At 45.2% G+C, this 57,671-nt stretch carries 57 protein-coding genes and 1 riboswitch (1 of these 58 running past the window's edge); of the genes, 43 read left to right on the plus strand and 14 right to left on the minus strand.

The window, feature by feature from the left end:
• The first annotated feature begins 506 nt into the window (after nt 1-506).
• Nucleotides 507-911 carry a zinc ribbon domain-containing protein gene (locus ACRRU2_RS06310; protein WP_432500472.1) on the plus strand — a complete coding sequence of 135 codons (405 nt, stop codon included), beginning with the start codon at nt 507-509 and terminating at the stop codon, nt 909-911.
• On the opposite strand, the gene ACRRU2_RS06315 is transcribed toward ACRRU2_RS06310, so the two are convergent.
• Nucleotides 839-1,294, minus strand: a complete 456-nt coding sequence (locus ACRRU2_RS06315) for a phosphodiester glycosidase family protein (RefSeq protein WP_432500553.1) — start codon at nt 1,292-1,294, stop codon at nt 839-841. The two genes, ACRRU2_RS06310 and ACRRU2_RS06315, sit on opposite strands and share 73 nt — an antisense overlap.
• A gap of 20 nt (nt 1,295-1,314) precedes the next feature.
• Nucleotides 1,315-2,226: a J domain-containing protein gene (locus ACRRU2_RS06320; RefSeq protein ID WP_432500473.1), complete on the minus strand. Its 912-nt coding sequence runs from the start codon at nt 2,224-2,226 to the stop codon at nt 1,315-1,317.
• 225 nt (nt 2,227-2,451) lie between these two features.
• A riboswitch (PreQ1 riboswitch) is annotated at nt 2,452-2,495 on the plus strand.
• Between the two features lie 262 nt (nt 2,496-2,757).
• On the opposite strand from ACRRU2_RS06320, the gene queC reads away from it, so the two are divergent.
• From queC to ACRRU2_RS06365, 9 genes are all read left to right on the plus strand, one after another.
• Entirely contained in the window at nt 2,758-3,465 is a 708-nt protein-coding gene (gene queC, locus ACRRU2_RS06325) for a 7-cyano-7-deazaguanine synthase QueC (RefSeq protein ID WP_331701634.1), read from the plus strand.
• On the plus strand, nt 3,465-3,908 hold the full coding sequence (locus ACRRU2_RS06330) for a 6-pyruvoyl trahydropterin synthase family protein (RefSeq protein ID WP_432500554.1): 444 nt from the start codon (nt 3,465-3,467) through the stop codon (nt 3,906-3,908). Before queC ends, ACRRU2_RS06330 begins: the two co-directional genes overlap by 1 nt.
• Nucleotides 3,905-4,663 (plus strand): 7-carboxy-7-deazaguanine synthase QueE, encoded by a 759-nt coding sequence (gene queE / locus ACRRU2_RS06335; RefSeq protein ID WP_331701633.1) that lies wholly within the window; start codon nt 3,905-3,907, stop codon nt 4,661-4,663. The genes ACRRU2_RS06330 and queE overlap by 4 nt, the downstream gene beginning before the upstream one ends.
• Before the next feature lie 43 nt (nt 4,664-4,706).
• A complete protein-coding gene (gene queF, locus ACRRU2_RS06340) occupies nt 4,707-5,204 on the plus strand; it encodes a preQ(1) synthase (protein ID WP_331701632.1) in 498 nt (165 codons plus the stop codon).
• Between the two features lie 298 nt (nt 5,205-5,502).
• Nucleotides 5,503-5,778, plus strand: a complete 276-nt coding sequence (locus tag ACRRU2_RS06345; protein ID WP_432500474.1) for a hypothetical protein — start codon at nt 5,503-5,505, stop codon at nt 5,776-5,778.
• Between the two features lie 277 nt (nt 5,779-6,055).
• Nucleotides 6,056-7,405, plus strand: a complete 1,350-nt coding sequence (locus tag ACRRU2_RS06350; RefSeq protein ID WP_331701631.1) for a hypothetical protein — start codon at nt 6,056-6,058, stop codon at nt 7,403-7,405.
• 694 nt (nt 7,406-8,099) lie between these two features.
• Nucleotides 8,100-8,657, plus strand: a complete 558-nt coding sequence (locus ACRRU2_RS06355) for a DUF1273 domain-containing protein (RefSeq protein ID WP_331701629.1) — start codon at nt 8,100-8,102, stop codon at nt 8,655-8,657.
• Nucleotides 8,658-8,765: 108 nt separating this feature from the next.
• Nucleotides 8,766-9,317 (plus strand): hypothetical protein, encoded by a 552-nt coding sequence (locus tag ACRRU2_RS06360; protein WP_432500475.1) that lies wholly within the window; start codon nt 8,766-8,768, stop codon nt 9,315-9,317.
• Nucleotides 9,318-9,445: 128 nt separating this feature from the next.
• The gene (locus tag ACRRU2_RS06365) at nt 9,446-9,835 is read left to right on the plus strand and encodes a cytochrome C oxidase subunit II (RefSeq protein ID WP_331701627.1); all 390 of its coding nucleotides are present in this window, start codon (nt 9,446-9,448) and stop codon (nt 9,833-9,835) included.
• A gap of 65 nt (nt 9,836-9,900) precedes the next feature.
• On the opposite strand, the gene ACRRU2_RS06370 is transcribed toward ACRRU2_RS06365, so the two are convergent.
• Nucleotides 9,901-10,170, minus strand: coding sequence for a hypothetical protein (locus ACRRU2_RS06370; RefSeq protein ID WP_331701626.1), 270 nt, complete (start codon nt 10,168-10,170; stop codon nt 9,901-9,903).
• Nucleotides 10,171-10,308: 138 nt separating this feature from the next.
• Here ACRRU2_RS06370 and ACRRU2_RS06375 point away from each other — a divergent pair, with 138 nt between their 5' ends.
• The 4 genes from ACRRU2_RS06375 to ACRRU2_RS06390 are packed head-to-tail and all read left to right on the plus strand — an operon-like array spanning nt 10,309 to nt 11,894.
• Entirely contained in the window at nt 10,309-10,596 is a 288-nt protein-coding gene (locus ACRRU2_RS06375) for a Dabb family protein (RefSeq protein WP_331701625.1), read from the plus strand.
• Nucleotides 10,597-10,613: 17 nt separating this feature from the next.
• Nucleotides 10,614-10,736, plus strand: a complete 123-nt coding sequence (locus ACRRU2_RS06380; RefSeq protein WP_331701624.1) for a hypothetical protein — start codon at nt 10,614-10,616, stop codon at nt 10,734-10,736.
• A gap of 22 nt (nt 10,737-10,758) precedes the next feature.
• Nucleotides 10,759-11,178, plus strand: a complete 420-nt coding sequence (locus tag ACRRU2_RS06385; protein ID WP_432500476.1) for a DUF86 domain-containing protein — start codon at nt 10,759-10,761, stop codon at nt 11,176-11,178.
• Between the two features lie 41 nt (nt 11,179-11,219).
• Nucleotides 11,220-11,894 (plus strand): helix-turn-helix transcriptional regulator, encoded by a 675-nt coding sequence (locus ACRRU2_RS06390; protein ID WP_331701622.1) that lies wholly within the window; start codon nt 11,220-11,222, stop codon nt 11,892-11,894.
• Here ACRRU2_RS06390 and ACRRU2_RS06395 read toward each other — a convergent pair.
• Nucleotides 11,882-12,055, minus strand: coding sequence for a hypothetical protein (locus ACRRU2_RS06395; RefSeq protein WP_432500477.1), 174 nt, complete (start codon nt 12,053-12,055; stop codon nt 11,882-11,884). The genes ACRRU2_RS06390 and ACRRU2_RS06395 overlap by 13 nt on opposite strands.
• A 98-nt stretch (nt 12,056-12,153) precedes the next feature.
• Between ACRRU2_RS06395 and ACRRU2_RS06400 the strand changes: the two genes are divergently transcribed.
• The 7 genes from ACRRU2_RS06400 to ACRRU2_RS06430 all read left to right on the plus strand — a co-directional run bounded on the left by ACRRU2_RS06400 (nt 12,154) and on the right by ACRRU2_RS06430 (nt 17,126).
• Entirely contained in the window at nt 12,154-12,636 is a 483-nt protein-coding gene (locus ACRRU2_RS06400; RefSeq protein ID WP_432500478.1) for a DUF948 domain-containing protein, read from the plus strand.
• Between the two features lie 158 nt (nt 12,637-12,794).
• Nucleotides 12,795-13,604, plus strand: a complete 810-nt coding sequence (gene racE, locus ACRRU2_RS06405; protein WP_331701619.1) for a glutamate racemase — start codon at nt 12,795-12,797, stop codon at nt 13,602-13,604.
• A gap of 160 nt (nt 13,605-13,764) precedes the next feature.
• Nucleotides 13,765-14,658 (plus strand): M14 family metallopeptidase, encoded by an 894-nt coding sequence (locus ACRRU2_RS06410; RefSeq protein ID WP_331701618.1) that lies wholly within the window; start codon nt 13,765-13,767, stop codon nt 14,656-14,658.
• A 119-nt stretch (nt 14,659-14,777) separates the two neighbouring features.
• Nucleotides 14,778-15,011 (plus strand): hypothetical protein, encoded by a 234-nt coding sequence (locus tag ACRRU2_RS06415; protein ID WP_432500479.1) that lies wholly within the window; start codon nt 14,778-14,780, stop codon nt 15,009-15,011.
• A 34-nt stretch (nt 15,012-15,045) separates the two neighbouring features.
• A complete protein-coding gene (locus tag ACRRU2_RS06420; RefSeq protein WP_331701616.1) occupies nt 15,046-15,348 on the plus strand; it encodes an iron-sulfur cluster assembly accessory protein in 303 nt (100 codons plus the stop codon).
• Nucleotides 15,349-15,387: 39 nt separating this feature from the next.
• Nucleotides 15,388-15,615, plus strand: a complete 228-nt coding sequence (locus tag ACRRU2_RS06425; protein ID WP_331701615.1) for a DUF1450 domain-containing protein — start codon at nt 15,388-15,390, stop codon at nt 15,613-15,615.
• 125 nt (nt 15,616-15,740) lie between these two features.
• Nucleotides 15,741-17,126, plus strand: coding sequence for a PDZ domain-containing protein (locus ACRRU2_RS06430; protein WP_432500480.1), 1,386 nt, complete (start codon nt 15,741-15,743; stop codon nt 17,124-17,126).
• A 107-nt stretch (nt 17,127-17,233) separates the two neighbouring features.
• On the opposite strand, the gene ACRRU2_RS06435 is transcribed toward ACRRU2_RS06430, so the two are convergent.
• Complete coding sequence (locus tag ACRRU2_RS06435; protein ID WP_432500481.1) at nt 17,234-19,222, minus strand: LTA synthase family protein; 1,989 nt, start codon at nt 19,220-19,222, stop codon at nt 17,234-17,236.
• Between the two features lie 49 nt (nt 19,223-19,271).
• Nucleotides 19,272-20,408, minus strand: coding sequence for a THUMP domain-containing class I SAM-dependent RNA methyltransferase (locus ACRRU2_RS06440; RefSeq protein WP_432500482.1), 1,137 nt, complete (start codon nt 20,406-20,408; stop codon nt 19,272-19,274).
• 143 nt (nt 20,409-20,551) lie between these two features.
• On the opposite strand from ACRRU2_RS06440, the gene ACRRU2_RS06445 reads away from it, so the two are divergent.
• The 12 genes from ACRRU2_RS06445 (at nt 20,552) to ACRRU2_RS06500 (ending at nt 38,144) form a co-directional block, all read left to right on the plus strand.
• Nucleotides 20,552-21,184: an O-methyltransferase gene (locus ACRRU2_RS06445; RefSeq protein WP_331701611.1), complete on the plus strand. Its 633-nt coding sequence runs from the start codon at nt 20,552-20,554 to the stop codon at nt 21,182-21,184.
• Between the two features lie 294 nt (nt 21,185-21,478).
• On the plus strand, nt 21,479-23,095 hold the full coding sequence (locus ACRRU2_RS06450; RefSeq protein WP_432500483.1) for an extracellular solute-binding protein: 1,617 nt from the start codon (nt 21,479-21,481) through the stop codon (nt 23,093-23,095).
• A gap of 23 nt (nt 23,096-23,118) precedes the next feature.
• Nucleotides 23,119-24,042 (plus strand): ABC transporter permease, encoded by a 924-nt coding sequence (locus tag ACRRU2_RS06455; RefSeq protein ID WP_432500484.1) that lies wholly within the window; start codon nt 23,119-23,121, stop codon nt 24,040-24,042.
• A gap of 70 nt (nt 24,043-24,112) precedes the next feature.
• The gene (locus ACRRU2_RS06460; RefSeq protein ID WP_331701659.1) at nt 24,113-24,937 is read left to right on the plus strand and encodes a carbohydrate ABC transporter permease; all 825 of its coding nucleotides are present in this window, start codon (nt 24,113-24,115) and stop codon (nt 24,935-24,937) included.
• Nucleotides 24,938-24,967: 30 nt separating this feature from the next.
• Nucleotides 24,968-27,361 (plus strand): AraC family transcriptional regulator, encoded by a 2,394-nt coding sequence (locus ACRRU2_RS06465; RefSeq protein ID WP_432500485.1) that lies wholly within the window; start codon nt 24,968-24,970, stop codon nt 27,359-27,361.
• On the plus strand, nt 27,358-29,673 hold the full coding sequence (locus ACRRU2_RS06470) for an alpha-xylosidase (protein ID WP_432500486.1): 2,316 nt from the start codon (nt 27,358-27,360) through the stop codon (nt 29,671-29,673). Before ACRRU2_RS06465 ends, ACRRU2_RS06470 begins: the two co-directional genes overlap by 4 nt.
• Nucleotides 29,674-29,894: 221 nt before the next feature.
• The gene (locus tag ACRRU2_RS06475; protein ID WP_432500487.1) at nt 29,895-30,581 is read left to right on the plus strand and encodes an ABC transporter ATP-binding protein; all 687 of its coding nucleotides are present in this window, start codon (nt 29,895-29,897) and stop codon (nt 30,579-30,581) included.
• A complete protein-coding gene (locus ACRRU2_RS06480; RefSeq protein WP_432500488.1) occupies nt 30,578-33,364 on the plus strand; it encodes an ABC transporter permease in 2,787 nt (928 codons plus the stop codon). Before ACRRU2_RS06475 ends, ACRRU2_RS06480 begins: the two co-directional genes overlap by 4 nt.
• Before the next feature lie 107 nt (nt 33,365-33,471).
• Nucleotides 33,472-34,206, plus strand: a complete 735-nt coding sequence (locus ACRRU2_RS06485) for a winged helix-turn-helix domain-containing protein (protein WP_432500489.1) — start codon at nt 33,472-33,474, stop codon at nt 34,204-34,206.
• A gap of 2 nt (nt 34,207-34,208) precedes the next feature.
• On the plus strand, nt 34,209-35,615 hold the full coding sequence (locus ACRRU2_RS06490; protein WP_432500490.1) for a sensor histidine kinase: 1,407 nt from the start codon (nt 34,209-34,211) through the stop codon (nt 35,613-35,615).
• A gap of 1,246 nt (nt 35,616-36,861) precedes the next feature.
• A complete protein-coding gene (locus ACRRU2_RS06495; protein ID WP_432500491.1) occupies nt 36,862-37,539 on the plus strand; it encodes a hypothetical protein in 678 nt (225 codons plus the stop codon).
• A gap of 8 nt (nt 37,540-37,547) precedes the next feature.
• On the plus strand, nt 37,548-38,144 hold the full coding sequence (locus ACRRU2_RS06500; RefSeq protein ID WP_331702398.1) for a hypothetical protein: 597 nt from the start codon (nt 37,548-37,550) through the stop codon (nt 38,142-38,144).
• Between the two features lie 23 nt (nt 38,145-38,167).
• Here ACRRU2_RS06500 and ACRRU2_RS06505 read toward each other — a convergent pair whose 3' ends face one another.
• Nucleotides 38,168-40,453 (minus strand): helix-turn-helix domain-containing protein, encoded by a 2,286-nt coding sequence (locus ACRRU2_RS06505; protein WP_432500492.1) that lies wholly within the window; start codon nt 40,451-40,453, stop codon nt 38,168-38,170.
• Nucleotides 40,454-40,663: 210 nt separating this feature from the next.
• On the opposite strand from ACRRU2_RS06505, the gene ACRRU2_RS06510 reads away from it, so the two are divergent.
• From ACRRU2_RS06510 to ACRRU2_RS06520, 3 genes are read left to right on the plus strand one after another with little or no spacing between them, the layout of a single operon-like run.
• Nucleotides 40,664-41,626 carry an ABC transporter permease gene (locus tag ACRRU2_RS06510; protein WP_331702396.1) on the plus strand — a complete coding sequence of 321 codons (963 nt, stop codon included), beginning with the start codon at nt 40,664-40,666 and terminating at the stop codon, nt 41,624-41,626.
• A 15-nt stretch (nt 41,627-41,641) separates the two neighbouring features.
• Nucleotides 41,642-42,526 (plus strand): carbohydrate ABC transporter permease, encoded by an 885-nt coding sequence (locus ACRRU2_RS06515; RefSeq protein WP_432500493.1) that lies wholly within the window; start codon nt 41,642-41,644, stop codon nt 42,524-42,526.
• A gap of 33 nt (nt 42,527-42,559) precedes the next feature.
• A complete protein-coding gene (locus tag ACRRU2_RS06520; RefSeq protein WP_432500494.1) occupies nt 42,560-44,170 on the plus strand; it encodes an extracellular solute-binding protein in 1,611 nt (536 codons plus the stop codon).
• A gap of 42 nt (nt 44,171-44,212) precedes the next feature.
• Here ACRRU2_RS06520 and ACRRU2_RS06525 read toward each other — a convergent pair whose 3' ends face one another.
• Nucleotides 44,213-45,445: an MFS transporter gene (locus tag ACRRU2_RS06525; RefSeq protein ID WP_331702393.1), complete on the minus strand. Its 1,233-nt coding sequence runs from the start codon at nt 45,443-45,445 to the stop codon at nt 44,213-44,215.
• Nucleotides 45,446-45,629: 184 nt separating this feature from the next.
• On the opposite strand from ACRRU2_RS06525, the gene hemE reads away from it, so the two are divergent.
• From hemE to ACRRU2_RS06545, 4 genes are all read left to right on the plus strand, one after another.
• A complete protein-coding gene (gene hemE, locus ACRRU2_RS06530; protein WP_331702391.1) occupies nt 45,630-46,691 on the plus strand; it encodes a uroporphyrinogen decarboxylase in 1,062 nt (353 codons plus the stop codon).
• Nucleotides 46,691-47,641 carry a ferrochelatase gene (gene hemH, locus ACRRU2_RS06535; protein ID WP_331702390.1) on the plus strand — a complete coding sequence of 317 codons (951 nt, stop codon included), beginning with the start codon at nt 46,691-46,693 and terminating at the stop codon, nt 47,639-47,641. Before hemE ends, hemH begins: the two co-directional genes overlap by 1 nt.
• Before the next feature lie 102 nt (nt 47,642-47,743).
• Nucleotides 47,744-49,123 carry a CapA family protein gene (locus ACRRU2_RS06540; RefSeq protein ID WP_432500495.1) on the plus strand — a complete coding sequence of 460 codons (1,380 nt, stop codon included), beginning with the start codon at nt 47,744-47,746 and terminating at the stop codon, nt 49,121-49,123.
• 106 nt (nt 49,124-49,229) lie between these two features.
• On the plus strand, nt 49,230-50,042 hold the full coding sequence (locus tag ACRRU2_RS06545) for a DUF92 domain-containing protein (protein WP_432500496.1): 813 nt from the start codon (nt 49,230-49,232) through the stop codon (nt 50,040-50,042).
• 149 nt (nt 50,043-50,191) lie between these two features.
• Here ACRRU2_RS06545 and pepF read toward each other — a convergent pair whose 3' ends face one another.
• From pepF to ACRRU2_RS06560, 3 genes are all read right to left on the minus strand, one after another.
• Nucleotides 50,192-51,988, minus strand: coding sequence for an oligoendopeptidase F (gene pepF / locus ACRRU2_RS06550; RefSeq protein ID WP_432500555.1), 1,797 nt, complete (start codon nt 51,986-51,988; stop codon nt 50,192-50,194).
• 202 nt (nt 51,989-52,190) lie between these two features.
• Nucleotides 52,191-52,373: a hypothetical protein gene (locus ACRRU2_RS06555; RefSeq protein WP_331702386.1), complete on the minus strand. Its 183-nt coding sequence runs from the start codon at nt 52,371-52,373 to the stop codon at nt 52,191-52,193.
• 5 nt (nt 52,374-52,378) lie between these two features.
• The gene (locus ACRRU2_RS06560; RefSeq protein WP_432500497.1) at nt 52,379-52,612 is read right to left on the minus strand and encodes a hypothetical protein; all 234 of its coding nucleotides are present in this window, start codon (nt 52,610-52,612) and stop codon (nt 52,379-52,381) included.
• Between the two features lie 220 nt (nt 52,613-52,832).
• On the opposite strand from ACRRU2_RS06560, the gene ACRRU2_RS06565 reads away from it, so the two are divergent.
• Entirely contained in the window at nt 52,833-53,030 is a 198-nt protein-coding gene (locus tag ACRRU2_RS06565; RefSeq protein WP_331702384.1) for a cold shock domain-containing protein, read from the plus strand.
• Nucleotides 53,031-53,200: 170 nt separating this feature from the next.
• On the opposite strand, the gene ACRRU2_RS06570 is transcribed toward ACRRU2_RS06565, so the two are convergent.
• Together ACRRU2_RS06570 and ACRRU2_RS06575 are read right to left on the minus strand one after the other, a co-directional pair.
• Nucleotides 53,201-53,551: a barstar family protein gene (locus tag ACRRU2_RS06570; RefSeq protein WP_432500498.1), complete on the minus strand. Its 351-nt coding sequence runs from the start codon at nt 53,549-53,551 to the stop codon at nt 53,201-53,203.
• A 5-nt stretch (nt 53,552-53,556) separates the two neighbouring features.
• Complete coding sequence (locus tag ACRRU2_RS06575) at nt 53,557-53,964, minus strand: ribonuclease domain-containing protein (protein WP_432500556.1); 408 nt, start codon at nt 53,962-53,964, stop codon at nt 53,557-53,559.
• 943 nt (nt 53,965-54,907) lie between these two features.
• On the opposite strand from ACRRU2_RS06575, the gene ACRRU2_RS06580 reads away from it, so the two are divergent.
• Complete coding sequence (locus ACRRU2_RS06580; protein ID WP_432500499.1) at nt 54,908-55,612, plus strand: SMI1/KNR4 family protein; 705 nt, start codon at nt 54,908-54,910, stop codon at nt 55,610-55,612.
• A gap of 158 nt (nt 55,613-55,770) precedes the next feature.
• On the opposite strand, the gene ACRRU2_RS06585 is transcribed toward ACRRU2_RS06580, so the two are convergent.
• On the minus strand, nt 55,771-56,961 hold the full coding sequence (locus ACRRU2_RS06585; RefSeq protein WP_432500500.1) for an MFS transporter: 1,191 nt from the start codon (nt 56,959-56,961) through the stop codon (nt 55,771-55,773).
• Nucleotides 56,962-57,198: 237 nt separating this feature from the next.
• Here ACRRU2_RS06585 and ACRRU2_RS06590 point away from each other — a divergent pair, with 237 nt between their 5' ends.
• On the plus strand, nt 57,199-57,671 hold the 5' portion of the coding sequence (locus ACRRU2_RS06590) for a tetraprenyl-beta-curcumene synthase family protein (RefSeq protein WP_432500557.1). 607 nt of this gene lie beyond the right edge of the window; the window shows 473 of its 1,080 coding nt (coding positions 1-473); it begins with the start codon at nt 57,199-57,201; its stop codon lies off the right edge, out of view.

Below are 57,671 nucleotides of genomic sequence, written 5' to 3' on the forward strand. Positions count from 1 at the left end.
CTTCTGAGAACTGTTAGTGCTTAACGGTTGTGAGGAGGTCGCAATTCATTGTGCAATCCCAAACTTGATCGTAGTAGCATCCTTTCGATTGCTTATTGCCCTATTAACAATTAATCGACACCCTCCTGGCGATCGTTAGCCTAATCCGCAATGAATCGCCAGCTTCCCTAGCTGGTCAGTCGTTCCGTTATTATGCCTTATATCGCAGTTTTGAGGCAGCAAAGTGACAGATGTTCCGTTATTGATACATAAATCGCAGAAAAAGCCCCATTTTATGCCGAATAGCGGAATGTGTGACCGCGTAAATAATAAAATGGTGGTTTTAAGGCAAATAGCGGAATGTGTGACCATATTGATTCATATTGATACCCTAAGGTAAGGCAACTGCATACTCCATAGCGCTTAGACGCTCCAATTTATAGCTTTATGAAACTAATGCGGCAAATAGACGTTTTATAGAGTAAGACAATTTTTCCAAATGAAAAATATATTGGAGGGAAGGGCTTATGGAACAAGTGGAATGCCCGTGGTGCGGTGAAGAAGTTGTCATTGTCAACGATATTTGCCCGAGTTGCAGACATGAAGTTCTGCTGGACAGAGACGGCCAGGTTTACTTTGTCAATGAAGATGAGCTGGAGCAAGACAGTTATGCGGAAAATCTTAGCCTGGAGAACATTCGCGAGCTGCTCCTGCTAAAATTTAAATGCAGCAAATGCGAGCATGAGGAAGCTGAAATTAGAGAGCTGGCGATGACGGGGACGGGGCTAAGCAAGCTTCTTAATGTGCAATATAATCATTATTTGTTTATTTCATGCTGCAATTGCGGTTATGTGGAAATTTATGATCCAAATGTATTAACAGGTAAAAATATAGGTACAGCAGGCACGCTGATCGATATTTTCTTCGGATAATCGTCATAAATCAAATAAAGGGAAAGGTTCTTGACAAAAGACCTTTCCCTTTTATTTTGGAGCCGCTTGTTTACCACTTCAAGTTTTTTCCCGAACATCAGCCCATTGCTTAGCAGTCTGCCAGGCGTTGTAATATATTTTCCGTTAGCGTACATGCCGGAGGATGCTCCGCCATCAAGGTTCATGCCGTCAACTGCGCCTAATGCGAGCATCACCTCGCCCCATTGCTTCATGGTGGCGCCGGCAATCGTTGCAATTACAACGGTGCTGTCTTTTTTAACAAAAATCCCGCTTCTGCTCGCTGCGGTTGTTAGTATTTTAGCTTCTGTAAATCCTTCCGCCTGCGCGTTCAAGGCAAGCTTGCCATCCTTTACTAATCTCAGTCAAGTGTTTAACGAACAAATTACTGAGCTGCTTTTTCTAAATAATGCTTCAAAAATTGCTTGGCCTTCTCAGGGTTTTTGGCATTTATGCGAATACCGACGTAAAAGTTTTGCCCTAGTACAGGGACATCATTGACGAATTCCGTTTGTCCAAGATCTACAGCGTAAATTCTTTCAGTCGGATCTTCTTGAATTGCAAATTTTTTGCTGTTTTGCTCTGTGAGAAGCGGGGCGAGCATCGGCTCTTCTCCAAGATCAAGAAAAGCTCCCTGCTGTCCAATCCAATGCAGCATCGCCTCATCCATCACATAAAGATCATCTATTTCAGTTGCCAAAATGACAGTAGCCTTTTGCAAATAAGCCATCTGGTTCATATCATCTTTAGGCACAAAAATAATGTTGGAATCAAAGCGCGACCAGTCCGGAAAAGCTTCAAGCAGCGCATCGTTGATGCGATCGAATTTATCATCATTTTCCTTCATGCCGAAGGTGCCCATAAACATAACGCTTACATCGACGGGCGGCAAGCTGGCCAGCCGTTTCTTTTCCTCCTGATGGTCAATAAAGCTTATAATGCCGTAAATGAGAAGAGCGACGGCGGCGATGGCGCCGATAGTATGATATTTGTAATAGCGCCAGAAGTGGTCGACTTTTTGCGCTTGTCCGGAAAGCTTCTTGTATTTGCCGTATTCCTGTTCATTGAAGGCTTCTGTAAACTTCTGGTCCTCATAAGCTAATATTTGTTTGTAGGCTGCAGTAACTTGTTCAAAGTCAAGCCCATTCTCCTGCGATGATGCCTCGTCAGGGGCTTCCAGCTTTTGGCGGGAGCGTTCTCGGCGCAGCAGCAGGGAATAGCGTTTTTCCACTTCTTCCTTGTCGGCAAATTCAGGCAATCCCAGTATTTCGTATTGTTTTTTTAAATCCTCCACCATGTCACCTCAATATTAGTATGAAAAAGCTGAATGTTTCGATGAAAAGTTTGTTAATAGATATATCATTTCAACCTGTAAAGCTCTCTATCTTCTAGTATACGGAAATTCGAGAGTAACGCAAATATAATGCCTGTTTTGGACGAGTGGACGTTTAAGAAGGGGTATGCTATAGTAGCGAAGGACAACTAAAGAAGAAATCCGATGCTTGCGCCAGCTGCGGCAGGCTCGGGAGAGGTTCGCGAACTCCCTCTATAAAAAACTAAAACTAAGCGATGGCCATAATTGGCATCGTCGTTTTGTGTTCGGCGTGTTTCAGTCTCAAGGGAGGCTGAAGCACGCCGTTCCTGTTTTTTAATATTTTAAAAGCGGGCAATGATTAAGCAGCTGCTTTTAAAATGCATGAAGAAGCGCCGGCGCAGGCCGTGAGAAACAGAGCATTCTTACGCCAGCCAGCTAAGCCACAGGTGTTTCTTCATGTCGGAAGTCAAGCGTAACTCTGCTTCTCCATAACAGAGAGGATGGTTATTACGTATGAACAAAGAAAAAGCAATAGTAGTATTTAGCGGCGGGCAGGACAGCACAACGTGCTTATTCTGGGCTCTAAAGCAGTTCGATGAGGTGGAGGCAGTTACGTTCAATTACGGGCAGCGCCATGCTCTGGAGCTCCAATGCGCCGCTGACATCGCCAAAGAGCTGGGCGTCAAGCACCATGTGCTTGATATGTCCTTGCTGAATCAATTGGCGCCAAATGCGCTTACCCGCACAGAAATCGCGATTGATGAAAAGGAAGGAGAGCTTCCGACTACATTTGTAGATGGCCGCAATCTTTTATTTTTTAGCTTCGCTGCTGTGCTGGCCAAGCAGACAGGAACCCGGCATATTGTCACCGGCGTTAGTGAAACAGATTTCAGCGGTTATCCGGATTGCCGCGATATATTTATAAAGTCGCTCAATGTGACGCTTAATTTGGCGATGGATTATTCCTTCGTGCTGGATACGCCGCTCATGTGGTTGAACAAAGCGGAGGTTTGGCAGCTAGCGGATGAGCTAGGCGCTTTTGAATTTGTAAGAAGCCGCACGCTTACATGCTATAACGGCGTAATCGCAGACGGCTGCGGGCAGTGCCCGGCATGCCAGCTGCGCAGCAATGGCTTGCGAAGCTATTTAGCCGTACGCAGCGCTGTGCCCGTCTCTGCAGGCAAGCGGGAGCCGTTCGAGCATAGGGAGGCGAGAAATTGATGCTGCAGCAAATCTATCCAGCGGCAGTACATCCCTATGAGTATGAGCTGAACAAAGATTTACAGTTTGCCGCAGCGCATTACGTCCCTTCGGAGGGGGCAGGAAAATGCCGGTATGTTCATGGACACACCTATTACGCCAATATCACAATAGCAGGAGATACGCTTGATGAATCAGGATTTCTCGTCAATTTTGCTCTCATTAAGCAGCTTATTCACGGAAGATTTGATCACACGCTGCTAAATGATGATACGAAGCTGTTCAGCAATAGCAATCCCGCACAGTTTCCAACAACCGAAGTAGTAGCGCGTATTATATATGAGCTTGTACAGGAGCATTTGAATGAGCGGCCAAACAAGCCGCAGTGTGTGCAGGTGTTTTTAAGAGAGACACCGACCAGCTATTGCATTTACCGCCCCAAGCGCAAGGAGGCTTCGACATGACTATTGCTGGCACTCGAGCCGCCAGCAGTGCGGCAAGAAAGATACCTGTAATGGAAATTTTCGGACCTACGGTTCAGGGGGAAGGCATGGTCGTTGGACGGAAGACGATGTTTGTCAGAACAGCCGGCTGCGACTATCAATGCTCGTGGTGCGATTCGGCGTTTACCTGGGACGGCAGCGGCAAGGGAGATATTCAGCTTATGACGGCTGAAGAAATTATCGGGCAGCTGGCCGTTACAGGCGGAAGCAGCTTTAACCATGTGACGCTGTCCGGAGGAAATCCTGCGCTGCTGCCGCAGCTGGGCGAGCTTATAGACGGGCTGCACGAGCGCGGTATTGCAGTGGCGCTGGAAACCCAAGGCAGCCGCTGGCAGCGCTGGTTTGAAGCGATAGACGAGCTTACGCTGTCGCCCAAGCCGCCCAGCTCGGGGATGGAGACAAACTGGGGCGTGCTGGACGATATTATTAGCAAACTGCAAGCTGGTCGGCGCAGCTTCTGCATAAAAGTAGTTGTATTTGATGAGCAGGACTTAATATTCGCCAAGCAGGTGCACAGCAAGTATGAGCATGTTCCGTTTTATCTTCAAGCTGGCAATGAGGAGCTGGCTGAGACTAACGAAGCTGTACTGCTGCCTTATTTGCTAGGCCGTTATGAATGGCTGATTGAACAAGTAATGCCGGATGAGGCGCTGCGCGATGTATACGTGCTGCCGCAGCTGCATACATGGATTTGGGGCAATAAAAAGGGCGTGTAGACGTCCAGTCGAATGAAAAAAATGAAAAGGCGGATGAACGACTATGGAAGGCAGAACTAAAGAAGAGCTGAGCGGTATTTCTTTGCTTGGCAGTCAAGGAACGACGTATACATTTGCGTATTCTCCGGAAATATTGGAATCATTTCCAAACAAGCATCCAAATCGGGATTATTTCGTAAAATTCAATTGTCCGGAATTTACAAGCCTATGTCCAATGACAGGCCAGCCTGATTTTGCGACAATATATATTTCCTATATTCCGGATCAGCTGATGGTGGAAAGCAAGGCGCTGAAGCTGTATTTGTTCAGCTTCCGCAATCATGGTGATTTTCACGAGGATTGCATGAACATTATTATGAACGATCTGATTAAACTGATGGAGCCGCGCTATATTGAAGTGTGGGGTAAATTTACGCCTCGTGGCGGCATTTCAATCGATCCTTACTGCAATTGGGGGCAGCCGGGGACAAAGTATGAGCAAATGGCGGAGCATCGTCTGATGAATCACGATATGTACCCGGAGAAAATTGATAATAGATAATTTGCAATAGATAATAGAGCGCAGAAAAAGCTTCGCTTAGGTTAATTATTGGGCAATAGAGCTGACACTACGACAAGTAGAAAAGGCTCTATTGTTTTTTAACGAAGCTGACGAGGGTGTCGATTGTGGGCAACGATTGGCATGCAAAAAGAAAGGGGAACGAAGAGCAAGATTGGGAATGGAGAAGCGGGAGCGTCCTTCTTTGTAGGCCAATTTTATCCTTGACAGGGGTTATTTCATCAAAAAATTGGACTACAACAGCGGTCGGAATCCCAAACTAACGAATTTCAGCAGCTTTATGTGTGAAGTATGGTGTAGTTCTATCAAAACGGATGCAGTAAATCAGGCTCTTGAGGAGTTGGCGGCTTCCCTGGCGGCTTCCTGGCGGTCAGACGTTCCGTTATTGCGGCCCAAATTGCAGTTTGGCGGGGGTAAAGTGACAGACGTTCCGCTATTGGTCAATAAATCGAAGAAAAAGTCCCATTGGGAAACGAATAGCGGAATGTGTGTCCGCGAAATTAAAAAAATGGCGGTTTTTAGGCAAATAGCGGAACGTGTGACCGAGAAAATTTAAAAAAATGGCGGTTTTAAGATAAATAACGAAACGAGTGACCATGTCGGATTATGGTAATAAGAAAGAGTGACAGAGGGCAAGCAGATTGGACTGGAGAAGCGGTATCGCCGCCCAAGCTTGAATCGCAATGCGATCCCTTATCGTTACTAGAGGAAATAAACGGTAGATCTTTGACTTTAATAGTGTTGACAACTCTATTAATCTATTGCTATAATTCTATCTACATAATTCCGATAGGAAAAATATGAATTGTACATACTTACTAGGAGGTCATTACATGACAAGACTGCAGTCCAACTACTTCAAATGGCTGGCGGCGCTGCTGCTGGCGTTCGCTTTGCTGACAGCGCAATCGACAGTTTATGGCGCATCCGCTACAGCTGAGCGTCCAATAGATGCTGAGGAGTACGGCGTATTTTTAAAGGACAAATACAATATTAGCCTAAACAGCTCAATTACGAAAGGCGATTTTATTAAAGCAGTTGCCAGTATACTAGATTATAAAGCAGAAGGAAAGGACCAGCCGTTCACGGATTTGAAGGCGGGAGACGCATTATTTCCAGCTGCTGCAGCCTTGTATGAAAAAGGCATTTTGAAAGGGCCAGCTATCCAAGGAGAGCGTGTGCTGACGAATTCGGTAGCTATTTCAATTGCGGTACGCGCAGCTGAGCTCCAGGAGCTTGCTCTTACTTATCCGGCAGACAAGGTGAATCATTCCTTGAAGGCGCTGAATATTACTAGCAGCGGACTTGGCACTCAGGTAGCGCAGGAATTGGCTGTCGCTGTAGATTCCGGACTTCTGCCGGAAGCAAGCTACGCAGGCTTCAAGCCTGGCGCGGCAGCTGACGTGAAGCTTGCTAACGTTTTGCTTGGCAAAGTACTGGAAGCAAAAGGCCTTTATAAAAACTATATCGGCTATGTGAGCGATGCGGATATTTTTGCAAAATTGAATACGGCATATGCTACTTCTGACATTATTAATGCGCCTGATTTGCAAAAGCTTGTTAACGAAGCGCTAGAGCAGGAGCTGGTAACCGGTTATAATTTGAAAGATTCGCGCTTTCATTCCAACTTCGTTGAATCGTTGACGATCCGATACGGCCATTCCGATTTCAAGCATGCGCTTCAGCTAATTGGCCTATTGCGCAGTGAAGGCTTGGATGCGAAGGTGCAGTTTGAGCCGAAAACATCAGCTTATATTCATTTGGCTGAGTGGGGCGATCCAGGTCCGAATGTTGTCCAAATTGAAAATGGCAATTTTATTGCTTATTCCAAAGAATATGATCTTGCATTTGAATTTTTCAGCACTAAGGATAAAGCAGCATTCCAAAACGTTATTTTAACGTATGCTAAGAAAAACGAAGCTGATCAATCGGGTCTTATTGCTGGCTCATGGTGGCAGCCGCTCTACTTCTCAGCAACTGAGCTGGCTGATTACAAAGTGATTACTAACAATTTGATTACAGATCCGGACAGCGTTTATGAAGTTCATCCATTCTCATTAAATGAAGATTCTGCGAAGGTGGTAGCGGGCTTCAAGGCTATTGATCCTAATGTTATTATTACGCCGTATCAATTCTGGGTAGATGCGCCATTCTTCAACTACTTGCACGGAGAGTCGCTATAATATTACGCCATGTAGAATTGCGCCATGAAGAGCTCTGTTCGCCGCTTATGCGGTGGACGGAGCTTTTTTGCTCCCTTACTATCTGGCAGTTGAAAAAGTATGCAATGTAGAATGGACAAGTGCTACATCCACGCTCGTGAAAGCTAAGTACATTTTGTGCATCTAGATTTTCATTTTTTGCCGAATAAACGATTCTAGATGTATTTCATGTATCTAGTTTTATTGAATCACCCTATATCCTGCGAATTCCGCTAAACTAAAGAAGTTTTTCCCCTTAGAATCACTAAAAGGCCAAATTTCTTCAAACTAAGTACAGGATATCAGGCTGTTGAAAAACTGTTTAGGAATGTAACGAATGCCAGAAACGCTATTATACTAAAAACGTTGTTGAAAAAAATCTAACGGAGATATCCTGCCTTATTGAGGTCAAAGGTGCCTAAAAACGTGGATTGTTCACACATAGAGCTACTTATCTTCGTTACAATTTAAAATGAGCTGTTTTCGTTGAAATAGCGCTTGTCAGCTTCATTAGAATTGTTTCTCAACTCGCAGGATAATCCATAAAAGGTCGAACTAGGCCGATCTGATCAACTTTATTAAGGGTTATCTGCTGAAATTACGCTGAGCTTGACAGCAGCTTGCTTATGCAAAATACTAGGCTCAGTGACAATATGAAAACGAGGGTTGCAGCGATATGAAAAATTTGCTTGTTACGGGCTATCGCGCTCATGAATTGAATATTTTCAGCCAGAAGCATAAAGGGGTCGCTTTTATTAAGCAGGCTGTCAAAAACAGGCTCGTTCCATTGCTTGAGGATGGGCTCGAGTGGGTGATTACACCCGGCCAATACGGAACGGATTTATGGGCGTGCGAGGCGGCGCTTGAGCTTAAAAGCAGCTTTCCGGAGCTGAAAGTATCGATAATAGCGGCATATAGCGACTATACGAAGGATTGGAAGGAGGAGAAGAAGGAATACGCCGATCAGATGATCAGGCAGGTTGATTATTATACAGCTTTGAGCAAGGAGCCGTACAGCGGTCCGTGGCAATTTGCCGCCCGCGACCAATTACTGCTAAGAAAAACTGACGGCTTGCTGCTGTTTTATGATGAGGAGCTGGGCGAGGCAAGCCCGAAATATTTAAAGGAAAAGGCGCTTAAAAAACAAAACGAAGAGGACTACCTTATTATTTCGATAAGTGCTGAGGAGATCCAAAGCATCGCCGATGAACAAAGCTTTCAGCTTCCAGATTAGCCTACTTGCATAAATGCTCGAGATCCGCATATAATAAGAACAGATGTTCTTATTTTTGCGTGTGAATAGCTTGCTTGCAAGCAGCTGTTCGCGCTTGGAGGGTCGGCAATGGCTGTAATAAATGAGAAAATTGTAACAAGGATAGGTGCGGCTAATTTGGCAGGTACAGCAGGCGGCAGCGGGCAACGCGAGAGCGGCAATAGCGACAATAGCGACAATAGCGGTAAGGCCGATACGCATCAAGGCGTTAAGCAAAGCAAGGACGGCAGTGAGCCCGCACAATTACAGAAGGGCGCAGGCTCGCCGCCTATTCAGACGGAGGCGGAGCTGCAGCTGGTAAAGCGGCATATTTTGCTTGGTATTATGATGCAAATTCTTAATCATGATATTCGCGTAATTGATTCAGCCGGCATGAAGCTGCCCCGTCTGTATGAATCGATGCTTCGCGCGGTTCAGGATCGCGTCCTGCTTGATCTTGCCCATACACGCCGATTGTTCCGAGAGCATGGCATCAAGGTATACGAGGAGAAGCGGCAGACCGACGGACTGCACGCCAAGTATGTATGCCGCGGTTACCACCATCATTTTTTTATGCTGTGGGGTTTTGTGAAAGCAGAATCTGAGCGGATGCTGAAGCAATATATTATTCTATCAACTTAATAAAGTTCATTGATTTGTCAAAAAGCTAAAAAACTTTCCTTCTTTGAATAGATTAAGGTTGAGAAAATCTGCTATTGTTAGGTATTATAAGAGGTAGACATTATGAACGCAAAGGGGAGCACGAAGCAATGCATAAGTGGATCATGTTTACTTTCTTTACTGCGGCAGCCTTGTTAGGTGTATATCTACTAGGTTTTGGTATGCCAGAGAAGCCGGTTGATGAATCAGCATCGTTACCGGAAGGAACAGTACTAATGAAGCTTGTAGCAAAAACAGACTTTACATTCGGTGAAGAAGTGTATACTGCAAAAGTGGGAGAAAAAGTTATTTTCAAGCTTGAAGACAAAATGAAGGTTCATGGTGTTGGAATCGATGAGTTGAATGTTGATCTTAATAAGGATAACCCTCAAGCCGAGATCGAGCTAACTGAACCAGGTGAATATGTAATCTACTGTAATATTCCATGCGGTCAAGGACACGTGACGATGAAATCCAAGCTTGTAGTAGAGGCTGCATAATAGAATGTAATGTATGGAAAGGAGCCGATCAGGCTCCTTTTTCCAAATTTCCTGCTGTTTTTACGCTATTGGCTGGCGCTATCCCGGCCTTCATATTGCTTACGCTGCCTGGCAATCATCCAGTCGGCTGCAAATCCAAGCAAAGCCCAGGTAATAATTGTAAGCACGTACATGAGCAGTACGCTGACTTCATGGACATCGACAAAAAAGTCGACAAACCAGGCGGGAATGCTAAGCATAAAGAAAAACATATTATGCGGATCATAGCCTGTATAATTAAATGCACAAATTGCAACTCCGATAAGGGTGGCAATTGCTGTTAATCTATAGCGCATAGTCTTATAGCTCCTTTACGAAAAGTTTGCCGTAATGCTGCTGCATAGGTTATTATGTGACAAAAGGCTAAAAGTCATGCTTAACTGCCGAAGTCTGTTTTCGGCTGAACTCAGTTTTATATTTGGGAGGATATTTTGATGCTAACTCATATTGTATTTTTTAAATTAAAGGATAACAGCCCTGAAAGTGTTGAGCGAACTGCGCAAGTGCTGCGCGATATGGAAGGTAAAATTGATCAACTGAAATATATTGAAGTGGGAATTGATGTGCTTCATTCTGATCGTTCTTATGATATTGCTCTTATTACAAAGTTTGATTCTATGGAGGCGCTTGACGCTTATCAGGTTCATCCGGTTCATCAAGCTGTAATCGAACATATGAAGCAAGTGCGTGAAGCATCAGCCAGCGTTGACTTTGTCAGCTGAGAGGAAGGATAAACGATATGTCAGACGGATCAGATATGCGGGACGTATATGAAATATTGACCTATTTATTGGTCATTATTCTCGGCAGTATTATTATGGTAGCTTGGCTAAAACGCAAAGCGAAGCGTAAGCAGAAATAATAAACAGAGCAGGAGCAGAGCTATGTATTATGTAAATGTTGAGCAAATAGCCGTTCGGCTGCAAGCGATCGACGAGATTACCAAAGCGCTGCAAGAGCTGTCTAAGCAATGGCAAGGCAGCTTGCTGCAAGGCTTGGCGCAGGAACGCGCACTTCATTTGGCTGTTGAGACGGTAACAGATGTAGGCAGTTATATTATTGATGGCTTTATTATGCGTGATGCAAGCAGCTATGAGGATATTATTGATATTACGGGCGAGGAAGGCGTATTTCCCGCCGATATGCAGCCAACGCTAATGGAGCTCGTTAAGCTGCGCAAGCCTCTTGTACAGCAATATTACGAGTGGCAGAGGGCGGAGCTGCATCCATTAACGACTGAGCTTGCAAGCCTGCTTCCAGCTTTTAAGGAAGCGGTTGAGCAGTATTTGAAACGCGAGCTGTAAACGAAGGAACCGGAAGCAGGCAAGGAAGGGGAGGTGAGGAAATGAACCGGAGCAAGGAAAAAGAACTCAAAAGTAAGGAAATATCGCGTAAGTCTGCAAAGGAAACCTCAACAACGCGTGAGCGTATTTTGCTGCAGCTTAAGAAGAAGGGTGCAATGAGCGCAAGCGAGCTGGCGCAAGCGATCGGTTTAACCGAAATGGCTATTCGCCGGCATATGTACGAGCTTGAGAAAGCGGGCAGCGTGCGTATTTTATCGATAAAACAGCCTATGGGCAGGCCTTATCATGCTTTTGAGCTGACTGAAGCTGCTGACGGTTTATTTCCAAAAAATTATGATGCACTGACGCTTGATTTGCTTGCAGAGCTGGCGGATAAACCGGAAACCAACGCTTTGATCGAGATTATGTTCAATGGACGGAAGCAAAAATTGCTGGATCGCTATGCGGCTCGCATGAATAATAAAAGCCTGCAGGATCGCGTTGCGGAGCTTGCCGATATTCAAAATCTTGGTGGGTATATGACGGAGGTTGAGCGAAAAGGCGATGACAGCTTCATCCTGCACGAATACAATTGCCCTATAGCGCAGGTAGCAGGCAAGTATGAGCAGGCCTGCCAATGTGAATTGGCTTTATTTCAAGAGCTGTTGAATGTTTCAGTAAAGCGTACGGAATGTTTGGCTAAAGGACAAAACCGTTGCAGCTATCATATTGGCTGAATCAACAAAATCATGCCTTGCGGCTGCTCCTTTGGGGCAGCTTTTTTTAATATAAGAAAGTATAAGTGACGAGTCGGATGCCATGCAGGCGAAGCTGAGCCGGTTTGCGTCAGCCCGTTGCCCAAGCCAGTTAGCGCAGGAAGCAATGCCAAGTGTGTCAAAACAAGCTGCTGCTGCTTATACTGATTGTAGATAAGTAGGCGTTAGTCTAGATTGGATCATGCACGACAAAGACTTGGCATGCGAAGGAAGTGAAGAAATGATTGGGCAATGGAGTATCGCTATTGCGGCTGGCGCATTTGTTGTGCTCGTTGCAGGTATATTACTTGCGCTTCACAAGGCGCTTGTTCATTGGGGACGTATGCAAATTACGATTGAAGAGCTGGGCAAGCAGGTGCAGGCTACACAGACTGAGTTAGGTCTTATTTTACAGCCCGCAGCCGATACCGTACAAGCGATTAATGATCAATTGCAAAGCAGCAGGAAGCTTTTTCAGGCAGCGGAGCAAGCAAGCGAGGCAGTCGATCAAGTATCCAAAGCAGCAGGTCATTTAACAAATTTGCTATCTGATGCAGCGGTCAGATACGTTGAGCAATCTTCGAAAAAGCAGCAGAAGCAGGTGGATGAGGCACTTCAGTGGGCCGAGATTGCTGTTATAGCATGGCAGCTTTGGCAGAAAGGAAGAAGCAGAGCGGTAAAGATGGAGCAAAGCGGGCAAGAGGAAGCGCTCGTTGAGGTTTAAAGTAGTGAACGAAGTGTGTAAAGTTTGTCGATTTTTGCTTCTGCATACTGTTAAATTGTTGAACGAAGCTTTGATTTACGATAAGATAAGGTTACGTTTTATGTATCCGTATCATATATTATAATATCCTTCAATACGTTTGAGAAAGCGGTGTGCATGTGCAACAGCCGATAGCAATATTAGACTCTGGCGTGGGCGGTCTTACAGTCGTGAAAGAAGTAATGCGCCAGCTGCCGCGTGAAAAAATTATTTATTTTGGTGATACAGCAAGAACGCCTTACGGGCCGCGAACGCCTGAAGAAGTAAGGCAGTTTACAAGAGAAATCGTTGATTATTTAATTCAATATCAGCCGAAGATGATCGTTATCGCATGTAATACAGCGACAGCAGTATCCTTGACGGATATACGCTCGCGAGTAGCAATTCCTGTCGTAGGCGTTATTAATCCTGGAGCCCGAGCCGCGATTGGCCGAACAAAAACAGGCTGCGTAGGCGTTATTGGAACAGAAGGCACGATCAAGAGCGGCGCCTATGAGGATGCTTTGCGCGAGCTGTCGCCGCATGTTCAGGTGGTGAGTGAAGCATGCCCGCAATTTGTCCCGCTAGTCGAGCGCGGCAATTTCCGTTCGGCAGAAACATATGAGGTCGTGCGCAGCTCAATCGAGCATATGAGAAGCTATCCGATTGACTGCCTTATTCTCGGTTGTACGCATTACCCATTTTTATCGGATACGATATCAGAGGTAATGGGTCAGAATGTTAATTTAATTAGCTCGGCCGAGGAGACGGCAAGAGAGGTTAGTACGATTTTGCAGGATAAGCGCAAGCTTGCCAAAACAGAAGCAGTTCCAGTCCATCACTTTTTTTGCAGCGGGGAGCCGCATATGTTCAAGCATATTGCACAGCAATGGCTTGACAAGCAGATTGAGCTCACTCCTGTCGTTTGGCAAGTGCCTAATATCAGTTAACGATGAACCAATAGCCGGAAGCTGTCCTAGAGAGTGTAAGCTCTCCAGAGACAGCCTTTTTATATGTGGTTGCAGGATGGAAGTTTCCTAAGAAGAGATTCTAAGACAGGCTGTTCTTCTCATACGATGGTAGGAGCGTAAGAGAGAGGAGAATTTGCGAATGTCTGAATGGAAGGAAAATGTGCTGTATTTGAATGACGACGTAGCCGCTCAGTGCAGCCAATTAGCTCAAGTGTATCCATTTACAGCTGTTCATGTTATTGGGCATAGTGTGATGGGAAAGCCGCTGATCGCTCTGCGCTGCGGCAATGGATCCAAGCTTATTCATATTAATGGCGCTTTTCACGGCAATGAATGGATAACATCTGCTTTGCTGATGCGATTTATGAACGAGCTGTGCGCCGCCTATGCTGGCGCCGGTTCAATGGAAGAGCGGCAAATAGAGAATTTATGCAATGAAGTTACAATATGGGCAGTGCCGATGGTCAATCCTGATGGCGCCGAGCTGGCGCAGTGTGGCGTTAATCCGCAGCATCCGCTCTATAATGAGCTGCTGCAATGGAATGAGGGCTCGCAAAATTTTGCAGGGTGGAAGGCTAATATTCGCGGTGTGGATCTGAACGATCAGTTTCCCGCATTTTGGCAGGAGGAATGCGAGCGCAGAGGGGTAACACAGCCCTCGCCTCAAGATTATCCTGGCCCGTACCCGCTTAGCGAGCCGGAAGCTGCCGCGATCGCGCTGCTGACAGACCGTATACCTTTTTATTCCGTTGCGGCTCTTCATACCCAAGGCAGAGAAATTTATTGGAATTACCGCGGCTTTGAGCCGCCTCAATCGGAAGCAATGGCACAGCGGCTAGGCGAGGCTAGCGGCTATGCCCCAATTAAGTTAAGCGGCAGCGATGCAGGTTATAAGGATTGGTTTATAAAAAAATACAGCAGGCCCGGCTTTACCGTCGAGGCGGGCTTTGGGCAAACCCCCCTTCCTCTTGATCAATTTGAGGATATTTATAGCGAGCTTAAGCCGCTGCTGCTGGAACTGATTCAGCTGTAAAAGGATTGCTGTTTTTGCGATTCAGCCAGTTAAAGGTTGGAATTAAAAGATAGATGTATGTTATACTTCCTTTAATTAAATGATAATAATACTTACATTGATTAAAGGACGGAGACGATATGCGCAAGCTGCTTTCATTGCGTCACTGGAAACAGACCTTTCTCCTTATTTTTCGTTTGCTGAAAAGTAAGGAAGTTTCTTTTTTGGACAAGCTATTGTTTATTGTGCCAGTGCTCGTGTACTGGATTTCTCCGGACTTTATGCCGTTTATACCGATTGATGATATTGCCGTAACGATGATTGTGGCGGAGTGGTTTGCTAGCAGGATGGGCAGGAAGTATAATATAAAGTAATTACATTCAATGTACTTGAGGAGCTGGACTAATCATGAAATGCAAAATTACACGCAATGCTGCTAAAATGCTAAAGCTTGAGCTCGATAAGCCTGAAAATGCCGGAAAGCTTCTTAGAGTATATGTGACTCATTCTCATGGTGATCATGCTCATTATGGAATGGGCGTCGATGAGCCTACGGACAAAGATGTAGTTGTATCGACTGACAAAGAGATCGATGTTATTTTGGAAAAGGATAACGAGCTGCTGGACGGCGTTCGAATTGATTATTTTTATGTGCCGGAGGAAGGCTTTGCTATCTCGAATCCATCTAAAGGAAATCATGGCGACCATTAAATTATGGATTAGTGTAAAGAGCGAAAAAGGTGATGAAGTATGTCTAAAAACGATATAAGAGTATGCGACAAATGCCAGCATATGCGTATGAAGTCTACTGTTGCCAAACTGCAAAAGCTGGTGCCTGATACAGAAGTTAGAATCGGCTGCAAATCGTATTGCGGACCTTGCAAGCGAACAGCGTTCGTATTTGTTAACGGACGATATATTAAGGGAACTTCCGAGGATGATGCCATTGAAAAGGCACTCGTTTATGTGAAATCATAACTATTATATACACAATTGGCCCAACAACGCTCGGAAGCTGTTGGGCTATTTTAGGTACAAGTTGCCGAAAGGAATGAATACAACTGAACGAGAAGCATGCGACCGCATATAAAAATCGGTATTTATTGTATTGGCTTGGCTTTATAGCAGCAATACTGGCCATACTGCTCTCAGAATTAATCTGGCTTCCTGCTCCGCTTGTACTGGGCAACGGCATGCACTGGATAGAAATCATTGACTGGCTGTATTACGGCTTGCTGCTTATTCCGCTGCTTTGGCTGGCAGGTGCATGGCAGGGCCTAAGACAGCTGCGCAGCCTGGGAGCTGCCAAGGGCGCAGCAGCTGCATCCCATACTCTAATATACATACTTATAATAGTACGATACTTGATTATGACGCTGAGCGTTACAGTTATTATTCTGCTTGCACTCCCAAGCAAGCCGTATAATTGGCTTATAATTGCAGCAATTCCATTAGTGCTGCTTGTCATATCGGACATTGTAATTGGAAGCGCAGGCACAGCAAGGCAGCTGTGGACAAGCATAGGCAAGCTGGCTGCCGTAGCGCTGTTGCTGTCCTTTATTATCGTGCCGACTCGATATGAAGTCACCTATCCCGGCATGACGCTGGATATGAACCGTTATGCAGCTATTGAAGGCGGAAGAGCGACCGGTGCCGTGGATGGCGTGCTCGTCTTTGACCGGCCTGCTGTGCTGGCCGATTGGCTGTTTGCGCGCTTGTTTCCGCAATATGAAATAAGCAAAATACCGGATAACGAGCCGCCACTCAGCGAGCAATTTGCACAGGTCATCGCTATGAAGCGTGATGCCAATCAGCTGGCCGCTGCAATAGCGCTGCAAAAAACCGGAAAAGGCGCAGGGGTAATAGCGGACGGTGTGCGAGTGGTAGGCATATTAAAGGACAGTCCGGCAGACGGTAAGCTGCAAGCAGGAGATATTATTGTTGCTATTAACGATCATGCAGTGCTTACTAGCGAAGCTATGCAGCAGTATATGAAAGAAAATGTTAAGCCGGGGGATACGATCCGAATTGAAGTTCGGCGCAGTACGGCCGGAGAAGCCGTTGCAATCAAGCTAATCGCGGCCGGTTCGCCGGATGACCAGAGCAGAGCGGTCGTTGGAGTTACGATTCAAACCGAGGTTAAGCTTGATGCACCAGTTCCGATTGCATACAATCAATACTTGGCGCATCTGGGCGGGCCGTCGCATGGCGCGATGCTGACGCTTGCTCTTATTGATCAGCTGACGCCAGGCGGCGTCCTGCATCAGATTCAAGTGGCGGGTACAGGCACGATAGAGCTTGACGGCAGTGTCGGTATGGTAGGCGGCATTCCTCAGAAGGCATACGCAGTAAGCCGTACCGGCGCAGAGGTGTTTTTTGTGCCTGTTGAAGGGGAGGCGGCTGCTCGCAAAGCGGCTCCGAAGCTCAATATTGTGCCGGTAGCAACGATAGATGACATACTGGCCTGGCTAGAGGCGAATCACAAATAAATATGCTTCGCCTCTAACTTGAAACTATTCAAAAAAGCTATCTGGCAGCGTTCAATGTTGAACTGCTGCGCAGATAGCTTTTTTTTAGCGAAGCCATTTATTCTTGCTTAACCTTTTACTTCCAGCGCGCCATTTTTCCTAAAGTTTTTAATTAAATTATGAATGACGGCATTGTCAGACATCATCAGCTCTTCATTAGCCTTTTCTGTAGCGGCAGCGCACTTGGCGCCGTCTACAGGCTCACCGGTTTCAAGGGAGTAGCAAGTGCCGCTGGTGTTGCTTGTCGGGATATAATAAAGCTCTTCGTTTGACCAAGTGCCATAGCGCTGCACGACGATATGATCTGAAAGAGGGTCTTTTAGCAATAGCGGCATGCCAAGCATGTAATAATCAGCTGTTGATATGCCAAGCAAATGTAAAATTGTTGGCGTTAGATCAGTTTGGCCGCCTGCCATTTTGTATTCTCCTGCATAAGCGCCATCAGGCAGATGAATAAGGAGAGGGACCTGTTTGTTAAAGCGTTTTTGCTCAAATTCTGTAAGCGGCTTGTCGAACAATTTGGCATAAAGCTCCCAATCCTTAATAGAATTATCATGATCTCCGTATAAAATGAGTATAGTATCATCCCACAGATTCTCCGCTTTAAGACGATCAACCAGCTCACCGACCGCAGCATCCAAATAGTGCACCGACTGCAAGTAGTTGCCTAGAATCGTATCGGTCAGCTCTCCTACGTCAAGCTTTTTCTCTGCGGCAGGCATAGAATAAGGATGATGGCTCGTCAACGTAATTAAAAATCCATAGAAAGGCTTTTTCTGATCGGAAAGAACGTCCATCGATTGACGGAAGAAGGATTTATCTCCGACAGCCCAGCCGACTGACTCGTCGGTTACGAAATGCTTCAGGTTATAGAACATATCATAGTTCATGCTCTTGTACATGGAATTGCGATTCCAGAAGCCTCCCTGATAGGCATGAAAAACACTGGCTGAGTAATTATGATCCTTTAAAATATTAGGCATGCAATCAAAGGTATGGCCTGAGTACTGAATGAATACAGAGCCATTCATAATCGGCTGCATCGAGCAATTGGCGGCAAAATCAGCATCAGAGGTTCTGCCGTTAGAAGTTTGATGATAGAAATTAGAGTAATAGGCACTTTCTTTCATTAGTTTGTTCAAATTTGGCGTAATTTCTTTGCCGCCAATGGATGTATTGAACATAAAGTCCTGGAGCGCCTCTACCTGCACCATAAGAACATTTTTTCCTTTATAAGCGCCGAAGGTTGGATCCTTCTCCAGATCCTTGCGCTCCTGTCCGCGCTGCTGCAGCCATAGCTGCGTCTCCGATTGCTGCTGAGCGGACACGGTTTCCGATTTGAACCAGTTCAGCTTGGCATAGCGAGACAGGTCATAGCTGTGAAAGCCTAGTCCACCTACCGCATTGTAGATGGAAAGGTTCCACCAGTTGCCAGCGAACAAGCTTTTCGAGGATTCCTTAGCGGCATTGACATTAGGAAAGTACAGCTGAGAGCCGACAGCAAGTACGCATGCGCCCAATACGACCCGGATGGCCATCGTACGCCATAAAGGAGCAGACTTGCGCGTCTCCTTGGCTGCGCGCAAATCTTTGCGCCCCTTCCAAAGCATATAAACAGCAAACGGAATAAGGATGACGAAATCGAAAAAAAGCAAGAAATCAGGCACATGTATAAGCGTGCTGATGCTTCCGCCCAACGATTCAACCTGGCCAGCCTGAAGCAGCACAGGCACCGTAATTAAATCCTGGAAATAACGGTAATAAACAACGTCTGCAAACAAAAGGAAGGATACAGCAAAGTTTAAAATAATAAGAGCCAGCAGTCTTCCCCTTGTCGGTAGCAGCAATGTCCAGAAGCCAAGCAGCATGATGGCGCCCAGTTCAATGGTTGCCATCGCAGCTGTCATATTCATATATTTGACGGATAATAAATGGTTGAAATAATAAAGCTTTAAAAGTAATGCGACTGCAAATAAAACAACATCTACTGCGAACAGCCGATCAAGCCAGCTAAGTGACCAGCTTGCTGCAGTACGCAAAAATTTACCCACTTGCATAATTAGGAGTGCCTCCTTAAAAAACGACAGAATTTATAATACTGCTGAATTAAGCTCTGGGCGGCAATGGCCCGAAAAATTGATAGAAATCGCATTGAATGCGTCCGTTGTACAGCTTGCGTTTTTTATCCGCATTTTTGCCGAAATACGTTTCGATCGTTTTAGACGGGCTAATGGCAAAATAGGACCAGGTCGGATAATAAAGCGCCGTACGTCCAAAATCACGCAGTGCGCGCTCGGCTTCGATATCATCGCCGAGTCTCTCGCCGTATGGCGGATTAGTAATGACAACGCCATACTCTCCTTGCAGCTTGGCTTTGGATACTGACGCAACCTGCAGCTTGATATCTTTGCCAAAGCCGGCTTTGCGCACAGCCGCTTCAGCAATTTCAATGGCTCCAGGGTCAATATCCGAGCCTGCAATTTGCAGTGGAATATCATCTTTGACGGAATCAAATGCTTCCTCTCTAGCTTCATCCCACAGCTTGTCAGACATCTGCGGCCAGTTCTCGCAATCAAACGAACGGCGCAATCCCGGTGCGATGTTCCAGCCAATCATGGCAGCCTCAATCAGAATAGTGCCAGATCCGCAGAACGGATCGTACAAGGGACGCTCAGGGCGCCAGCGGCTTAGCTGTATGAGTGAGGCAGCTAGCGTCTCGCGCAGCGGAGCTTCAGTAGAAAATTTGCGGTAGCCGCGCTTATGAAGCCCAAAACCGGACGTATCAATAGTTATTAACGCTTCATCATGCAATAATGTTACTTCAATGACGTAACGAGCTCCATCTTCCGGAAACCATTCCGTATGATAGTGCTCCTTCAGCTTCTCTACAATCGCTTTTTTGACGATGCTTTGGCATGCCGGTACGCTGGAAAGCTGAGATTTATGAGAGCGGCCATTGACGGGAAATTCACCATCCTCTGGAATCCAGGCCGGCCAATCCATCGCTTTTACAGCCTCAAACAGCTCTTCAAACGTAGTTGCAGGAAAGCTGCCCATATTAATAAGCACTCTTCCCGTACTGCGCAGCCACAAATTAGCCCGGGCAATATCGATTAGCCCGCCTGTGAAGTGCACTCTGCCGTTTTCTACACGCTGCTCTGCGTAGCCAAGCTCTTTTAATTCTCTTGCCACAACGGCTTCAAGTCCCATAGGGGCAGTGGCAATTAACTGCAATTGATTCATCGTACACACTCTTTCTTTTTAAATAGTCTATAAGTTTAAGTTAGTCTAATAGCTGTGCTTGTCACTTCCTATATAAAAACATACAATTAAGTATAGTTTAATGGCGTGAAATGCACAAATAGCGAAATAATGGAGATGGTAAAATGTTACAAAATGAAAAATATGTTGATGACTTATATAAAATAGACCCTTTGCTGCAAATAGTAAAGCAAAATATTGAAGCCAAGGGTATGCCCAGCATTTCTGTAGCGGATGGCTATGGTCGGCTGCTGACGATGCTCGTTAAAATGAGCGGAGCTTCCAAATTGCTTGAGGTTGGCGCGCTTGGCGGATACAGCGGAATATGCCTGGCACGGGGCTTGTCAGGCAGCGGCTCGCTTGTATCGCTTGAGCTGCTGGAGCAATATGCCGAAGTAGCGAAGCAGCATATGGAGCTGGCTGGGCTAGGCGAGCATGTAGAATATATGCTGGGGGATGCCAGAGACAGCTTTGCGAAGCTGGAGGAGCAGGGCAGAACCTTTGACTTCTTTTTTATCGATGCGGACAAGGAAGGCTATCCGGTTTATTTGGATTACGCTATTAAGCTTGCGGAGCCTGGCGCCATTATAGTCGGCGACAATATTTTTTTAAGAGGCAGAACGCTCGATGAAGCGAAGCAGGGACCATCTGTGCAGGCAGTCCGAGCCTTTAATGAAACGATTGCAAACGATCCAAGGCTGGAAAGCACTATTTTGCCGGGCTATGACGGATTGGCGATCGCAATTGTGCGCAAGTAGCACGAGTGAGAAGAGCTAGGCGCAAGACTGGAATCAAGCTATAATTATTTCACTTTCATAGTATTTCCAATATGAGACCGCTTATAGGCGGTCTTTTTGTAATTTGAAAAACGATAGGATTTTCAGTCATAAATGCCGAAAAAGCCCGTAAATAAAGGAAACTTTATAAATATACACTGCCAGTTTAAAAAATGTATCTATCGCATGACAGCGTTTTCGCTTTATATTGATTACGTAATCAGGCTGCCTTGAAGGGGCTTAATCAAAGACGAAAATTTGAAGGGGAGTTGTAAAATGACAAAAAATTGGTTACAACCTACGCTTTTCAAAACAGTTGCAATGATGCTGACAGTAATGCTGATGCTAAGTGCCTGCGGAGGGGGGAAAAGCGAAACGGGCGGCCCGGACAGCAATAATAAAGAAGAACAGCCGAAGAAGCTCTCCTCGCTTACTTATTGGGCGCCGATGAGCGGACAAGCAGCAGCTACGATGAAAAGCTATAACGAAATTGAAACGTATAAAGAATTGCAGCGCATTACAGGTGTAGCTGTCGATTTTCAGCATCCGCCCCAAGGGCAGGAAGCGGAGCAGTTCAGCTTGATGGTCTCTGCTGACAAGTTGCCGGATGTTATCGAGTATTCCTGGAATTTGTATCCGGGAGGGCCTGAAAAGGCGTTGAAGGACGGAAAAATTATCGATTTGAAAAATCTTATCGAAGAGCATGCTCCAAACTTGAAAAAAATATTGGATGATCATCCGGATTGGAAAAAGCAAATTACAACCGATGACGGCAATATTATTGCTTTTCCGTTTATCCGCAGCGTCGATGAGCACCGAATTTTTTATGGACCTGTAATCAGGCAAGACTGGCTGGACTATTTGAAGCTTGATAAACCGGAAACGCTGGACGATTGGTATAACGTATTGAAGGCATTTAAAGACGGAGATCCGAACCAAAATGGCAAGGCGGATGAAATACCGCTTTACATTAGCGAGGACAATGTCACGTTATCCAATATGTTCATCGGCGCTTGGGGAATATCGAACGGTTTCTATCAAGAAAACGGAGTTGTCAAATACGGTCCCGCACAACCGGAATATAAAGAGTTTCTTGCTTATATGAACAAGCTTTATGCAGACGGCTTGCTGGATAAGGATTTTGCAGTAACAGACGGCAAAATATTCGATGCTAAAATGACTGGCAATCAAATCGGCGCAGCTCCATTGTTTGTTGTTGGCGGTCTTGGAAAATATATGAATTTGATGTCAGAAAAACAGCCTGGCTTTCAATTGGAAGGTATCGGTTATCCTGTAATCAATAAAGGTGACAAGCCGCTATTCGGACAGCGTGATTATGCTGTAACAGGTCTCGGCGCAGCAATAAGCAGCTCCAATAAAAATATTGAGGAAACGATTAAATGGCTGGACTTCGCATATGGCGAGGAAGGGAATCTGCTATTTAATTTCGGTAAGGAAGGCGTTAGCTACACGATGGAGAACGGTTTCCCGAAGTATTTGCCAGAGGTGTTGAAGGACCCTAGCGGATTGCCGTTGCAGCAATCGCAAGCCAAGCATAACCGCTCCAATTGGAATGGGCCATTTGTAAGCGATGTGCGTAATTCCAAACAAGGAATTGATACGCCGGCCATGGAAAATGCAAAAAAAGTATGGGCAGAGCCTACAGGAGAAAAGCAACTGCCGCTTATAACGCCATCTCGTGAAGAAAGCAGTAAATATTCGTCGATTATGACGGATATCAACACATACAAAGGTGAAATGTATGTCAAGTTTATTATAGGCTCGGAGTCGCTTGATCAGTTTGATAAGTTTGTCAATACTTTGGAAAGCATGGGCATCGCAGAGGCGACAAAAATTCAGCAGGCGGCGCTTGACCGTTACAACAAGCGGTAGCTGTCCGAAGGGAATGAATCGGTATGAAAAAAAGGAAGCTGCGCTTTCACGTCATTGTAACTGATATTTCTAAAAATAAAATGCTGTACCTGATGGCCATACCCGTCATTGCCTACTATGCGATATTTCACTATGGACCGATGTACGGTTTGCAAATTGCATTCAAAGATTTCAGTCCCGCACAAGGCATAACAGGCAGCCCGTGGCTCGGATTCCAGCATTTCAGCGATTTTTTCAACGGATATTATTTTTGGCGGCTGATTCGCAATACAGTGCTGATTAATATTTATGAGCTGGTTTTTGGGTTCCCTGCTCCGATCATATTGGCGCTGCTGCTCAACGAGCTCAGGCATCAGTTGTTTAAGCGCTTCGTACAAACGATATCTTACTTGCCTCACTTTATTTCGATCGTAGTTGTTGTCGGTATGATGGTGGACTTTTTTGCAAGAGACGGTATAGTCAATCAGCTTTTGGTTTTTTTCGGAGTAGAGTCTGTTGCGTTCATGAGGGAGCCCGGCTGGTTTAGAACTTTATTTGTATCTTCAGGCATATGGCAAGGAGTAGGCTGGGGAACGATTATTTATTTGGCTGCTATGTCAACGATAGATCCTTCTCTTTATGAAGCGTCAAAAATGGATGGGGCAGGCCGTTTCAAGCAGGTCGTTCATATTACGCTGCCAGGCATTATGCCGACAATCGCCATTTTGTTTATTCTCAATATGGGCTCCATGCTGACAGTAGGCAGTGAAAAAGTGTTGTTGATGTATAATCCGCAAACCTATGAAACGGCCGATGTAATTTCAACTTATGTTTACCGCAAAGGTATTCTGGAAAGCAATTACGGATATACGGCGGCTGTCGGGCTGTTCAATGCAGTAATCAGCTTTCTGCTTATAGTGGGTGCAAACAGCTTCAGCAAGCGGATTAGCGACAACAAGCTTTGGTAAGGGGAGAGTGCAAGTGAGAAAACAGGACACTTTTGGAGAGAAGCTGTTTGATGCCGGCAACATTTTATTTATGCTCTTGTTATGTTTTATTACGCTCTATCCGTTTCTTTATGTTCTATTCGCATCATTGAGCGATCCGACTGCCGTTTCTCAGCACCGCGGCCTGCTGTTCTGGCCGCAAAGCCTGCAGTGGGAATCCTATAAAATGGTGTTTAATAATCCAATGATCAAAAGCGGCTATCAAAATACGCTGCTGTATGTTGGAGCGGGTACGGCGATCAACTTGTTTTTCACGGCGCTCGGGGCATATGTGCTGTCCAGAAAGGGCTTTTATTTTAAAAACTATATGATGTTTTTTATCGTCATCACGATGGTTTTCAACGGGGGCCTGATCCCGACCTTTCTGCTAGTCAACAAGCTTGGCATGCTGAATACGGCATGGGCGCTGCTTATCCCTTCGGCGATTAATACATTCAATCTGATCATTATGAGAACCGCGTTTCAAAATGTGCCGGTCAGTCTGGAGGAATCAGCGAAAATCGATGGAGCCAACGAATGGACGATTTTGTTCCGCATTATCATACCGTTATCTATGCCGGTCATTTCTGTTATGATTTTATGGTATGCAGTAGGTCACTGGAATTCTTATTTCAGCGCGCTTATTTACTTGCGCAGCAGAGAGCTGTACCCGTTGCAGCTCGTACTGCGGGAAATACTCGTCACTAACAGCACGGACAGTATGATGACTGGGGCGGGAGCGGCTGATAAGGAGCCTATCGGCGAAACGATTAAATATGCTACTATTATAATTTCAACACTGCCTATTTTATGCTTGTATCCGTTTTTGCAAAAGTATTTTGTAAAAGGCGTAATGATTGGAGCATTAAAAGAATAGAAGCCTAGTTGCCGGCTGGGGGGAAGCGCGATGATGAAACAGACAAAGCAGATGAATGGGCACCGTTCAAAATTGCGCAGAAGCGCCTGGTTATCTTTAATGCTGTCAAACCTATTAATATTGCTTGTTCCGATCATGCTCGGATTTTTGCTCTATATAAAGGTGGAGTCTTCCGTCAAAAGCAATACCGAAAGATACAATTCTGCCATGCTGGAGCAATTGCGCTTGTCTATGGAAAGCAATATGAACGGCATGAATTTATTGGCGGAACAGGTGACGCTTAACCCCAAGCTTAATTATTTGCTGAATATCAAGTCGATGAATGAGAACGAAAAGAGCGATTTTATCGACTTTGTACGCAATTATTTGGAACATTATCGTAAAATGACGGGCAGTTTTGTCAATATGTTTTATATTTATTTGCCTAACAGCGATACGATATTGAGCCCTGGCGTAATGTCATCTCCATCTATTTTTTATGAAGCCTATCTGGAGAACGCAGGTCTTCAATATGAGGAGTGGATCGCGCTGCTGAACAGCCGCGGCAACAAAGCCTTTATTCCGTTGCCCGGCAATGGGCTGGCTTACGTGCAGTCTTTGCCTCTTCTCGAAACGGTAGATGTGAAGGGCACCTTCATCATTATGCTCGATCAAATGCAAATAAAAGAAATGTTCAGGCAGATTGAAGCAGTCAATAAAAGCGCAATTTATATATTGGACCGAAACCATAAGATCATTGTCGGAACAGGCGATGAGCTTCCTGAGGAGCTGCTTGGAAAGCTCCTCAGGAAGCTCGACCAAAAGCAAGGACTATTCGAAAACTATATTAATGGCACCATTTCTATGGTGTCTTATACGAGTTCAGAAAAATATGGACTGACATATGTTTCTGTTATGCCACAGGATACATTTTTACAATGGGTCAACCAAATCAAAACATGGGCGATCATTATTTTAGCAGTCAGTCTCATTATCGGGGTTACGGCTGTGGTCTCGGCCACTTACCGAGGATACAATCCGCTTCGCAGGCTTGCTTTAATTATTAAGCAAAGCAGCAAGCAGGAGCGCTCGCCGTTTGATAATGAGTTTGATTATATCCGCAAAGCGCTTGAGGGATCTATGTATAAAGAGCAGGAGCTTAAAAGTATGCTGGACCGGCAGCTGCCTGTTATTCGGGCAAATTTACTGTCCCGGTTGTTTCGCGGATATATGGAAGGGGAACGGGAGGAAAAACTGAAGGCGCTGCAGTTTGCCGGCGTAGAATTTGTGTCGCAGCGATTTGCTGTTATTTATGTATATACTGAAGATATTGCGCAATTTTCACATGGTCAAAATGAGCATCAATGGGCATTTTCTCAATTTATAATAACGAATATAAGTGAAGAGCTGATCAATGAACGGCACCGCGGCTTTGCAGCTGAAATTGACCGTGACCGGCTGGCTATTCTTGTTAATTTTCGCGCACATCGGGAAGAGAGCAGCGATCAGGGGGGCAGTAATCCAGACGAGCGGCAAAGGCTGGACGAGCATGAGGAATTGAAAACGATTGTGGGCTCTTTAAAGCAGCTTATTGCAGAACGCTTTAAAATGAGTGTGACGATAGCGGTGAGCAATAGCTATACGGGCATAGAACGAATTGAGGACTGCTTCATGGAAGCAGAAAATGCGCTTGATTATACGCTTGTAAAAGGGAAAAGCAGTATTATTTTTTATAAGGAAGAGGCTAAGTTTACCGGGAATTATTACTACCCGCTGGAAATGGAGGTTCGGCTTGTCAATTTCGTAAAGAGCGGCGATAAAGAAAATACGGCTAAGCTGCTCGACGAAATTTATACAAAAAATTTTATCGTTAATCCGATTTCGCCGGAACGTGGCAAAATGCTGTTCTTTAATATTATGAGCACCTATTTGAAGGTTAAAAATAATATTAACAATTTTGCCGAAGAGGATGAGACTGATTTTGATCCGGCTGTTCAGCTTTTAAAGCTGCAAACAGCTGGCGAGATGCACCAGGCTGCATTGAAGCTGTTTAATCGGCTTGCTTCGAGCTTCCAAACGGAAACGACTGACCGCGGCTTGCAAAAGTTTGAAGAGATGGTCCGCCTGATCGGTAATAATTTGTCCAGCACAGAACTCGGACTGCCTTTTATTGCCGATTATTTTCAAGTAACGCCGCAGTATGTGTCATCTTTTTTTAAAAAATATAGCGGCAGCAATTTTGCGGATTACATTGCCCGGCTGCGAATTGACCATGCCAAGCGCCTGTTAGTCGAAACCTCTTATACAAATGCGCAAATTGCTAAAGGCGTAGGCTACTCCAGTACTGTTGTGTTTATACGGGTCTTCAAAAAATTAGAAGGAGTAACTCCAGGAATTTATCGTGAATCGCATTTAAACAATGAAGGAGAAGTGAACGTAAGATGAGTGGGAACCGAGTAAATACATTAAATCAAGCGCCCGACGTTACCGAATGCTGGGCTAAGCCTGACAACACTTTTTTTCTAGCTGCGGATGTCGAGCGATTCGATGAGAATCGCGGAGAAGGTTGTATTCGATGGGAACGATATGCCAAAAAGCCCCGTTTTGCTTTTAATCAAGGCGATTACAGATTTGAAAGGACAGACCCATGGATTTTTCCTAATGAATATGCTGAAAATCCAGTAACTAATATAAAGTTATCATTTGTTACGCCGCGCACCGTGCGTATTCAAATGACAGCTAACGAAAGAGAAAATTTTGTTGGCTGTAATAAAGGCCCTATGCTGGTAAGCAATCCGTTGCCGCGTACCGATTTTGTACAAGCGGAGCATATTCAGTCAAATTCGGAAGACCCGCAACAGATCGTCTGGACGTTTGAGGGAGGTTCCGTCGCTTTATGCTATCAGCCGTTCCGGCTCATATTCAAAGATGCCGATGGCAAAGAGCTGACGCGGACGCAGCATTTTACCGACACTTCCTGCCTGGTTAATACTGAGCCCGTACCGTTCTCATTTGTACGTTCTACAGAAAATTATTCAGATAGGATGGCGGCAAGCTTTACACTGTCGCCTCAAGAAAAACTGTTCGGCTGCGGCGAGTCGTTCACAAGATTAAATAAGCGCGGACAAAAGCTGGACTTATGGGTGAAGGATGCGCATGGCGCGCAAACGGCGCAAATGTACAAGCCGATTCCTTTTATGATCAGCAGCCGCGGATATGGCATGTTTATTCATTCTTCCGCACCGATGTCATTTGATATGGGGCATTCTTATGATAGTGCTAATGTGCTGTACACCGGGGATGAGAATCTGGATTTGTTTTTCTTTTTTGGAACACCCAAGCAAATTTTATCGGAGTATACAGCATTGACCGGTCGCAGCCCAGTGCCTCCGCTGTGGTCATTCGGCTTGTGGATGAGCAGAATTACATACAAGTCAGAGGAGGAGGTTCGGTCAACGGCTGCCAAACACCGGCAATTGCAAATTCCTTGTGACGTTATTCATCTTGATACCGGATGGTTCGAAAAAGACTGGCGTTGCGACTACCAATTCTCAAATCAAAGATTTACGGATGCAAAACAAATGACAGCCGATCTGTTAGAGGATGGCTTTCGCATTTCATTATGGCAAATTCCATATTTTACACCAACCAATCCGCTTTATGAGGAAATTTTGCAAAAAGGGCTTGCTGTTAAAAGCGCTGATGGCAAATTGCTGACGGAAGACGCTATACTCGATTTCAGCAATCCGGAAGCAGTGCGCTGGTATCAAGAAAAAATAGCGGCACTGCTTAAGATTGGGGCAGCAGCCATCAAAGTCGATTTTGGCGAAGCGGCTCCGAGAATGGGGCTTTACGCTTCCGGCAAGAGCGGATACTATGAGCATAATTTATATCCGCTCCGCTATAATCAGGCCGTTGCGGATATAACGATGCAAACGACGGGCGACGCGATAATTTGGGCTAGAAGCGCATGGGCAGGCAGTCAGCGCTATCCCATACATTGGGGCGGCGATGCTGAAATTACGGATGGCGCCATGGCTGCTTCCTTGCGCGCTGGCTTATCGCTCGGCTTGTGCGGCTTTAGCTATTGGAGTAATGATATAGGCGGATTTACCCGCAGAAGCCCGCAGGAATTGTATGAGCGGTGGCTTCCATTCGGCTTGCTTGTATCGCATAGCCGCTGTCACGGCTCCCCTCCCAAGGAGCCTTGGGAATACGGCGCAGATTTCACAGATGCTTTTCGCAGCGCGACAGAGCTTCGTTACTTGCTGATGCCATATATTTATACGCAGGCGCAGCTAAGCTCGCAAAAGGGGCATCCGATGATCCGAACCTTGTTTTTCGAGTTTCCAGAGGATGAGGGCAGCTGGCATGTCGAGGATCAATATATGTTCGGCTCTCAGCTGCTAGTTGCTCCGTTGTTTGAAGCCGGGAAATCAAGAAAGGTGTATTTACCGCCTGGAGGCTGGATTGACTATCAGACGGGCACTACTTATGCCGGTTCGGGATGGAAGGTAATAGAAGCGGACAAAGTGCCGGTTATTATACTGGTGCGCAGCGGGTCGATTATTCCACATGCTCCGCTGGCGCAAAGCACGGATCAGATTAAATGGCAGGATGTTTATTTCGAGCACTTTGCGGACCAGGCAGATCATAGCGCCATTACGGGCTTGTATTATAACCCGGTAGAAGAACAGTTGTATGAATTGACGTACGATGCTTCAACGAACAAGGTAGTGAGCAAGGTTCACATATAAAAAAGTATAGTCGCTGCTTTAAAGAAGAAGTATCATATATTAGGGATGCCTAAGGGAAACTTGTAGAGAAACCCGCGTGTTTTAAGACGCCGGGTTTTTCTTTATTTAAAAAAGACAGGTTCTGCACAAGTTCTGCACAAGTTCTGCATAATTGCTCCATTAAATGTGCAAATCATTTTGCTAGAGTAGAGGCATCAAGCGAAATAAGAGGTGGAAGGCATATGTTAATTCGTGTAAAGGACTTGTCGAAAACGTATGGGCAAGGAGAAGCTGCAGCCAAAGCGCTGCGCGAGGTACAGTTTGAAATCAGCCAAGGGGAAATGGTTTCAATAACAGGGCCTTCCGGCTGCGGTAAAACGACATTATTGCATATCCTTGCAGGCATAGAATCTCCCAGCAGCGGTGAAGTATGGATAGGTGAAGCGCCGCTTCATCAATGGGAGGATAAGCAAATTGCTAGGCTTAGACTCGAGAAAATGGGCTTTATTTTTCAAGCATATCACCTGATTCCAGTTCTTACTGCATGGGAAAATGTAGCATTGCCGCTCATTTCTGCGGGTCAGCCGGCACGGCGAGCCAAAAAACGGGCAATCGAGGCGTTGAAGGAGACGGGGCTGGCTGATAAAGTGAACCGTTATCCGCATGAGCTGTCGGGAGGGCAAAATCAGCGCGTTGCCATTGCCAGGGCGATAGCCGCCAAGCCGGATATAATATGGGCGGATGAACCGACCGGTGCGCTGGATACAGATACTGCAGAGCAAATTATCGGCATGCTCGAGATGCTGAACCGCCATCATGGCACGACAATCGTTATTGTTACTCATGATCCTAAGATTGCTGCCCGCACAAGCCGAATTATTCGTATGGAAAACGGCAGAATTATGCATGATGGAGGCGGCGTGCGATGATCGGCTCGAGTATTGTATGGAAAATGGCGTTCAGTAATTTGCGCAAGCATTGGAGGCAAACGCTTTTGACGGCCGCGGCAGGGGCGATTGGCGCGATACTGATTGCGGTAAGCGCAGTTAACTATGATTCAGTAAACCAAAGCGGGAAAAATTGGATCGATACACGGCTTGGACCGATTAATTGGAAATTGACGCCGGAAGGCGGCACCGACTTATTCACGCGTGAGCAATTAGATGTAATAAGGAAATATACAAGTAATTCCATAGATCGCTACGAAATATTGCCTTATGTCGGCGGTGAGGCTGCTATTACAGCAGGAACAGATTTACTTGGCAGCAGCACAAAAAGCAGTCGTGCCAATGAGACAGAGCCAAGGGCAGTCACTTCTATGCTTCTGTTAGGCTTTTCTATGAAGGAAGCTGCTCTGTTCGATCCGGCAAGGGCTCAGTTATGGGAAAAGGGCCTCGGCGATGACGAGTTGATTCTTAACGATGAAACAGCCAGTTTACTGCAGGTAAAACAAGGCGATACGGTTAATGTAATGAGTAAGAATGGGGATCGGCTGCTAAGGGTGCGCGAAGTTACCGAGCAGGCTGGTTTGACAGGCTACCGGGAATCTGGCAATTTCCGAGGTACGGCTATTGTATCTGAGAAGACGGCAAGAGAAATGGCAGGTATGGATGAAGAAGGGTATCGCACCATTTTTGCTACCTCACATAATCCGTCCATATCTGTCAATGGAATGTTCAGCCTTTCGGATGTAAGCTATCAGGTGGAATTTCTGAAATATGACTACTTAACAAAAGTGAAAAAAATGAATTTTACACTTCTGATTGGGCTGATCAGTTCGGTTGCAGTCGTATCCAGCTTATTGTTTATGCGTCAAGTGCTTATTATGATTGGAGAGTCGCGCAGAAATCTTTATGGCATTTTAAGAGCGATCGGTATGACGCAAAGAAATATATCAAGCATTTTTATGATAGAAGCCGTTTTGCTTTCCTTGCTGAGTGCAGGTGCTGGCACCATAATTGGGCTATTGGGCGGTTATGGCATGGTAGACTGGGTGTATAGTGCGTATGCCGAGGAACTTACGCGAATGTCCGGTGAACATATTTCGGTGTATCCGCATCTATCGATTCAAAGTGCATTAACGGTTTTTGCTATTGTGCTGCTGTTTTTATTGGCTGTATCTTTGATGGCCGCCAGAAAAGCGGGAAAGGTGAGTATTACGGATGCGTTGAAAGGAGCTCCCTCAACCGTTACCCAAAGTAAAAAAAGCAGAAAAATTACGGCAGTGCTTGCGGCAGCGGCAGGTGTATCAGCAGTCGGTTTGCATATCTATTATGCTTTTATCGAAACGCCGGAATTGGACGGGAATCAGTTTCCGCTTATTATATTGAGCTGGCTCGGCAGCTGCTTTGCTGTGCTTTATGCAGCATTGGCGCTGCTTTCCAAAGCGGGAGGCTTGTTTGAGAAGCTGTTCGGCATTTTGAAAATTCCGAAGCTGTCGATTATGCTGGCATTGAAATACCCCCGGCAGCACAGCGGGAGAAACTATACAGCAGCATTGTTATTTGCGCTTGTGATGATGACGGCGACCTTTACTGTGACCATAACCTCGCTGATCGTTGCTATTTCAGATGTGGACCGTACTAATCAGGCTGTGTTTGGATATGGCGGTTATGCATCCTATCGTACAGACGATGAACGCAATAAAATTATAGCTGCCGCAGCTAATGATTCAATTATTGGTGAAAATATAAAAGGAAGTATTACGATCGAGCCCTTTATGATTAATTTCTTGGAACAAAGCAGCGCTCAGTCTGTTATTCCTGTCAGCTTTGAGCTGTCCGGGCAAAACGATTTCAAGCTGCTGGAGCGTTCTCCGGAATTTAGCAGTGATGCGGAAGCCTGGGAAGCTGTGAATCGTGATCCGAAATATATTATTTTGCCGCCGTATTACATGGAAAAGGGCGGCATCTTTGATGCAGCCTTCATGCCCGTAAAAGCAGGGGATACGATTACACTTTCTATCTATGAAGATAAATTGAGGAGTTTGGATGAAAAATGGCAGGCAGTTGGAGCACACACCTTTGTTGTTGCGGGCTTTACAGATGATGAATCGAAGCGGATTTTGATCGACTTATACGCAGCAACCTTTGTGCATCCCAGCGTGGCGGAGGAGCTTCGCCCATACGGCTTTAAGTGGCAAAATCAGCCTGATCTGGGCTTTGTTTTATTTGATTTTGACTATAAAGATATTAAAGCTGGACAGCTTTTGGAGCAAAGATTTGCCCTGCAAAATATTTTAACATTCAAGGTGCCTTATTTGGATAATCGTGCTGAGCAATTGATGAACAAACAGTTCGGCAAAGGCTTTACCGGCTTTACCGTTTTCTCGGCGCTTATCGGGCTAATGGGCTTGGCGGTTATTCAATACCGGGCTGTTCAGGAAAGATTAAAGCAAATCGCTATGATGCGGTGTATAGGCGTACCGGGCAAGCAAGTGTACTGGGCATTTTTAATAGAAGGCTTTGTAATTAGCATAACCGGGCTTGCTATAGGCTGGGCGTCAGGCTTCAGCGGCTCGCATCTTATTATTCAATCGGTTATCGGTGACTTGAAAAGCTATGAAGAACCGCTTCACATCAGCTATCCGTATGAAGTTATCCTGCCTGTATTATTCGGCCTTGCGTTGCTGTCGCTGCTTCTGAATACTGCTCCTGCAAGAGCGGCAGTTAAGCTGAAGGCGGCTGATGCGCTAAGAATGAATCAGGATTAGTTTGGGCATATGTCAAAAGAAAACCAACCGCTTGCGTGATTTACAGAACTTCTATCATAATGTGAAGTGAACAGATTCAACGGTCAAGAGGAAAGCGGGGCTGAAAAATGAGGATTGTATGGATTGAGGATGAGCTGCAGCTTTTACAGGAATGCGCTTCGTTTCTCGGCAAGGAAGGCATAGAGGTGTTCGGAACGGATTCCTTTGAGAAAGCTGAGGAACTGATCACTGCAGTTCGTCCTGATCTTCTGTTAGTGGATTGGATGCTGCCTGGCGGTGTCAGCGGAATAGATATTTGCAAGCTTAACGAAAGAAAGTGGCAGCTTCCTTTTATTATGGTAACGGCCAAGGAAGATGAGTTTGACAAGGTGCTTGCACTGGAGCTCGGTGCAGATGATTATTTGACCAAGCCGTTCGGTCTAAGGGAGCTTAGCGCCCGGATTAAAGCTGTTATGCGCAGAATCTCCAAGCAGCCGGCTGCCTTAGCTCAATTGCAGAGAGGCTCGGGGGAGCGGCAGGACGCTTTTTCAGAGGAGCCTGTCATTCGCCGTGGAGAACTAATAATCGATAAGATGAAATTTATAGCCGAGCTGTCTGGTCAGAGGCTGGAATTGACTCGGACAGAATTTCTGCTGCTGTGGAAGCTTGCTTCGTACCCGGGCCGAGTGTTTACAAGGACGCATTTGATGGACGAGGCATTGGGCGATGGCTTTATAGGTTATGAGCGTACGCTTGATTCGCATATACGTAATTTAAGGCGCAAGCTGGCAGATCACGAAACGGAGCGGGCTTATATTGAGACCGTATACGGTGTCGGCTACCGCTTTGCGGAAGAGGAATAGTGATGGAACGTTCAAACAGGGACGGTATATCCAAGCAAAAGGGCTATCGAAAGGGCTATAGCCTAATAGCCGTTATTAGTGCTGCAGCAGCAGTGTTTGCCTGGTTTGTCGCCTCCGCTGCTGCTCAAAGCCTGCATGACAGAGAGCTGGAGATTGCGAGATTATATTGGAACGGCTATGCGAAGCTGTATGCCGAACAAAATAATGGGGAGTTAACGGGACTGTCGGAACGACTTCAAAAGGATCAGTATATGTTTGGCTCTAATCAACGGATTTCTGTTATTTTTTATGATCCGGACGGAAAGACGCCAGTGGCTGCCACTCAAAACGGTATTTACATAGAAGCGGCAGAGGGGCTGGAACAACAGATAAGACACTTGGACAAAATGTCTGTATTGTCTGATGGGAAAATTACAGGATATATTGCAGTCTATTTGGAGCAGTCGTTATATTTACGCTTATTAGCGGGATTATTTACGGGATCAAGCGCCGTTAGCGTAATTGTAGCCGGGTTTATTGTTATCAGGCGCAGCAAAGCTGCGTTTGAGAAGGCGAGGCTTGAAACAGCGAGCTTATTATATAGACAGATGACTGATAAAGATATAAAAGAAGCTTTAGTCGCAGAAATCTTGCAAAGTGAATCACGTAAGCTTTCGCATTCGGAATGTGCTGTACGTGTCGCACTTCAAAGTGCAGCAGAGCAGCTTGAGAGAATCAATAAGCTGGAAACTGTGCGGCGGACGATGGTTGCAGATATTGCCCACGAGCTTCGAACGCCAATTGCCGTTATGAGATCGCAGCTGGAGCATGCAATTTCAGATAATGTACCGCTTCCGGTTGAGAAGGCCGCCAGACTGCATGATGAAACGCTTAGACTAACAAAGCTGGTGCGCGATTTGCAGGTATTGGCGTTAGCGGAGTCAGGCAATTTGCCCCTTGCGAAAAGCTGGTTTTCGCTGACAGAGGTTGTTTCGCAGGTTGTTGAAACTTTGGCGCTGGAAGCTGAGGAAAGAGCAATCAAGACGGATATGAAATCGCCGCATGAGCTGATGATCTATGCGGATGAGAGTCGTATCCGGCAAATGATCATTAATTTGACAGGCAATGCGCTGGAGCATGCCCGCAGCAGCGTGCGCATTATAATTGGCATCAATGAAAGCAAAACGATGGTCCATATTGTTGTTCAGGATGACGGCATGGGGATGGAGGAAGAGGAGCTTGGCCGAGTGTTTGACCGGTTTTACCGGGGGAAGAGAAATAACAAAAGCAAGAGCGGGAGCTCAGGGCTGGGACTGGGACTTGCCATCGCACGTGAATTTGCGCACGCTCATCGCGGTACAGTAGAAGTAGCCAGCCGATACGGAGAAGGGACACGATTCTTCGTTGAGCTGCCAATTATGAATGATTGAGAGACGATTGCTTCTCCACTCGCCTGAAGTCGTATTCAGGCGAGCACGTTCAGGAAGGCCTGAACTGCGAAGCCGTTTACCCTTGTGTTGGGCCGGAGTCTAACGAATTCCAGCAGCGTTATTTCAACGAAAATAGCCAATTTTCTCTTATATCGAAACTCTATAACCCTATGCGTGTCCGCGAACCTCGAAACAGCTCAATGTATATGAAATTTCATACACAATACGCAGAAATGCCCCGAAAAAACACAATTGTATATGAAAATTCATACAGAATTGGTCGGCGTCTCCTCAGAACGTCTCAATGTATATGAAATTTCATACACAATACGCAGAAATGCCCCGAAAAACACAATTGTATATGAAAATTCATACAGAATTGGTTGGTCCCCCTCAGAAACGGCGCTATCAAAAAATAGCATTTGCCTCGTTAAAAAGTACTTGTTTCAGTTTTTCAACAGCCTGATTTCATGCATCTAGTTTGGTGGTTTTAGGCGAAAATGCAAATTTAAAGGAAAACATCAGGCCGTTGAAAAACGCTAACGGAACTAAGACACGCTATTGTATGGAAATCAGCTTATTCTAAAATCTAAAGGAACTGAGAAAACTTATTTACTCAAAATCACTACCTAAACGGGGGAAAGATGACCTATAGCGCTCGACAGTTCCGTTACAGTTTTAAACCACCTTTTTATTGCTAAATAGAGCCTCTCAATTCCGTTACAATTCACACATAGAGCCGCTAATCTCCGTTACAATTCACACATAGAGCCGCTAATCTTCGTTACAATTTAAAATGAGCTGTTTTTGTTGAAATAGCGCTTGTCAGCTTCGTTAGAATCCGGCGCCCTTGGCTGGCTGGACAAAAATAAAGTTAGCTTAATTAGCATCGGCATAAGCACTGCAACAAACAAGAAGATCGCCTTTCTTGCCTGCGTACCAAGGAGAATGGAGATCTTCTTTTATTTTGGGCACGGGTGCTCTTCCCATAAAACTGATTTTGCTTATCACGAAGCATGGAGACATACGTTCGTTGAAGTTTCTGGGGTAGACAGTGGTATCCGAAAAAGGATTTTGCGTAATTATTAGGCTGTAAGCGGGCTGAGACGAGACAGGCGTATGGGGGGAACAGGCACGACAGATGTTTTTTTATACTAAAACAATATTTACTGGAACATTTAGGAAGATACCGCCGTCTAGAGGATGAGCATTGCATTATGTTTATAAAAAAAAGGAGTGAGTGCTTGTGGGCTTTTTTAAAAAAGGCAGGACAGCATGGGCTATCGGACTAATAGCAGTATGTGTTATAGGCGTATGGTGGTATCAATGGCTTCAGCATCAATCGGCTCCAATTACAGTGACCAGCCTAGCGCAATTGGACAAACCTGCAAGCAAAGAACGAGCGCACGCGCTTATCCAAACCTTCAAGATTGACGAGGCTGTCGGAAAAGCGGACGTAATTGCTGAAGTTGAAATTTTGAATGCTGTAAAGGAAATGTATGAACCGGGCAACAAGACGATTTTTTCCGCAAAGGTTGTGCAGCCAATTAAAGGCGAGGTTGAAGCAGGCTCCGAAATTTATATTATGCAGGAAGGCAACAGCAAGGTAGCATTTAATGATGCGCCGCAGTTCCAAGGAAAAGAAAAATATATTCTTATTTTAATGAAAGCCGTCGGAATGGATAACGACGATACGTACTGGATTCTTGGTTCGGAAACTGGCGTATATGAGGTGGTTGACGAGCATACCGTTGTGAAATGGGCCAAGCCGGAAGAGGCATTCGCATCTATTGAAGCAAGCCAGGCACAATTGAAGACAAATAAGGCAGCACAGACCACCATGAATAAGCTAAAGCAAATGCATACTCAATTCATAAATAAAAACCAGTTCGAGCAAATGCTGCGAGCTGAAATGGAAGGGTAGGTATTCGTATGAAATTACAGGCAAAATATTTCGTTATGCTATGTATGCTGCTAATAGCAAGCAGCTTCCCATTTCATACCTCAGCCCATCCAGCAGGCGTTGTATGCCAGAGCGGCAGTGAAATGCTAGGCTGGAGAGTGAATTGCAGCAGTCATCAAGCAACAGCAAGCTTCAAATGGTATACCCCGATTCCGGATTCGTCCATTGCTGTGGATTATCGCTACCGCATGGCCGTAAATGCGGCAGCGAACAAGTGGAAGGATACCGTTACGATTACGAATTCCACTTCCAGCACGAATAGCGGTTATATTTATACATTCAATGATTCGAATACATCCATCGTTGGGGTGTTCCATGATTACACCTCAAATGGGCAAGGCCATCTGATTTCCTGGAAAATAAAATTCAACAAGACGGTAATGGATTCGTTTACAGTAGCCGAAATGGCGGTAGTTGCAGCACATGAACTTGGACATGCCATAGGCTTGAGAGACTTGGAATCAAGCGGAAATACAGATAAGCTAATGTATGCTTACTGGCCGTTTACAGCAGTTTCCCCTACCGATAAAGATAAAATAGGCGCCAAGGAAGCGACCAAGAGCTAAGCTTTGTACAGACAAGCCCTTTCTTAAGAATAGGACGTCCCAAAATAATCGGTGTTCTCCCATTGCAGCTGCTTGCGATATTCTCCGGGAGGTACGCCGGTTATTTTTTTGAACATGCGGATAAAGGAGGTTACGTTGCGGTAACCGATTTGCAAGCTGATATCCTGAATGTTTAATGCAGTATCCGATAGCAGCTGCTTGGCTTTGCGAATACGAATGGCATTCAGATGCTCGCTGAAGTTTGTGCCTGTTTTTTCTTTGATATAAACAGAAAGATAGGCAGGCGACAGCTGCATCATATCCGCCAGCTCATCCAGCGACAGATCTTCTGCAAAGCGCTGTTCGATATGGTTCATAATAATTGAAATAGTAGAAGGCTGGTCTTCTTTTTTAGCTTGAATAATGCTTGTGCTGATGCGGAACAGCTGGCAAAAATAATGACTGAACTGCTCAATCGTCCAGCATTCCCGGATCTGGTCTGTCTGCATATCGCGAAATGCTGTAATCTCATCGCTTCCATAAGCCTCCAAAATTTTCGCAACACCATTTAAAATGCTTTCGGCAAGCTGCTGCAGCTGGGCGACAGTAGTCAGGCTGCCGCGGCACTGCTCCAGTGCTTGATTCAAGTAAGAGATGCAAAAGGATGTATTGCCAGCCTGCAAATTGGCATAAAGCTCTTGTTCCTGCTGCAGTGAAAGAATAAACGGATGAGCAGAAGCGGCCGCCTCGCGAATGATTTGACATTCATCAATAGGCTTGGCAGAACGAACAAGCTGAAGCACCTCCTCATACGCTTTGTTGAACTCACTGGATCCTCTATAAACACTGCTGATCGAGACGGCCACGATATAATGCTCATTGTCCCGATCCACAATGCGTTTAATTTTGGACATTGCCTCATCCAGCTCATCCGTCCAATCGGCCGCTTGCACAATGGACAAGATCTGATTATTTTCGATTTGCAGTGTATGAGTGCCCTGTAAATGCTCAGAAATCGTGACATCAATGTATTTCTTTAAGTAATAAGCAATTTTATGCGGCTGCCCTTGATTCATTTGTGCCGTTTCAGGCGTATTGCGCAAATGCAGATGGAACAGCACAATATAGAAGGCTTCGTTCATTAATGCGATGTCCCGCCATTCATGTATATCTGACGTTATCGCCTTTAACTTATTGATATAGCCGTAGTGAGTTAACAGCGACTGCTTCTCAGCCAGCTCCTTATTGATATTGTCCTTTTCTTTTATAAGCTCATGCAAATTACGATGGATCAAATCGAGCTCATGAATATCGCTTTGCTGTAAAATTGGTTTTTGCTGCATGATCGAATTCATAATTTGGTGAAGAGGGCGATGGAGTTTACGGCTGAAAAATATAGAAATCATTAGGCCAAGCAAGACGGATGCGGCAACCATAATAAACATCGTTATACTTGCTGTCCTAGCTCCTGCAGTCATATGTGAATACGAAACGACGGTAATAAAGGTAAGGTTATTCATTGTATCCCGCTCTTTAAAAAAATATTGATCCCCTACAAGCCTGTAGCCCTCATCAGCTGGAAATAAAGGAATATCCTCAACGGAAATCGTATCGGAAGACCGGTACAATATCGTTCCATCCTCATTCATAATGATGAATTGCCGATCATCCTCTTTGTTAAAATACATCTCTTTCAGCTTGGTTGCGTCCAAAAAAGCGATCGTCTGGTAATTCGACGAAGGGGTGTGGAAGGAAAGCGGTATAAGCGACATTTCCTTGTTTTCGTTTAAACCGGCAATTCGAAAGCTGCGCTCCTTGTGAAGCTTATATCCTGCACCTGCTGTACCAAGCTCCTCCCAAAACGCTAATGGATAATCATCGTTCACGAAAAAATGTGAAAACATCAGCTGCGCATCCAAGCTGCCTTCTTTTTCTACAATTACAGAATCGGATTTATAGTAAACAGCTAGATTTTCCAAATAAAGCATCGGATTATAGGCATGTGTCCGCAATTCCTTGAGCAGCTTGATTACGGAATAATATTCAAGATTTTCTTTGTCCTTCGTCAATGTCTGCTTGTTAAATGCAACTACATATTCATTATAGTAAAGGTCGAACAGCATCGATTTGACACGTTCAAAATGGGTCTGGTAACGCTCTGTCGTATTGCGCAGCAGCATTTGATTATTTTGAATAACCTCGTTCTGCAGGCTCTTATTAAACAGTTGAAAGGAGAAAAGATGAAAGCTTGCCAGCAGCAAAATGATAATCAGAAAACATAAATAAATGTTGAAAATAAATGAACGCCGTTTTCGGAAATATTTAAGCAACAGTGCATAGCTCCCTTCCAATCTTAGTTACAAAATTAACCTATATTAAGGCTAGTTTACTTTAGTATGGTTTTGAAATGTACAGTTTTTTAGAAACTTAGCAATATCTTAAAAATCAAAAGAACTGTAAATGATCTAAATATTTGTTAATAGGCTATATATCGCCCTTTTGCTATGATCGGACCAGACTAACGGAAAGGGGGTGAAGGCATGACAAATGAGCCTTTCATTCTGGAGCAGGGTGCTGCGCGGAATAAGAAAAGCAAATGGTCTGGCGTGAAAAGGCAAATTAAAAAAAACGGGGATCTATACATACTCATACTTCCGGTTCTAGTGTTTTTTATTATTTTTGAGTATACACCCATGTATGGCGTTCAAATTGCATTTAAAGATTTTTTTGCGAATAAAGGAATCGTTGGCAGCCCGTGGGTTGGTTTAAAGCATTTTGAACGTTTTTTTGACAGCTATTATTTCGGGCGGCTCATTTGGAACACTTTAGGAATTGGACTCTATCAGCTGCTTGTTGGCTTTCCTGTGCCGATTATTTTGGCACTGCTCATTAATGAAGTACGATCAAAGAAATTTAGCCGCTTCGTACAGACTGTTACGTATGCGCCGCATTTTTTATCGACAGTAGTTATGGTAGGCATATTGTTTATTTTTTTATCGCCAGAAACGGGGCTAGTTAATAAACTGATCGTTATGCTTGGCGGTCAGCCCGTACATTTCCTCACGCTGCCTGCCTGGTTTAAAAGCATTTTTGTCGGCTCTGGTGTTTGGCAGCAAATGGGCTGGAGCTCGATTATTTACATCGCTGCTTTGACATCGATTGATCCGCAGCTTCATGAAGCGGCCAGAGTCGACGGAGCCAGCAGATGGCAGCGAATCCGCCATATTAATTTACCTGGCATTATGCCAACCATTATGATATTGCTCATACTTAACATGGGCTCATTGCTTGGCGTTGGATTTGAGAAAGTGTTTTTAATGCAAAATTCGCTCAATTTGCCTGCCTCCGATGTCATCTCAACGCATGTGTATAAGAAAGGGATTATAGATGGTCAGTACAGCTATTCTGCAGCAGTTGGCCTTTTTAATTCCGTTGTCAATTTTACACTGCTTGTAACCGTTAATTTGATTACAAAAAGAGTAAATAAGACGAGCCTTTGGTAGGTAAGGGGGAACAAAATGGTTGCACAATCAAGGGGCGAAAAATTATTCGAATGGGCTGTTCATGCTTTGCTTATCTTTATTGTCATTATTGTGCTGTATCCGCTGTTGTTTGTATTAATGGCTTCCATCAGCAATCCAGGAGCGGTTATGCGAGGCGAGGTGTGGTTATGGCCCGTGGATATTACCTTTTCGGGTTATGATAAAATTTTCCACAACAAAGAAATATTGACCGGCTACTGGAACACAATTGTATATACCGTGGTGGGAACGGCTATTAATCTGGTTATGTCCATTGCCGCTGCGTATCCGCTCTCACGAACCGATTTTTATGGGCGGCGAATCATATCCTTTATGATGATTTTTACGATGTTTTTTAGCGGCGGCATGATTCCTACGTATTTGCTTGTAAAAAGTCTGGGGATGCTCAACTCCATGTGGGCGCTCATTCTGCCTGGAGCAGTATCGGTCTATAACATTCTTATCATGAGGACATTTTTTCAAAATACGATACCTAGCGAGACACAAGAGGCCGCCAGCATAGATGGCTGTTCCAATCTAACGACCTTAGTCCGGATTGTGCTGCCCTTGTCATTGCCAATTATCGCCGTTATGATTTTGTTTTATAGTGTCGGACATTGGAATGCTTATTTTAGCGCCATGATTTATTTGAACGACCGCGAGCTGTATCCGCTGCAGTTGTTTCTGCGCGAAATTTTAATACAAGGGCAAATGCAGGAAATGCTGGGTGTTGGCGATGATACCAATTCCAATATCGTGATGGAAGGCGAAGCGATTAAATATGCCATTGTCATTGTAGCGAATCTACCTGTATTGATGCTGTATCCATTTTTGCAAAAATATTTTGTTAAAGGCGTTATGATCGGAGCTGTAAAGGGCTAATTATATCAAATGGGCAGAGGGGAAGGCTGAATAATGAAAAGTACAAAGTGGATCGTTAGTCTATTAATTGTAACGATGCTAGTTGGCTTATTGTCGGCATGCAGCGGAAATTCTAAGGGGAAGACAGAGGAGCCGGCAAATGATGCGAATTTTAATGAAACGGGCTTTCCTATTGTAAATGAACCGATTGAGCTGACGTTTTTTACGGGGAAAGCTGCAACTAACGGCAACAACTTTTCCGAGACATTAGTATGGAGCGAGTATGAGAAAAAAACGAACATAAAAGTGAATTTTGAGCTGGTCCCTTTCGAGAGCCTTACGGAGAAACGGAATTTGGCGCTGGCAGGCTCCAATTATCCTGACGCTTTTTATAGCGCTCGGGTTCCAGCGGCCGACTTGATGAAGTACGGAGCGGCAGGCACTTTTATTAAACTGAATGATCTTATCGATCAGCATGCTCCTAATTTCAAAAAACTAATGGAAAAATACCCGGATTTAAAGAGAGGGCTGACGATGCCGGATGGCAATATTTATTCGATGCCTTCTTTTTACGGGCCAGAATTTCTGCCGATGCTTATTGGCACTCCTTTATGGGTGAAGCAAAGCTGGCTTGATAAGCTGGGTATGGAGGAGCCGACGACAACGGACGAGCTGTACCACTATTTGAAAGCTGTAAAAGAGACAGATTTGAATGAAAATGGCAAGGCGGACGAGATCCCATATGCAGGGACGGGCATTGCTCCACTAATCGAGCAGCTAAATGGCGCTTGGGGATTTGGAAATCGCGGCTTAGGTCATAAATTTGTAGACCAGTATGACAATAAGCTCCGTTTTTATCGTACGGACCCTAAGTATAAGGAAGTCATTGATTATGTTCGAAAGCTTTATGAAGAAGGACTAATCGATAAAGAGATTTTTACAATAAAAACAGCTGCTTTGTATGCAAAAGGCCAGGAAGGCGTATTTGGGGCTACAATTAATCCAAGCCCGAAAACACAATTAAACCAAGAGGATTATATTGGATTAGGAGCCTTGAAGGGGCCGTACGGCGATCAAATCTACTCTCATTTAAAGGTGCCTTTAGTTTGGCCGGGAGCATTTGTAATTACAGATAAAAACAAGCATCCGGAAGAAACGATTCGCTGGATGGATTACTTTTATGGCGATGAAGGAGCAACCTTCTATTTCATGGGTGTAGAAAATGTAACCTATACCAAATCAGCTGACGGCGAGCTTGAATTCGTGGAAGATATTACGAAAAATAAGGATGGCTTGACTATGGATCAAGCGCTTGCGAAATACATTACTTGGCTTGGCGGAAGCTATCCTGGTTATGTGCAGAAGCAATATTTCAAAGGTTCGGAATCACTTCCGGAATCTGTTGCGGTTGGCAAAAAGGCTGAACCGCATAAAGTAGAAGAGTTGTGGAATAAATTCAACTTTACAGAAGAAGAGCTGGATTTCATGTCGACTGTAGGAAGCGACATAGAAACGTACATTTCGGAGATGGAAGCCAAATTTATTACAGGCACGGAGCCGATGAGCAATTGGGATAAGTATGCAGAAGCAGTTAATAAGCTTGGCGTGGACAAGTATATGAAAATTTACAATGATGCATATACACGTTACAGCAGCAGCCAATAACACTGCTCTAGTGTACAATTACCAAAAACAAAGACAACACTGTCATTCAGCGTTGTCTTTGTTTTTTCTTTTGCTTTTGCCAAGATTGCCGCGCAGCAATGTGAACCATACCCACACGCCGTTGACGAGCATAAGTATGGAGGAGATTACAAATAGTCCACGAATGCCTATGTAGCCTGTGAGCGCGCCGCCTGCAATCGGTCCGATCATATTGCCAAGACTGAGCGTGCTGCTGTTGAAGCTGTATGCCCGGCTTTCCATGCCATCAGGCGTATACTTTCGAATTAAAGAATTGACTGTTGGAATCAGACCGCCTAAAAACAAGCCTAAACCGAAGCGTGCCAGCAGCAGCTGCCACACTGTAGCGGCGTATACTTGCGGAATGAATGCGAGCGCCGCGCCAATTAAACAGACCGCCAAAATCCGTTCGGCACCGATCCGGTCGCTAAGCTTGCCGAGCACTGGAGATGCAATCAGATTTGACAAGCCGGTAACGGAGCCGACAAAGCCTGCCCAAAATGCCAAGTTAGCGGAAGTGCCATGCAGCTCTTGCACAAAGAGCGGTATTTGCGACATGGGGCTCATATTGGCAAATTGGATAAATAAAGTAACACCGAATAAGGCAAGCAGCTGAGGAATGCGGCTAATTTCCATAAAGCCGCCAATAACAGACGTTTGCGGGACAGATGCGGCCTTTTCCCGATCAAATGACTCCTTTACAATAAAAAGAGCCAGCAAAGAGGCGGCAAACAGCAGTGTTCCGGTTAAATAAAAGATAGGCCTAAAGCCGATGACATCAGCTAATAGCCCGCCGATAAGTGGACCGAGGATTGTACCTGCGATCGCGCCGGACTGGATTGATCCCATCGCAAAGCCCATTCGCTCCTTAGGTGTAGTGGCCGAGATGAGTGCAATAGAAGCGGGATTGAATCCGGAAATCGTACCGTTAAGCATGCGCAGCACGAGCAGGTGCCAGGGCTGAGTGGCAAAGCCCATCATAAGCACTACGGTTGCCATGCCGAAGCCCGAACGGAGAATCATCAGTTTGCGCCCATAGCGATCAGCATATTTGCCCCATATAGGCTGAAAAATAAAAGCAGTAACAAAGTTGCCTGCAAAAATAATGCCAGCCCATAGTCCGATCTCATGTGTATCAGACAGTCCGAGATCACTTTGCAAGTAAAGGGGAAGGAACGGTATAATCATCGTCATTCCAGCCATTACAAGAAATTGACCAAACCAGAGTACAACAAGATTCTTTTTCCATTGTTCCATATAAGTAGTATAACACAAATGTTTAATTTTGATGAAGAAACGACAGATGAGGGGGGCAGCCCCCAGTATTCGCGGTTAGATTGTCAAACTATTGTCATAGGAACTCCTTAACGGCGGTTGTTAGCGTTTGTAAAAAGGGGCATAATGATTATTAGACTATAATACATAGAAAAGAGGAACGGCAATGACTTATAACGACCGTTTCATTCGAGCATGTCGAAAGGAACAAATCGATCGTTTGCCAGTATGGTATATGCGTCAAGCAGGTCGCTATGATCCGGATTATCGCAAAATTAAAGAAAAATATTCTTTGCTGGAAATTTGCAAGCAGCCTGAGCTTGCGGCGGAAGTCACATTAATGCCGATTAAAAAACTGGGCGTGGATGCAGCAATTTTATACTCGGATATTATGAATCCGGTAGCTTCGCTGGGCATTGATTTTGATATTGTTGCAAACGTGGGTCCGGTTATTCATAATCCGATCCGTTCGGCAGCTGATGTGGAACGCTTGAAGCCGATTGATGTAGAGGGAGATCTCGGGCATGTGCTAGAGACGATCCGCATATTGGACCGTGAGCTGGACGTGCCTCTCATTACTTTCGCAGGCGCGCCGTTTACTATTGCAAGTTATTTGATAGAAGGCAGACCGTCCAAAAACTATTTGCGTACGAAAGCATTGATGTATAGCGAGCCTGAAGTTTGGCATAAACTGATGGAAAAGCTGGGCGATATGGTAATCGCCTATACGCGTGCCCATATAGCCAATGGCGGGAAGGCATTTCAAATTTTTGACAGTTGGGTAGGGGCGTTGTCGCCAGCTGATTTCAGCAAATTTGTGCTTCCTACCATTGAGCGTATATTCGAAGAGCTATCGGACTTGGAACAGCCCAAAATTTATTTCCCGGGCGTAAGCTCAGGAGAGCTGCTGCCGCATTTGGTTAATGTGAAGGCGGACGTCATCGGTCTGGACTGGCGCGTATCGATCCAAGAAGGAAGACGCAGATTGGATCACGGCTTCGCGGTACAGGGCAATCTTGACCCGACGGTGCTGACGGCGCCGATGTCTGTCATAGAATCTTATGCAGCCGAAATAATAGATCAGGGTATTGAAGAACCAGGCTTTATATTTAATTTGGGTCACGGCTTATTTCCGGAAGCATCACTAGAAAAGCTGGCACAGCTGACTGCGTTTGTCCATTCCTATTCTGAAAAAGCTATTGCTGCCCGCCAAGGAGGAAATCGTTAATGTCTAATTCGTCTAATAAAATCGGCGTACTAGTTATGTCCTATGGAACACCACAATCTATGGATGATGTGGAAGCTTACTATACTCACATTAGACGTGGACACAGGCCGACAGACGAGCAGCTGAATGAGCTGAAAATGCGGTATGAAGCGATTGTTGGCGGAGTTTTCCCGCTTCGGGAGAATACGAATGGCCAGGTTGCCGGTTTGCAGGACAAGCTGGAGCAGCTTGCACCAGGCCAATATGTATGTTTTCAAGGCTTGAAGCATGCCCAGCCATATATTGAAGACGGCGTTGAGGCAATGGCTGCCGCAGGTATAAAACGAGCGGTCGGCATCGTTCTTGCTCCTCACTATTCCGTTATGAGCGTAGGCGGATATATCAAGCGTGCTGAGCTGAAGGCGCAGGAGCTTGGCATTGAGATGACCTTCGTGAAGAGCTATCATATGCATCCAAAGCTGCTGCAGGCTTTGACAGAGCGCGTCGAGTCCGGACTTGCCAAGCTGGCTGAGCGCAAAGGCGACAGCAGCAATGTTAAAGTATTGTTCAGCGCCCATAGCCTGCCCGAGAAAATACGCGAGCTAGGCGATCCTTACGAAGCGCAATTGCTGGAAACTTCGTCTGCTATTGCAAAAGCTGCGAAAATTGAAAACTGGCAGTTTACATGGCAAAGCGCAGGACAAACAAAGGACCCGTGGCTCGGTCCAGATATATTAGAAACATTGGCTGAGGTTAAGCAGGCTGGTGTAGAGGCAGTGCTGGTAGCGCCTGTCGGCTTCGTTTCGGATCATTTGGAAGTTATGTACGATCTTGATATTGAGGCGCAAGCAGAGGCCGGCAAGCTTGGACTTGTGCTGGAGCGCATTGCGATGCTTAACCGGGATCCTTTGTATATGGAGACGCTGGCGGAGTCTATTATCGATAATGCAGCAGCAAGCGAGAAGAAATAGACACAATCCCATTATTACGTTGTATAATGAGAGAATCGGCAATATCTGCTGGAGCAGATAACGATTCTCTCATTATTTTTTTGTGAAGGGGTAGACGCCATCATGATTTCTCGTTCGGAGAAGCACCAGCAGGCCAAAGCGGACCGCCGGCGCAAAGCTAGGAAGCTGGCGGTTGTGAATTCCATATTGTTTATTAGCGTTATCATAATTGCTGCAGTGGCCTTTGTGCCTGGCAAGGAAGGGCGATATGCTGAACAAATACCATACATAGGCGAAAAGCTGGATTGGATTATCGAGACCAGCACAGCGTGGATGAAGCCTGACGGCGACGGGAAAAATATGGCTGCTGAACAAAATGGAAAGAAGGATGATGAAAAGGGAAACAGCCCGTCTGATTCCAAGCAAAATCCTGCTGATGACGAAAGCTCGGCTAATGGTGAAGAGCAGGAATTTACGGAGGAGCCTGACGGCAATAGCCAGCAGGCTGGCTCTGAGGTGATAGAAGAGGAAGAAGGCGGATTCACGCCAGTTGACGGCGCAGCGACGGTAAGCATGTCCTTTGTAGGCGATATATTAATTGAAGAGTATGTGCAGCCTTTTGTAAATTTGCACGGCTACTCTTACTTATTCGAGAAAGCGCTGCTTTATTTGAGTGAGCCGGATCTTACGATCGGCAATTTGGAGATGCCGATTACAACGAGAGGCGTTCCCTCAACGCAGAAATATGTTTACAAGGGCTCGCCGGAAGTGATTAAACCGCTGTTGGATGCCGGATTTGATATCGTGAGCCTGGCTAACAATCATGCGCTTGATCAAGGAATTGAAGGGCTGCAGGATACGATTGCACACTTGGACAAAGCGGGACTTGAGCATGCCGGGACCGGTAATAACGATACAGAGGCGTATGCTCCTGTAATAAAAGAAATGAATGGCATGAAGATTGCTTTCGTCTCGGTTAGCAAGGTCATCCCTTATGCGGAATGGAAAGCGACTGCCAATCGGGCTGGCGTTGCTGATTCCTATGATGAAAAACGGGCAGTTGCTGCAGTTGAGGCAGCCAAGCAAGCTGCCGATCTTGTCGTCGTGCTTGTGCATTGGGGCACGGAACGCACGACCGAGCTGAACAGCGATCAGCTGAGGCTGGGCAAAGCTTATATCGATGCCGGAGCAGATTTGATTATTGGCAATCATCCTCATATTCTTCAAGGCTTCGAGCAGTATAAAGGCAAATGGATCGTATACAGCCTGGGCAATTTTATTTTCTCCTCTTATCCGAAGGACGCTGAAGCGGAGACGGGCGTGCTTGATGCTGTGTGCACAAAGGATGGCCATTGCGAGCTGAAGTTCAATCCAATGCTAACGGTTAAGGCGCAGCCGGCGCCTATGGAAGCAGAAGCAGCGGCAGCGCTGTTCAATAAGCTGGAAAGCATTTCGATCGGAGCGAAGGTTTCGTCTGATGGAAGAATTACAGCCAAAAAGTAATGGAATGCTACGAGCAGCAAGCTTGGTAAATCAGCTGACAAGCTTTCAAGGCGCAGACAGCATGAGCATGATTGAAGCAACTGGGCAGAGGGAAGGAAGAAAATAGATGGTAGGCTGGATAGATGAGTGGTGGCTGCGGCTTTTACTTGGCTTGGCCGGAAGCAGTGTAATAGGCTTAGCTGCCTATCGCATGCGAGCATTATCCGTATCAGGGGCAATTTCGGCGATCGTTATGGGAACAGGCTATGTAACTTTAGGCGGGCCGATCTGGATTGCATTGTTGGTTACTTTTTTTGTAACCTCAACCGGCTGGTCGAAGTGGAAGCGCAAGCACCGGGCTAAGGCCAATGCAGAACAGAAATATGAAAAGTCCGGACAGCGTGATGCCGGACAAGTATGGGCAAACGGCGGACTCGGGTTGCTGCTCTGTCTGCTGAACGCGTGCTGGGGCCATGAGCTGTGGCTATTCGCCTATATAGGCGTCATGGCGTCCGTTAATGCCGATACTTGGGCGACTGAGATCGGCTCGCTGAGCCGCAGCGCGCCTCGTTCATTGATGACCGGTCAAGCGGTAGAGGCGGGAACGAGCGGCGGAGTAACCTGGCTTGGCAGCGCTGCAGCGCTCGCAGGCGCCGCCTGCATCGGACTGGTTGCAGCGATATGGTTCGATACGCTGCATATCGTTTGGCTGGCGGCTGCTGCCGGTTTTATTGGCGCGTATGCGGACTCCTTTCTGGGAGCTACGGTGCAGGCGATGTACCGCTGCCCAAGCTGCGGCACGGAGACAGAACGCGCTCATCACTGCGGCAGCGCAACCAAGCCGCTGAGAGGCTGGGCTTTTTTAAACAATGATCGGGTCAATATGACGGCGTCGGTCATTGCAGGAGCTGCCGCTGCATTTATTGGCGGATTGATCTGAGCAAAAAGGCGACCAGGGCATTGAAGCCCAGGTCGCCTTTTTTGAAAGTATAGGAAAGTATAAGTTTTCACCTTATACCTGTTCTATATTTCATCGGTAAACGCGCCTCCATCGTTCAAGCGAAGGACGGAGGCGCCGTTTATCCTTGACTATTTATTGCTTGTCAGCTGCTCCATTTGAGCAATCAAATTTTCAAACACGCTCATCGCTTGTTTAATCGGCTCAGGCGATGACATATCGACGCCGGCTTTGTTCAAAATGTTAATGGAGAAGTCGCTTCCGCCGCTCTTAAGGAAGCCCAGATACCGTTCAACAGCAGGTGTGCCTTCCTCTAGAATTTGCTTGGAGAAGCTTGTAGCTGCTGAGAAGCCGGTCGCATATTTGTAGACGTAGAAGCTGGTGTAGAAATGTGGAATGCGCGCCCATTCCATTTCGATATCCTTGTCGATAACCATGCCCGGACCATAGTATTTTACGTTCAAATCATAATAAATTTCGCTCAGCAGCTGAGGCGTCAATGCTTCGCCTTTCTCAGCGCGGTCATGAACAATCATTTCGAATTCCGCAAACATCGTTTGACGGAAAACCGTCGTGCGGAATTGATCCGCATAATAGGTGAGCAAATACATTTTTTCTTTCGGATCGGTGGACTTGTTCAGCATATAATGCATCAGCAGCGCTTCGTTTAAAGTAGAAGCAACTTCAGCCAGGAAGATCGTATACTGGGCATCACGGTATTTCTGATTCGTGTCCGAGTAATAGGAATGCAGCGCATGGCCCATCTCGTGCGTCAACGTAAACATACTGTTGAGATTGTTTTTATGATTCAGCAGCACGTACGGATGAGTGCCGTAAGCGCCCCAGCTGTAAGCTCCGCTGCGCTTGCCCTCGTTCTCATATACATCGATCCAGCCGTTGTTGAAGCCTTCCTGCAGCACCTTCAAATAGTCCTCGCCAAGCGGCTTTAAGCTTTCGCTGATCGTTTTCTTCGCATCCTCATACGTGATGTCCATGTCGAATTGCTCAACGAGCGGAGAGAACAAATCGTACATATGCAGCTCATCTAAGCCGAGCAGCTTTTTACGAAGATCCATGTAGCGATGCATAAGCGGCAAATGCTCATGGATCGTATCGATTAAATTCGTATAAACTTCCTTCGGAATATTATCTCCGTAAAGCGACATATCAAGGGCTGAATCAAACTTGCGGGCATTCGCGTAAAAGACATTCTTAGTTATGTTCGCATTAAGCGTCGCCGCAATTGTATTTTTAAGCTTGCCATATGTGTCATACATCGCTTTAAAGGCATTTTGTCTAACCTCGCGATTTTTGCTTTCAAGAAACTGTATGTAACGGCCGTGTGTAAGCTCAATTTCCTCGCCTAGTTCATTTTTAACTTTAGGAAATTTCAAATCAGCATTGTTCAACATATTGAAGATCGTTCCCGAAGCCGAGCTGATATTGCCGACCTGGGCCAATAGCGCTTCTTCGTTTTTGGATAAAATATGAGCTTTCTGGCGGCGCATTTCCTCCAGTGTATGGCGGTAATCGGCCAGCTGCGGATCAGTGATAAATGCTTCTAAGACATCATCGGACAAGCTTAATACTTCCGGTGTGATGAAAGATAGCGCTTCGCTTATTTGTACGCTCAACTTTCTCGATTTCTCTGACAAAGACTGATATTTTGGCTCGGCTGTATCCTCGTGATGGCGCATATTTGCGTAAACATATAGCCGCTCTACCATTAAGGACAGTTCATCCTCGAGCTCGAAGCAGGCTTTAAGCTGCTTGGCATCATTTAATGTGCCATGAAATTTTTGAATATCTTTAATAAGGGCAGAAGCTTTGCTGTACTCCTTGTCCCAATCCTTCTCGCTAGCAAAAATATCTTCCAGCTTCCAGCGGCTGTCTACAGGCGTTTCTGAACGTTTTGGTACGTGATTCATCGAACTCCTCCTTAAATTTTCGGTTTGAGACAAAGCGGCTTCTGCTTGTCTAGTTGGAACATTCGTAGGGCTGCTGCCAGTTACAAAAGTTAATGCCAGCAGCAAAGCAAGCCATTTCATTATATTCATCGCCTCCAAGGCAGTTTGTCGCTACTGTGCCCTGAAGACGTTGAAATTATTCATAGCGCTGCATGATTTAAGTTTATGCTGCACCTAATTTAAAGAATGAATAAACAATTAGAAAAAACGAAAAAGCAATTAAAGCGATGGCTGTCAACGCAAGAGGCCTTCTTGCTTTCTCCGGAAGCGAATCGCGCTTCATAATCAGAATGGCGCCAAGACAGAAGGAGGCGATAATAAAAATAATAGTGGATGTCCAATCCATAACTTTTACACCTCTCTTAATGCTTGTATAATGGCTTCATATTGCTCTTCCTTGCCTATAAAATCCTCAGGCTTGAATCGCTTCTCCGCCCAGTTCATCAGCTCAGGGCGACTGAGGAAGGTGTGGCATTCTTCGCCCCATTGATCCGAAATTTCGCGTACAATTAAAGATTTCCCTTGTACTTCCACAGTTAACATATTGTATTTGTCCGTTTTATAAATTTGATGCTTTTTGAACATTATTGCTCCGCCTTTATTGGTTTTTTGTATTACTAACATCATAGCGATATTATGGCCTGTAAGCAATCTTTACCTCACGAAATCACAGCTTGAATAGATAATTAATTGACTGAAATTGGGTTAAGTCCTGTTTTATTGCATTTGCATTGCTGGAAATGTATAATAGAGCTTGTCTCACTTTATAGCGAGATAAGCTTTATATTTTCGGGAGGTTGTACAATTGAAAGGGATAGTTAAATGGTTTAACGCAGAAAAAGGGTACGGTTTTATTCAAGTTGAAGGCGGAGAAGATGTATTTGTGCATTTCTCAGCAATTCAAGGCGAAGGATTTAAATCTCTAGATGAAGGCCAAGAAGTTGAATTTGATGTAACTGAAGGCAATCGCGGAGCACAAGCTGCCAACGTGGTTAAGCTTTAATCCAATAACAATATCCACAGAGCGTATCTCTTTGGCGATAATTTCGCTAAGGAGCTGCGCTCTTTTTTTAGTTTTGTGAATAGGGGCGTACAGCTGCAGAGAAGCGGCAGCGTCCGCCTTTATAGGCCCATTTTATCCTTTACAGGGGTTATTCATTCAAAAAAATTAGATTACATCAGTGGTTGGAATCCGAAACTTGATCGTGGTATATATTTGAACGAAAGCCCTTCAATTTGTTCAGCCGCTTCTTCAAAAAGCGAGATACAGGCTGCGATTTGCACAGCCAGCTTCTGCTCAATGTCTGAATCTCCAGCTGGCAATGGTGAGTCCGGATTAGGATCGTTTCTGCCAGCAGCCACCCAATGGATTTCAGTCGGCAGGGCGATACAGCCGCTCAGGCAATCCCATAAAGCATCTAAATTATGGCCGTACCAGTCAGGCAGCTCAAGAGCATGCTGCAGCCAATGATGAATCGAATCAAATCGACTTATTTCGTCCTCGTATAGCGTAGTTATAGTCAATGCCGTCACGGTCCTTTCGCGGTAATATCAGTAAAGCTCTTGTAATGGTCAGTTGTCATATATATTAATCCGTCATTGGAAAAGACGATGCGGTCAGCGCCTCGGCCTCCGCTTTTATAATGGATATCCGCTTCATACCAGATGCGTCCTTTGGCGCTTGGGAGCAAGCCCTCTCGGTTGCCGAACCGGTCTCCGCCGATGCTTTTGCCGGGCGCAACCTTGTCTAAATTCAACTTTTTGGCATCCCATCCTAGTGCGCTAGCTTCAGACTTGGTTATAAAATTCGGCGGCAGCTTGCCGTTTGTTCTTAGGTATTCCGCAACCTCTGAAAAGGATGTAAGGGGTTTGCTATCGGTCGCTTCCTGATTCCCGGGATCACTCTGCTCAGCCGGAGGCGTTGCCGTAGGGCTGATTTGCGGCTTGCTGCTGGCACTCGAAAGCGGCTTTGCGCTTTGTGCGGGCTCAAGCTCATCCATTAGATTAAGCTGGCTGCAGCCACCCAGCACTACTGACAACAAAATAACGATAGAAGCGAGCCACAATGAAATGACGCGACTAGATGCTTTCAAAAAATTCATAATACAATCCTGCACTCCGTTCTCTTCAGTTTTTATCAATCAATAGTGTATATTATCGTTTTTTTATATATTCAGCAAATTTAATTCGATAGGCGCACAAAATCAGACTGTTGAAGAAGTGTAACAAGTACTTTACCACTATGGCAAACTTTGTTTTATGGACCCAGAACGAGCATAGGTGCTAACTACATTTCATGTATTTGGTTTTGAAAAAATTGGCTTTTTTGTGATTCTAAGAGGAAAACTGTATTTGGTTTGGCGGAATATGCAAAATATAGAGTAATTCAATAAAACTAGATACATGAAATCCATTTAGAATCTGGAATTCCTCAAAAAACACAAATGTATATAAAAATCATACTGAACCGGTCGGTGCCACCTCAAAACGTCTAATTGTATATGAAATTTCATACACATTACGCTGAAATGCCTCGAAAAACACAAATGTATATGAAAAATCATATAGAATCGGCCGGTGCCCCCTCAAAACGTCTAATTGTATATGAAATTTCATACACATTACCCTGAAATGCCCTAAAAAACACAATTGTATATGATAAATCATACAGAATCGGTAGGCGTATCCTCAAACCATTTTTATTTGGCACATTTCGCAGAGTAAGGTTTTTTTAATAGTTACGATTTTGATACTGTGATGATAGATAGCCACGGTCACGCTCCTTTCCGTGTCAATCGTCACAATGTTTTTCAATGGTATTTAATAACAAGTTCGTGTTTGCTATACTGATATCAAATAGCGTGGTTTTGGGAGGATAGTATGAACGAATTAGAGCAAATTGAAGAAAAGTACAATTTTACATACCCGAAACTATATAGACAGTTGTATTTAGATGGTATGTTGGATTCGGGCGGAGAATATGGGCGGGACTGGTACGAAAAGTATTATGCCAAATTAGCCCAAAACCCGCCTATGCTGTTCTTTGGCTTTGACTTTGAGCTGCTAAAATGGAACAGAATCGTTGAAGAAATTGAAGCATTCAAAGACCCTGACGATTATCGACAGACGAAACCAGAGTTTCAGTTTGTTCCATTTGGTCGACAAAAAAACGGAGATTTGTATGTGTTCCAATTCGATAGACAAAACGGTGAGGATGTACCTATTACCCTGATTTATCACGATGATATTACCGCTGTAGTTTTGGCGAAAAATTTACAGGATTTTATTTTTCGGAACTTGCTTGAAGATTTAACCATTATGAAGTATTCCAAAACAGCGAGTGGCGATTTGAAAGTCAATTCTGCTAACATATTAAAAACACACCGAAAGTATTTGAAGCATAGTCAAGTTGAAAAGTTGGAAGAAATATATGCTAGAGATGTTGTTGAATACATAGAAACGACCTCAACTGGGCGCGAATTGCCATTGGAAGGGCTAATCTCACACGATGAATTAAACCAAGTGTTAAAACAGGAAATTAGTTTTGACGGGCTGGACAACGAGTTTGAGTATTGCAATTTATAGACACGCACAAGACGTCAGCACGTTTACAGGCTGACGTCTTCGCTTTATCTTTTCGATTTAGTCTTCTGATTTATCTACACCCCAAAAATTATGATGCTTTGCATTCCCCAGATAGCGTGGCGGCCGTTGTAGCTTCTTCAGTCCGAAAGGAAACTGTGTTAGTCTGAAAATTTATTTTGCATAAAAATCATAAATAAAAAACCGATAGCTGCGATAATCGCAATGACTGAGGCTAAATTGTAGTAAAACAGCTTTCCAAGATGCTCGTATATAAAGCCGCCAGCGAGACCGCTGGTGAGCCCCGCAAGGCCAGTCCAAATAATGGCGTAGAGCGCCTGGCCAGACGTTCGGAATTGATCAGGTATAAGCTGAATAATATAGCGCATCGCTGAAGTGAAATAAATGGCGAAGGATACACTGTTGAGCAATTGCGAAGCTACAATCCATTCAGGCGATTGCAGCTGACCGAGCAGCCATAGCCGTACGGCATACATTATTGAAGCAAATACAAGGAGTGGAAGCTCTTTGAACTTATGGCCATATTTTCCGAGCAGGTACAAAATAGGTATTTCACTGGCGGCCGCGATCAGCATACTCATGCCGATCAAGGTGCTGCTTGCGCCCATGTGCCGGAGCGTTACGGTTAGAAAGCTTTCGTACATGCGATGTGATACAGAAACGAGGTATAGAATAAAGAAAAACAGCAAAACCTTTCGTTTGGCTAATAATCTGAAAAAACCGGAAAATTGTATTTTTTTAGCTGATCCTGTATGATCTTTAAGAAAAATGGCAAGTAAGAATGATATAAATATCGTGCAAAGCAGAATAGGCAGCGTCCATTCGGTGCCGATTTGCTTCAATAAAAAGCCGAATACGAGCGCGCTAACCGCAAATCCAAGCGACCCAAAGATACGAATCAAGGCATAGGGTATGCCAAGCTGCTTGCTATAGTGTAAAATGAGACTGTCGCTTAGCGGAGTAAGGGGAGTTTGGAAGAAGTAGAACCCCATCATAATAAAGCAGATTACAGTAAAGTGCGAAGTGGGCATTAAAAGTGTAATCATCATAAATTGTCCGGCGAACATCATGAGCAGAAGCTTACGAATCGTTTGAAACTTATCGCTGGCAATGCCCATAATTATATTTGCAAATATAGCGATGAAGGGGCCAGTAGCATAGAGTATGCCAATCTGGCTCTCTGTAAAGCCTTTTTCCAAAAATAGCAGCGGCATAAATGAAACAACTATTGCTGAAGTTGTATAGGTGGAGTAGGTGTATGCGCGCAGCGTGGTTGCTTGCTTGGAGTTAATGCTTGACCGTTCTTTAGGGAATGAGTGTGAAGACTGCAATAAATATTCACTCCGATTCTAGTAAAATAATGCTGTGACGATTAGTATATCATGGTTCGACCCTTTATGTTGGAATAGATTAAGTATCAAAATGGGTAGAAAATTACGTTTCAAAATGGTACATTTATTTGAGGAGCTTCACAAGTTGGTGAGATGATCGGTCAAGATTTAGATCGAAATAATCAAAATTTGGGAATAACGCAGTTTGTGACAAGCAAGAGGTGGAGGTACAACGTGATGCAAGCGAGCTATTCTAACAAACGTGTACCGCAAAGCACATTGAAGCTTATGCACCGCGTATACAAATACGTCCTGCCATCAGTAAAGCAAGAATTAACGCAGCTTCGCCAATTGGCTGAACGTATTCCTAGTGAAGAGCTTAGGACTCAAGCGCTCAACAGCATAAGAGATAAAAAATTCCACTGCCAGGGCGGAAGCGTATATGCTGTAGCGAATATGGCTTATTTGCCGATTCTAATTCCACTGATCGTCGCTCTGCAGACAATAAGCGATTATTTGGATAACTTATGCGATCGCAGCACTTCACTTGACCCAGATGATTTCCGCATGCTTCATCAATCCATGCTTGATGCAGCTACTCCCGGAGCCAGTCTGCAAAATTATTACATGCATAGGGATGACAGCGATGACGGCGGATATTTGCAGCATTTGGTGCGTACTTGTCAACAGCAGATTGCCAAGCTTCCGGC

Source organism: Paenibacillus sp. GXUN7292 (genome assembly GCF_050864975.1).
Taxonomy (GTDB): domain Bacteria; phylum Bacillota; class Bacilli; order Paenibacillales; family Paenibacillaceae; genus Pristimantibacillus.

Coding starts and splice junctions, on each gene's coding strand:
- ACRRU2_RS06310 (WP_432500472.1), top strand. CDS start 507: ATGGAACAAGTGGAATGCCCGTGGTGCGGTGAAGAAGTTGTCATTGTC.
- ACRRU2_RS06320 (WP_432500473.1), bottom strand. CDS start 2,226: ATGGTGGAGGATTTAAAAAAACAATACGAAATACTGGGATTGCCTGAA.
- queC (WP_331701634.1), top strand. CDS start 2,758: ATGAACAAAGAAAAAGCAATAGTAGTATTTAGCGGCGGGCAGGACAGC.
- ACRRU2_RS06330 (WP_432500554.1), top strand. CDS start 3,465: ATGCTGCAGCAAATCTATCCAGCGGCAGTACATCCCTATGAGTATGAG.
- queE (WP_331701633.1), top strand. CDS start 3,905: ATGACTATTGCTGGCACTCGAGCCGCCAGCAGTGCGGCAAGAAAGATA.
- queF (WP_331701632.1), top strand. CDS start 4,707: ATGGAAGGCAGAACTAAAGAAGAGCTGAGCGGTATTTCTTTGCTTGGC.
- ACRRU2_RS06345 (WP_432500474.1), top strand. CDS start 5,503: ATGTGTGAAGTATGGTGTAGTTCTATCAAAACGGATGCAGTAAATCAG.
- ACRRU2_RS06350 (WP_331701631.1), top strand. CDS start 6,056: ATGACAAGACTGCAGTCCAACTACTTCAAATGGCTGGCGGCGCTGCTG.
- ACRRU2_RS06355 (WP_331701629.1), top strand. CDS start 8,100: ATGAAAAATTTGCTTGTTACGGGCTATCGCGCTCATGAATTGAATATT.
- ACRRU2_RS06360 (WP_432500475.1), top strand. CDS start 8,766: ATGGCTGTAATAAATGAGAAAATTGTAACAAGGATAGGTGCGGCTAAT.
- ACRRU2_RS06365 (WP_331701627.1), top strand. CDS start 9,446: ATGCATAAGTGGATCATGTTTACTTTCTTTACTGCGGCAGCCTTGTTA.
- ACRRU2_RS06370 (WP_331701626.1), bottom strand. CDS start 10,170: ATGCGCTATAGATTAACAGCAATTGCCACCCTTATCGGAGTTGCAATT.
- ACRRU2_RS06375 (WP_331701625.1), top strand. CDS start 10,309: ATGCTAACTCATATTGTATTTTTTAAATTAAAGGATAACAGCCCTGAA.
- ACRRU2_RS06380 (WP_331701624.1), top strand. CDS start 10,614: ATGTCAGACGGATCAGATATGCGGGACGTATATGAAATATTGACCTAT.
- ACRRU2_RS06385 (WP_432500476.1), top strand. CDS start 10,759: ATGTATTATGTAAATGTTGAGCAAATAGCCGTTCGGCTGCAAGCGATC.
- ACRRU2_RS06390 (WP_331701622.1), top strand. CDS start 11,220: ATGAACCGGAGCAAGGAAAAAGAACTCAAAAGTAAGGAAATATCGCGT.
- ACRRU2_RS06400 (WP_432500478.1), top strand. CDS start 12,154: ATGATTGGGCAATGGAGTATCGCTATTGCGGCTGGCGCATTTGTTGTG.
- ACRRU2_RS06410 (WP_331701618.1), top strand. CDS start 13,765: ATGTCTGAATGGAAGGAAAATGTGCTGTATTTGAATGACGACGTAGCC.
- ACRRU2_RS06415 (WP_432500479.1), top strand. CDS start 14,778: ATGCGCAAGCTGCTTTCATTGCGTCACTGGAAACAGACCTTTCTCCTT.
- ACRRU2_RS06420 (WP_331701616.1), top strand. CDS start 15,046: ATGAAATGCAAAATTACACGCAATGCTGCTAAAATGCTAAAGCTTGAG.
- ACRRU2_RS06425 (WP_331701615.1), top strand. CDS start 15,388: ATGTCTAAAAACGATATAAGAGTATGCGACAAATGCCAGCATATGCGT.
- ACRRU2_RS06435 (WP_432500481.1), bottom strand. CDS start 19,222: ATGCAAGTGGGTAAATTTTTGCGTACTGCAGCAAGCTGGTCACTTAGC.
- ACRRU2_RS06440 (WP_432500482.1), bottom strand. CDS start 20,408: ATGAATCAATTGCAGTTAATTGCCACTGCCCCTATGGGACTTGAAGCC.
- ACRRU2_RS06445 (WP_331701611.1), top strand. CDS start 20,552: ATGTTACAAAATGAAAAATATGTTGATGACTTATATAAAATAGACCCT.
- ACRRU2_RS06450 (WP_432500483.1), top strand. CDS start 21,479: ATGACAAAAAATTGGTTACAACCTACGCTTTTCAAAACAGTTGCAATG.
- ACRRU2_RS06455 (WP_432500484.1), top strand. CDS start 23,119: ATGAAAAAAAGGAAGCTGCGCTTTCACGTCATTGTAACTGATATTTCT.
- ACRRU2_RS06460 (WP_331701659.1), top strand. CDS start 24,113: ATGCTCTTGTTATGTTTTATTACGCTCTATCCGTTTCTTTATGTTCTA.
- ACRRU2_RS06465 (WP_432500485.1), top strand. CDS start 24,968: ATGATGAAACAGACAAAGCAGATGAATGGGCACCGTTCAAAATTGCGC.
- ACRRU2_RS06470 (WP_432500486.1), top strand. CDS start 27,358: ATGAGTGGGAACCGAGTAAATACATTAAATCAAGCGCCCGACGTTACC.
- ACRRU2_RS06475 (WP_432500487.1), top strand. CDS start 29,895: ATGTTAATTCGTGTAAAGGACTTGTCGAAAACGTATGGGCAAGGAGAA.
- ACRRU2_RS06480 (WP_432500488.1), top strand. CDS start 30,578: ATGATCGGCTCGAGTATTGTATGGAAAATGGCGTTCAGTAATTTGCGC.
- ACRRU2_RS06485 (WP_432500489.1), top strand. CDS start 33,472: ATGAGGATTGTATGGATTGAGGATGAGCTGCAGCTTTTACAGGAATGC.
- ACRRU2_RS06490 (WP_432500490.1), top strand. CDS start 34,209: ATGGAACGTTCAAACAGGGACGGTATATCCAAGCAAAAGGGCTATCGA.
- ACRRU2_RS06500 (WP_331702398.1), top strand. CDS start 37,548: ATGAAATTACAGGCAAAATATTTCGTTATGCTATGTATGCTGCTAATA.
- ACRRU2_RS06510 (WP_331702396.1), top strand. CDS start 40,664: ATGACAAATGAGCCTTTCATTCTGGAGCAGGGTGCTGCGCGGAATAAG.
- ACRRU2_RS06515 (WP_432500493.1), top strand. CDS start 41,642: ATGGTTGCACAATCAAGGGGCGAAAAATTATTCGAATGGGCTGTTCAT.
- ACRRU2_RS06520 (WP_432500494.1), top strand. CDS start 42,560: ATGAAAAGTACAAAGTGGATCGTTAGTCTATTAATTGTAACGATGCTA.
- ACRRU2_RS06525 (WP_331702393.1), bottom strand. CDS start 45,445: ATGGAACAATGGAAAAAGAATCTTGTTGTACTCTGGTTTGGTCAATTT.
- hemE (WP_331702391.1), top strand. CDS start 45,630: ATGACTTATAACGACCGTTTCATTCGAGCATGTCGAAAGGAACAAATC.
- hemH (WP_331702390.1), top strand. CDS start 46,691: ATGTCTAATTCGTCTAATAAAATCGGCGTACTAGTTATGTCCTATGGA.
- ACRRU2_RS06540 (WP_432500495.1), top strand. CDS start 47,744: ATGATTTCTCGTTCGGAGAAGCACCAGCAGGCCAAAGCGGACCGCCGG.
- ACRRU2_RS06545 (WP_432500496.1), top strand. CDS start 49,230: ATGGTAGGCTGGATAGATGAGTGGTGGCTGCGGCTTTTACTTGGCTTG.
- pepF (WP_432500555.1), bottom strand. CDS start 51,988: ATGAATCACGTACCAAAACGTTCAGAAACGCCTGTAGACAGCCGCTGG.
- ACRRU2_RS06555 (WP_331702386.1), bottom strand. CDS start 52,373: ATGGATTGGACATCCACTATTATTTTTATTATCGCCTCCTTCTGTCTT.
- ACRRU2_RS06560 (WP_432500497.1), bottom strand. CDS start 52,612: ATGTTCAAAAAGCATCAAATTTATAAAACGGACAAATACAATATGTTA.
- ACRRU2_RS06580 (WP_432500499.1), top strand. CDS start 54,908: ATGAACGAATTAGAGCAAATTGAAGAAAAGTACAATTTTACATACCCG.